Raw genomic sequence first — 57,147 nt, 5'->3', positions numbered from 1 at the left:
GCGTCGTCGGCGCGGTGCTCGTCCTGGCGGGTGTCGCCGTGTTGATCCACGCTTTCGTCCGCTTCGTCGCCGAGGGAGCTGGGACCCCGGCACCCGTCGCGCCTCCCGAGCACCTGGTGATCGGCGGACTCTACCGGTACGTACGCAACCCGATGTATGTGGGCGTCCTCTCGGCCATCATCGGCCAGGCGCTACTCCTCAGCCAATTCGGTCTTTTCTGGTACGCCGCCGCCGTGTTCCTTGCGTTCTTTCTCTTCGTCCGCATGCACGAGGAACCAGCCCTGCGCCGCACGTTCGGCACCGCGTATGACGAATATCGGATGGCCGTGCCCGGCTGGCTGCCCCGCCTGCGCCCATGGAGCGGCTGACGCGCCGCCACCCACCCGCCCGCGCGGCAGGAGGGTGGTGGCGGCGCGTCAGCCGCAAATCAGGTCAGGCGAGCAGGCGCTCGCCGATCCAGCCGGTCGGCGAGCAGCCGGGCGGGATGGCGAAGACCGCCGACCCGATCGTGGTGACCCACTCGTTCAGCAGGTCGCCCTCCGCCAGCCGACGCTGGATGGGGATGAACTGGCGCTCGATGTCCGCCTGATAGGACGCGAACAGCAGCCCGGAATCGGAGCGCCCGTCCGGGCTGAGCCCTTCGTCATAGTTGTACGGCCGACGCAGGATCCGCAGCCCAGGATCCTCCACACGCGCCCGCCGGATATGCGCGAACTCCGAGATCACCGGAAACCCGACCCGGGTGACCTGGTCGAAGTCCGGTTCGTCGCGTTCGTACCGGCCGGTGAGTGGAGCGCCGTTGTCCAGGCGGCGGCCGATGGTGAACTCCCGCCCGACCCGGTCGGTGGCGTCCCACTCCTCGAGTTTCATCCGGATCCGCCGGAGCACCAGCGTGGTCCCGCCGCGCAGCCATTGCGGCCCGTCGGAGATCCACACCGCCCGGTCCAGGTCGGTGGGGTTGACGGTCCCGTCGAGCTGGCCCATCAGGTTGCGCTGGGTCTCGCCGGAGGATGCCGTACGCCGGAAGCCGCGCTGGGTCCAGCGCACCCGGGCGAACGCCCGCGCGTCCTTGACGATCATTCGCAGCGCGTGGGCCAGGGTGAGGGTGTCGTCGGAGCCGATATGGACCAGGAGGTCGGCTCCGCTCCACTGCTTCCGCAGATGATCGGTCTTGAACGGCGGCAGGGGCCGTACCGGCGACTCCAGATCGGCGGCCGCGAACAGGCCGGGGCCGAATCCGAAGGTGACGGTCAGCCGGGCCGGCACGGTGGCCAGTTCGGGTTCGGTGTCGGCCAGCGCGGGCCGGCCGGCGGTCAGCCGGCGGGCGTCGTCGGTGAGCAGGCGCAGCAACCGGCCGATCGCCTCCCGGCCGGTCCCGGCCCGCAGGTCGAACCCGGCGAAGACGGCGTGCGCCTGCGGAGGCGTCGCGATTCCCGCCTGGTGCACGCCGTCGAACGGCTCGGCGGCCGGGGCGGGAGGCGCTTGTCCGGTGGGTCGCGCCGCGAGGGCGCCGACCATGGTGGCGGCGCCTCCCGCGAGCAGGCCTCGCCGGGTGAGCGGCGGGGTCATCAGCTCTCGCCCATGTCCATGCCGGGCTGATAGTCCTCCTTGCCACCGGCGAAGTCCTTGCCGACTGCCGTGAACGTGACCGTCCCGCCGTCCTTGAGCGTGAGCGTGAACTCGATCTGGGCGCCCGGCTTCACTTCTTCGGTGACGCCCATGAGCATGATGTGATCGCCGCCGGGCTGGAGCTGGTGGCTGCCGCGGGCGGGGATGGTGAACCCGCCCTCCTTGGGCCTCATGATCATCTTGCCGTCGTCGTCGACGACCTCGTGCAGTTCGATCTTCGGGGACAGGGGTGAGGCGCCGGAGACGACGACCACGTCGGCGTCGGTGTCGTTGACGAGGGTGCCGAACGCGGCGGTCATGCCCTCCTTGGTGGTCTTCACCCAGGGGTCGACGATCGTCAGGGTGGGCGCGGGCGCCGGGGTGATCACGGCGGCCGGGCTGGCGGGAGCGGGGACGGCGGCGGTCGGTTCCGAGCCGCAGCCGCTGAGCGTGATCGCGATCAGGCACAGGGCTGCCATACGGCGAACAGACATGGTCATGCCTTTCATGACGAGCTGGGAGGTTGTCACAGGAGATCGACCTCGGGGGTCGATGAAACGAGTGGCGCCACCTGGATCAGGCGGCGCTGACAACCTCCGGCGGGCCACGCCTGCTCAGCGCGTGCCGGAGCGGCGCCGACCGCGTGATCGCCGGCTCGGCGCGCCAGGGCCTGACCCGATACGTCCAGGCGGGGTCGGGGTGGACGGCGAGGATCAGGCAGAGCCGTACGACCAGGCGGCGGAGCAGTCCCCACAGGGCGGCTTCGCCGCGGGCCAGCCACATCGCGATCAGGCCGACCGCCCAGCCGTGCAGCACGAGCATCCCGAGTCCGGGCACCAGCCCGGAGTGAACATGCCCGAACGGTTCGGCCGCCGACATCGTGTGCGCCAGCGAGAACAGCAGATGCAGCCCGGCCTGCAGCCCGGCGAGCAGCCCCAGGATCACGCCGAACGACCGTTCCCGCCCGGACAGCGGGAGCGCGGCGGCGAACGCCAGCCCGAACCCGCCGATCAGGCCCGGCACCGGTACCGAACCTCCGCCGAAGACATGCGCCAGTGCGCTAAGACCCGCGCAGACGACGGCGAAAACCGCGGCGCGGGCAAGGCGGAGGGGCATGGTCGCGGACATGATGCGGCAATCATTCCACGCGTACCGGGCGCCCTTGAACCCGCCACAGGACGTCAAACGAGCGCCGCCGTCGGCTCGTCAGCCAGCAGCGGGAACCGCGGCCCACCGCCTGTCGCTGCGGCACCCAGGCCACCTCCGAGCGGCGCCGCGCCCACTCGGCGGAGCTGCGCGCGTGCCGACCGGCGACCTCGATCACCCCGCCCGCCGCGCGGTGAAGTCCCAGGACGGCGCGCAGCAGGGTGCTCTTGCCCGAGCCGTTGGTGCCGGTGACGGCCAGGTGCTCGCCGGGGGCGAGGTCGAGGTCAACGCGGTCCACCGCGAGCTGCTTTCCGTACCTGCAGATCACCTGGGACAGGCGTAAGGCGCTTGGGGGCATGGGCGTACTCCGGGTCGCGAAAAGGCGTACGACGACAGCCGGACGGAGGGACCCGCCCGGAAAGAACCGGTGCTGCCTGAAGGTCAGCCGGTGAGGAGATGAACCAGCGACTGGTCACATGCCGCGACAGGGCGGAACGGAGAATTCTCGGCCCAAACGCCACCCAGCAGGGAGCGCCTGATCACCAAAGGGTCGACCGGGTTCAGCTGGCGAGAACCGCCACGGGAGGGCCACGACGGCTGACCGCGTTCGCGATCTCACGGTCGGCGAAGACTTCGGGCTCGGCCGCCGGAACCTGCCGTCGTACGGGCGGGAGCTGCGGGTGGAACACCGCGAAGACCCAGCGCAGCACGGAAAGGGACGCCCGCGCCCCCAGGCGCAACATCAGCCAGACCGCGCGCTCACCCCGATACAGCCACCAGCCGGTCAGCGCCGCCACCGCGACATGAACCAGGAACATGCCGAACGGGTGATCGCGCGCTCCACACGCTCGGAGCCCATCCCACCGACTGACTTCGGTGATATCGCTGCGGGGGAAGTCCTGTGTAGTGTGCCGGGCGCCCAGACCGTAGGTGAGGAAGAATCACGGAGTGGAAGGGAGTATTCACACGGGAGTGAGGGCCCGGGATGGCTGAGGTGGCGAATCCGATGCATGCGGCGTTGCTGGAGTTGCGGCGCCGGGTTCTCGCTGAAATGGACGTGGCCGAGCGGGCGCTGGCGAGGGCCGATCAGGACATGGGCGGCGGACTGGCGTGGCTGGGTCCGGAGGCGCGGCTGTGGCGCGATGACCTCGGCCGGAGGCGGACCCAGGCGCGGCGGGCGTCGGATCGGCTGGCGACGGCGATCGATGAGGCGCTGGCCGGGCAGCCCGTCAGGGTGGCGGAGTCGCGGGCGGATGGGTATCGGCGGCAGATGACCGGACGGTTGTGATGCCTCCCTTCAGCCCCGAGTTCCGGGGGGTCGATCCGGATCGGCTGCTGGCGATGATCCAGTCGATGGACGCGGACGCGAGTGCGTTGCGCGCGTTCGTGCAGCGTTTCCGGGGCGAGTTCGCGCGGCTGGGGGTGGACACCTCGGCGCTGACCGAGTTGGAGCAGATCAGCGCGTGGGCGCAGGACCAGTTGCCGGTGATGCGCCGCCGCTACGACCTGGCGATGGCTGCCAACCGGTTGGGCGGGGCCGGGTTCGTCCAGATTCCCGAGGTGCGGATGTCGCTGGCCGAGGCGTACGCCAAAGGCCGGAACCTGGCGAGCATGTTCGGCACCGGCATTCTCGGCAACAGTGATTTCAGCGCGGCGCTCAAGGGTGAGTTGGTGCATCAGCACGTCGGTGAGCTCACGGAATTGGCCGGTGACGCGGATGCGTCGGCCGCGTTCGTGGCGGCGCTTCCCGCGCAGCTGCGGCAGGCGTTGCCGCACCTGCTGGTGGAGACCGGCAGTTCGACGGCACGGGAGGATCTGGCGGCGTTCTCGGCGGTTTTCGGCGCGGCGTTGCGGGCCACCCAGCCGCCCGCCCGGATGGCCGAGTACGAGCGGGAGTTGACGGCTCCGGCGAGTCCGGCGGTGGCCTGGCAGCGGCTGGCGTTACTGCGGGGGTCGGACGCGCCGCCGGAGGTGCTGGCAGGGGCAGCGCGGCTGGTGCTGGACGAGTTCGCGGCGCGTCCTGCGCGGAACTGGCGCGGTGTGGAGGTGCCGGAGGCCCGCGCGTACGGCTTGCCGCGTGACTCGGTCGCGCTGGCGTTGCGGGTGATCGCCGACGATCCGGTGGCGGTCCGTTCGGTGTTCGCAGAAATGGGCCGCCCCGAGGTGGAGCTGACACGCCCCGAGCGGATGAATCTGCTGTTCAAGTACGCCCAGCAGGGTGACGATGACATCGCGGACGCGCTTGGCCGGGCATTGGCGACAGGATCGGGCATCCACGAGCAGCCGGGCGCACACAGCGCCGACGCGGCAAGCTTCGCCTTCGACACGATCGTCACGGTCGCATCCTTCGGCCAGGACATCCCGCACACCGCCCAGGACTCGATGGCCGAACTCGCCGCCTCCTACCAGCACGAACTACTCGCCAGCGCGATCATCGACGACGGCGCCTCCCGCACCTCCAGCATGACCGCGCCGCCCCACTTTTCGACGATTCCAGGGCTGACGCCGGGCTTCTATTTGAGTCCGCGAGATACCTATGGCTTTCTGAAGACCTTCGTCGCCGATGAGCGGAGCACGGACAGGTTCGACCAGGCCATGGGCGAGCTACGCCGTAACCTCCTGGTTGAAGCCGCCCGGCTCGATGGCGAAGCCATACAGGGCGATCCGCCCAAGGATCCCGGCTACTTCAAAGTAATGGCAAGCGCGATCGGCGACCTGATGGGCGTGGAGTACGCCGCAGCGCTGAAGGTTCGCGGGGACATGGACGCGTTCGACGAGAGGATGCGCGGCATCATCGCCGATCCCGCTTCCGTCATGCTGAACGTGCTACCCGGTCCCGATCCCGAGAAAACGGCGCGGTGGTTCGGCTGGCAGGCGGGCATGTTCGCCACGGGCAAGAACCTGGACTCCTGGGAGGAAGGAGACCAGGCGAACACCCGAGTAGGCAAGCTTGACAGCGAGCGCGACCAATGGATGCTGGCGCAGCGCTACGAGATCGCCACCAGGTTGTGGGAGGGAGGCTACCCCGCCGATCCACCGTGGCCGACCACCCTGATGAAGGACGGCAAGCCACTTCCGCTGGACTACCTTCTCAGGGACAGCAAAGAATTCGAGATGTTCGAGGCGTGGTCGGACTCCACGGACAAGGCAGGTGACGGCTCAACCTTTGACAAGAAGATCGAAGAGGGAACCGACGGAGCCACCAGTAGCCTCTCTGCGGTGACGGCGAAAGACTACGAAAATTAGCGATAACCCTGCGCTCTGCATCGGGCTCGACCGGCAGACTACCCGCAGCTGGTCTCGCCTTTGATGTGCGCGGAGATCCTCGTGTCCGATGGCAGCGTCAGGGTGAAGAAGAACCGTAGCCCGGCCGACTCTTTGAGCCAGACGATGGTGCGCACGTCAGTGAGGTCTGATTGGTCAAGGCTGCTGATATCTGGCAAGTAACCTCGTTCGGCGAATCTGGCTCCGATCTGCCTCGCCGCTCCGTCGAGCTTGTTGTCCGGGTCGGGGTTAAGAGTCGGCAATTCACCAGTGGCGGTGAAAACGCGCTTGAACCCACTATCGTCACTGCAGTAGACGTCGCGGCTGCCCACGTTGGTGATGCTCTCGTCCACCCAGTTGTCCCAAGCCATGACGGCATTGCCGTCCCGGACGAGTATGGAGCCGGCTTCCTCCAGAGACGGGCCGGACGAGCACGCAGCTACGATGGCTGCCAGCAGGCCGATCACGCAACTCCGCACGACACGCAAGCTGTACCTCCACGCCGCTTTGGACCCTCTGCCCGGATCTGGGTCACGCCCAGCTAGGCCGATGTTCTGCGCGTTATTCGTCAACCTGCCTTAAAGCCCCCAAGCCCATGCTCCCAACAGGACCCGCGGCAAGCGCGGAATACGGGCTAGGCATTATCGCCACGAACGCGAATCGCCAGTCAAGCCGTTCCGTCACCCCGGTATCGGGGTGGCTGACCGGCCGGTTCGGACTAGGGAGTTGATGAGTTCGACGGGCCGGAGGGGCGGTCGTGGGTGTTGCCGAGGCGGGTGCTTATTTCGGAGGCGGCGGTGAGGAGGGTGGGGGCTGAGTCGTGGACGCGTTGTTCGGTTAGGCGGTAGGCGGGGCCGGAGACGCTGATGGCGGCTACCACCTCGCCGTGGAAGGAGCGGATGGGGGCGGCGATGGCGTTGAGGCCCTCTTCCAGTTCTTCGAGGGTGATGGCGTAGCCGCGGGTGCGGGCGGTGGTGAGTTCTTTTTCGAGGTCGGGGAGTGAGGTGATGGTGCGGGACGTGAAGCGTTCCAGGGTGATTTGCTCGAGGAGGGTGGGGGCGGCGTGGGCGAGGAGGATCTTGCCGCTGGAGGTGGCGTGGAGGGGGGTGAGCTGGCCGACCCAGTTGTGGGCGGTGACGGCGGAGGGGCCGCGGACCTGGTCGAGGTTGACGGCGTAGAGCGAGCGGAGGACGGCGATGTTGACGGTTTCGCCGAGTTCTTCGGCCAGACGCTGGCAGGTGGGGCGGGCGCGCTGGGTGATGTCGAGCTGGGTGTCGACGCCGGCGGCGAGGCGGATGAGGCCGAAGCCGAGGCGGTACTTGCCGCGATCCTCGGCCTGTTCTACCAGGCCGCGGGCTTCAAGGGCGCCGAGCAGGCGGAAAGCGGTGGACTTGTGGACCTCGATTTCGGCGGCGATCTCGCTGACGCCCGCTTCGCCCTTGCGGGCCAGGATCTCCATCACGGAGATGGCGCGGTCCACGGACTGGACGCCCCCGCTCTCGTTGCCCATGGCGCAACTGTAGCCGCCCGGCAAGAACGATTAAATCTCTGTTGCTAGTAGTGAAACGTGGTGCGTATGACGCTACGATTCGGCCAAAAGCGGAGGGGTCATGACATATGACTTCATCATCGTTGGCGGCGGCTCGGCTGGGTGCGCGCTGGCGAATCGGCTGTCGGCCGATCCGGGGACGCGCGTGCTCGTGCTGGAGGCCGGGCGGCCGGACTACCCGTGGGACGTGTTTATCCACATGCCCGCCGCGCTGACGTTCCCGATCGGGAGCCGGTTCTACGACTGGAAGTACGAGTCCGAGCCGGAGCCGTACATGCGGGACCGGCGGATCTACCACGCGCGCGGGAAGGTGCTCGGCGGGTCGAGCAGCATCAATGGGATGATCTTCCAGCGCGGGAACCCGCTCGACTACGAACGGTGGGGCGCCGATCCGGGGATGTCGAGCTGGGATTACGCGCATTGTTTGCCATATTTCCGGAAGATGGAGAACTGTCTGGGGGATCCGGGGACCGAGTTCCGGGGGCATGAAGGGCCGCTGGTGCTGGAGCGCGGGGCCGCGTCGAGTCCGTTGTTCCCGGCGTTCTTCGAGGCGGTGCAGGAGGCCGGGTATCCGCTGACCGATGACGTGAACGGGTTCCGGCAGGAGGGGTTCGCGTCGTTTGACCGGAACATCCGGAAGGGTCGCCGGTGGTCGGCGCGGCGGGCGTATCTCGATCCGGCGCGGAAGCGGAAGAACCTGACGGTCAGGACGCGGGCGTTCGTCACGAAGGTGCTGTTCGAGGGGACCCGCGCGGTCGGCGTGGAATGCGATGGTCAGCGGATCCACGGCAAGGAGATCATCCTGTCCGGCGGCGCGATCAACTCGCCGCAGTTGCTGCAGCTCTCCGGGGTGGGAAACGCGGAGGAACTGCGCGCCGTGGGCGTGACGCCGGTCCATCATCTGCCCGGTGTGGGCGAGAACCTGCAGGACCACCTGGAGGTGTACATCCAGCACGGGTGCGGACAGCCCGTGTCGATGCAGCCGTACCTGAAATATCGGCATCGTCCGTGGATCGGCGCGCAATGGCTGTTCCTCCGGAGCGGGCCCGGCGCGACCAATCATTTTGAGGCGGGCGGGTTCGTCCGCAGTAACGAGGACGTGCCCTATCCCAACCTGATGTTCCACTTCCTTCCGCTCGCCGTGCGGTATGACGGTTCCGCTCCGGCGGGTGGGCACGGGTATCAGGTGCATGTCGGGCCGATGTACTCCGACGCGCGCGGGTCGGTGAAAATCACCTCCAGCGATCCTGGGAAACATCCCGCGTTGCGGTTCAACTACCTGTCGACCGCGCAGGATCGCCGCGAATGGGTGGAAGCCGTGCGGGTCGCCCGGTCGATTCTCGAGCAACCGGCGCTCAAGGCGTACAGCACCGGAGAGATCTCCCCAGGGCCGGGCGTTCAGAGCGAGGAGGAGATTCTCGACTGGGTGGCCAGGGACGGGGAGACCGCGCTGCACCCGTCGTGCACGAATCGCATGGGTCTGGATGACATGTCGGTGCTTGACCCGGACACGATGCGGGTGCACGGTCTGGATGGGATTCGTGTGGTGGATGCGAGCGCGATGCCGTACGTCACGAACGGCAACATCTACGCCCCGGTCATGATGCTGGCCGAGAAGGCGGCCGATCTCATTCTCGGCAACACCCCGTTACCCCCGCAGCACACCCCCTTCTACCGCAAACCCTAGGTGCCCATGAAAGATCAGCCCGTCCTCGACGTACGCGGCCTGTGGAAGGTTTTCGGGCCCAAGCCGGAGCGCGCCGTCGGCAGCACGCTGTCGCGGCAGGAGTTGAAAGAGCGGACGGGGTGCGTGGCCGCCGTCCGGGATGTCTCTTTCACGGTACGGCCCGGCGAGGTCTTCGTCGTGATGGGATTGTCGGGGTCGGGCAAGTCGACGCTGGTCAGATGCCTGACGCGGCTGGTCGAGCCGACCGCCGGCGAGATCCTCTTCGATGGGGCGGACATCAGGCAGGCCGACGAGAGGCGGCTGCGGGAGCTGCGGCGGCATCGGCTGGCGATGGTGTTCCAGCATTTCGGGCTGCTGCCGCATCGGTGCGTGCTGGACAACGTCGCGTACGGGCTGGAGATCCGCGGCAGCGCGCGGCCAGAACGCTACAAGCGGGCCCGCGAGGTGCTGGAACTGGTGGGGTTGACCGGGTTCGAGAACTCCTATCCGGACCAGCTCTCGGGGGGCATGCAGCAGCGGGTGGGGCTGGCGCGGGCGCTCGCCGTGGATCCCGATCTGCTGCTGTTCGACGAGCCGTTCTCGGCGCTGGATCCGCTGATCCGGCGCGAGATGCAGAACGAGATCATCCGGCTGCACCACGAGGTGGGCAAGACGATGGTGTTCATCACGCACGATCTCAGCGAGGCGCTCAAACTGGGCGATCGTATTCTGATCATGCGGGATGGCGCGCTGGTGCAGATGGGCACCCCGGACGAGGTGGTGGGCGCGCCCGCCGACGACTACGTGCGGGATTTCGTGAGCGATGTGCCCCGGTCGCATGTGCTGACCCTGCGGTGGATCATGCGGGAGGCGCTGCCGGACGAGCCGCTGGACGGGCCCGAACTGGCGCCCGATCTGGTGATTCGCGAGGCGGTCCACACGGTTCTGTCCGCCGATCGCCCGGTGCGGGTGGTCCGCGAGGGTGAGCTGCTCGGCGTCGTCACCAGCGCCGAGATCCTCGAAATGATCGCAAGATGATCACGCTCAGCGTGCCCGCGCGGTTGCCCGCCCGCCGTTACCTGGCCGGGGCGATCGTGGCGGCGTGGGTGCTCGGGCACGCGTTGCTGGCCGGCCGGGACACGCTGGCGCTGGGCGGGGCCGAGCTGACGCCGCTGCACGAGGGCGTCAACGAGGCGTGGGACACGGTCGACGACAACCGCAACAGCAATCCGTTCTTCTTGTACTTCGTCAACTACATCCGGCTCATCCTGGATGAGTCCGTTAAATTCGTGCAGGCGCTGATCAGCCAGCCGTCGTTCGGGCGTCCGGTGCCGGTGCTCGGCTGGCTGGGCGTGGTGGCGCTCGCGGCCGCCGTGACGTACATATTCGGAAATATCCGGGTGGCGTTGCTGACCGTGGCCGGGTTCGTGTCGTTCGGGCTGCTGGGGCTCTGGGCGGAGAGCATGGACACGCTCGCGCTGACGCTGACCGCGGTGGCGTACTCGCTGGCGGTGGGGATTCCGCTGGGCGTGTGGGCGGGGCTGAGCGGGCGTTTTAACCGGTTCGTCACGCCGGTGCTGGATTTCATGCAGACGATGCCGACGTTCGTGTATCTGGCGCCGTTGACGCTGTTCTTCCTGATCGGCCCGGCCAGCGCGACCATCGCCACGATGATCTACGCGATTCCCCCGGCGATCCGGATCACCGCGCACGCCATCCGCGAGGTGTCCCCGGTGACGCTGGAGGCCAGCTCGTCGCTGGGCGCCACGTCGGCGCAGTCGCTCCGGCATGTACGGCTCCCGCTGGCCAGGCGCACCATCGTCGTCGGCGTCAACCAGACGATCATGGCGGCGCTGTCGATGGCCACGATCGCGGCCTTGATCGACGCGCCGGGGCTGGGCAAGACCGTGCTGAAAGCGCTCCAGACGCTGGATATCGGCGCGGCCTTCAACGCCGGTCTGGCGATTGTGATCATGGCGGTGGTGCTCGATCGGGCGACCACGGCGGCGAGCCATCGGGTGGAGACGCAGCGCCGTACCGGACGCCTGAGATCGGTATTTTTCCGGCGGGTGGAGGTGGCGGTCGCGCTGGGGATCGCGGCCGTGCTGGGCTACCTGTCCTATACCTATGTGTGGGCGGCGGAATTCCCGGCCGGAGCGAACATCGGGTCCTATGTCCGGCGGGCGGCGGACGCGGCCAGTGTCTGGGTTCAGGACAGCCTGTCCGGATTCACCGACGCGCTCAAGAACGTGATCACCTACGGCCTGCTCAACCCGTTCGAGTCGTTGCTGGCCGGTTCGCCCTGGTGGCTGGTGTTCGCGGTCGGGGTGGGCATGGCCGCGCTCGTGGGCGGGACCCGGGCGGCGATCATCGCGGCGGCCGGTCTGGCGGCGCTGATCGGGCTCGGGCTCTGGCAGGACAGCATGGTCACCCTGGCCGCCACGCTGGTCGCGACGATTCTGGTGATGGCGCTCGGCGTGGCCACCGGCGTGTGGATCGGCAGGAGCGACCGCGCCGACGCGGTGCTGCGGCCGGTTTTGGACGCCGGGCAGACCATGCCCGCCTTCGTGTATCTCGTCCCGATCCTCGGCCTATTCGGGCCGACTCGGTTCACCGCGATCATCGCGGCCGTCGTCTTCGCGGCCCCCGTCGCGATCAAGCTGGTCGCCGAAGGCATCAGGGGCGTGCCCCCGGCCACGGTCGAGGCGGCCCGCTCGGCCGGATCGAGCTCCTGGCAGCTCATCACCAAGGTGCAACTCCCGATGGCCCGCGGCGCGGTCGCGCTGGCCGCCAACCAGGGGCTGATCTACGTGCTGTCGATGGTGGTGGTCGGCGGACTGGTCGGCGCGGGGGCGCTCGGCTACGACGTGGTCGCCGGGTTCTCCCAGCACCAACTGCGCGGCAAGGGCCTGGCGGCGGGGCTGGCCATCGTCGTGCTGGGGATCGTCTTGGACCGTGCGCGCGTGCGGCCCAGGCCAGAACGAACCGACTCGGGGTGATCAAGGAGGACTGATGGCAATTCGACGAATAGGCGTGGTGGCCGGGGCCGTGCTGGTGCTGGCCGGATGCGGCGGGGCCAAGGTCGGCGAGGCGCCCAGCGCCGCGCCCGGCACCGGGGCCGCCGGGTCGGCCGCGGCCTGCGGGACCCTCAACCTGGCGATCAATCCCTGGGTCGGGTACGAGGCGAACGCGGCCGTCATCGCGCATGTGGCCGAGAAGAACCTGGGCTGCACGGTCGTCAAGAAGGATCTGAAGGAGGAGGTCGCCTGGCAGGGCTTCGGGACCGGCGAAGTCGACGCGGTCGTGGAGAACTGGGGCCACGACGACCTGAAGCAGAAATACATCCAGGAGCAGAAGACCGCGCTCGAAGCCGGACTGACCGGGAATAAGGGTGTGATCGGCTGGTATGTCGCCCCATGGATGGCCGCGAAATATCCAGACATCACCGACTGGCAGAACCTGAACAAGTACGCCGAGCTCTTCAAGACCTCCGAGTCGGGCGACAAGGGGCAGCTGCTGGACGGCGACCCCTCGTTCGTGACGAACGACGAGGCCCTGGTGAAGAACCTCAAGCTCGACTACAAGGTGGTCTACGCCGGGAGCGAGGCGGCGCTGATCACCGCGTTCCGGCAGTCGGAGAAGGAGCAGAAGCCCATCATCGGCTACTTCTACGAACCGCAGTGGTTCCTGTCCGAGCTGAAACTGGTGAAGATCAACCTTCCGGCCTATACGGCGGGGTGTGACGCGGATGCCGCGAAGGTGGCGTGTGACTATCCGCTGTACGAGTTGGACAAGGTCGTGAGCAAGAAGTTCGCGGATTCCGGGAGTCCGGCGTACACGCTGATCAAGAACTTCAGCTGGACGAACGACGACCAGAATCTGGTGGCGAAGTACATCTCTGAGGACAAGATGACCCCGGCGGAGGCCGCCGCGAAGTGGGCCGCCGACAACGAGGCCAAGATCAAGACCTGGCTGCCGGCGAGCTGAGTTTCCAGGCGTCCCGTGCTGCTTGACACCCCGTGAGCAGCACGGGACGCTTGTTGCGGCAAACGCGGTTAGTTGCGCATATTGCAACAGCGGAGGTGGCTATGGCGGGCCCGAGCGTTGTCGTCATCGGCGCGGGAGTGGTGGGCGCGGCGCTCGCCGACGAGCTGTCCGCGCGCGGGTGGACCGATGTGACCGTGGTCGATCAAGGGGATGTGCCGGCTACGGGTGGGTCGTCGTCGCATGCCCCGGGGCTGGTCTTTCAGACCAACGGGTCGAAGGCGATGGCGGAGATGGCCCGCTACACGGTCGAGAAGTTCGTGGGGTTGGGGGCTTTCCTGCAGGTCGGGGGGCTGGAGGTGGCCACCACGCCGGAGCGGCTGCGGGAGTTGCATCGGCGGTACGGGTGGGCGACCTCGTGGGGGCTCGAGGCTGAGCTGCTGAGTCCGGAGGAGTGTGTGGCCCGGCATCCGTTGCTGGATGCGGGGCGGGTTCTTGGGGGGTTGTTCCTCGCGAGTGACGGGCTGGCGCTGGCCGTGCCCGCTGTGGCGGCGCAGCTGGCGCGTGCGCAGGAGCGGGGGGTGCGGGTGCTGGCGCGGCATGAGGTGCTCGACGTCGTCGCCGTGGACGGCCGGGTGACCGGAGTCGTCACCGATAAAGGGGAAATATCGGCGGATGTCGTGGTGTGTTGTGCGGGAATCTGGGGGCCCCGGGTGGCGCGGATGGTGGGGATGGAGCTGCCGTTGACGCCGCTGGCGCATCAGCTGGCGTGGACCGGGCGGTTGCCGGAGCTGGCCGGGGATGTGGTGGCGAGCCTGCCGATCCTGCGGCATCAGGATGCCGATCTTTATTACCGGGATCGGAACGGGACTCTTGGGGTCGGATATTACGGGCATCGGCCGATGCCTGTTTCCGCCGATGACATCCTTTCTGTGGACGCGGCCGAGGTGATGCCGTCGCTGATGGCCTTCACGCCGGACGACTTCGCGGACGCCTGGACCGAGACGCAGGCGCTGCTGCCCGCCACCCGTAACGCGAAGGTGGAGGAAGGCGTCAACGGGCTCTTCTCCTTCACGACCGACAACATGCCACTGATGGGCGAATCCCGGGACGTACGCGGATTCTGGGTGGCCGAAGCGGTGTGGGTGACGCACTCGGCGGGAGTCGGGCGGGCGATGGCGGAGTGGCTCGTCGACGGACGTTCCACCATCGATCTGCACGAATGCGACGTCAACCGCTTCGAACGACACCAACTCGCCCCGGAGTACGTCCTGGCCCGCGGTTGCCAGAACTACGTCGAGGTCTACGACATCATCCATCCGCTCCAGCCGATGGAGGACCCGCGTCCGCTTCGCACCAGTCCTTTCCAGGTACGGCAACGCGAGCTCGGCGCGTTCTTCCTGGAGGCGTCCGGGTGGGAACGCCCGCATTGGTACGGCGTCAACGAGGGATTGCCCGCTCCTTCGTATGTGCCGAACGACTGGGCTGCCCGGTACTGGTCGCCGATCGTGGGGGCGGAGGCCAAGGCGACCCGGGAGGGTGTGGCCCTTTACGACATGACCGCGCTGAAACGGCTGGAAGTGAGCGGGCCTGGCGCGACGGCGTTCCTGCAGCGGCTGACGACCGGGGATGTGGATAAATCCATCGGGTCGGTGACGTATTGCCTGCTGCTCGATGTGGATGGCGGGATTCGCAGTGATGTCACTGTGGCGCGGCTGGGTGTGGATCACTACCAGGTCGGTGCGAACGGGGAGCTGGATCTGGACTGGTTCGAGCGGCATCGTCCGGGTGATGTGTTCGTGCGGGATATCACGGCGGGCACGTGCTGTCTGGGGGTGTGGGGGCCGCGGGCGCGGGAGCTGGTGCAGCCGCTGACGGGTGTCGATCTGACGGCGCTTCGGTATTTCCGGGGGGCTCGGGGATATGTCGGGCATGTTCCGGTGACGATGCTGCGGTTGTCGTATGTCGGGGAGCTGGGGTGGGAGATCTACACCACGGCTGACATGGGGCTCAAGCTCTGGGACACGCTTATGCGGGAAGGCGCGATCGCGGCGGGGCGGGGGGCGTTCGCGAGCTTGCGGCTGGAGAAGGGGTATCGGTCGTTCGGGGTGGATATGACCTTCGAGCACGATCCGTACGAGGCGGGGCTGGGGTTCGCGGTCAAGCTGGGGAAAGGCGACTTCATCGGGCGGGACGCGGTGCTGGAGCGTAAGGAGTCGGTGCGGCGGAAGCTCACGTGTCTGGTGCTGGACGACGTGGTCATGGGGAAGGAGCCCGTCTATCACGATGGGCATGCGGTGGGGTATGTCACCAGCGCGGCTTATGGCTACACGATCGGGCGGGGTATCGCGTATGCGTGGCTTCCCGCTGAGCTTTCCGTGCCGGGGACGGGTGTGCGGATCGGTTACTTCGATCGGCTGGTGGACGCGGTTGTCGCGGCGGAGCCTTTGTTCGATCCGGCTATGGAACGCCTGCGCGGTTAGAGGGAGAACGATGCATCCGGATCGTTTGTGGCGGTCGGCGGAGCCGCGGAAGGCCTACGACGTGGTCATCGTGGGTGCGGGTGGGCATGGGCTGGCTACGGCCTACTATCTGGCGAAAAATCATGGCATCGGGGATGTGGCGGTGCTGGAGCGAGGGTGGCTGGCCGGGGGGAATATGGCCAGGAACACCACGATAATTCGGTCCAATTATCTGTGGGATGAGAGCGCGGGGATCTACGAGCACGCGCTCAAGCTGTGGGAGGGGCTGGAGGAGGATCTCGGGTATCCGTTGCTGTTCAGCCAGCGTGGTGTGCTCAATCTGGCACATAGCCTGCAGGATGTCCGCGATGGAGTCCGCCGGGTCGAGGCCAATCGTGTCAACGGGGTGGACGCCGAATGGCTGGACCCAGAGCAGGTCAAAGAGATCTGCCCGATCGTCGATGTGAGCCCTGACGTCCGCTATCCCGTGCTCGGCGCGACCTACCAGCCGCGGGCCGGTATAGCCAAACACGACAACGTCGCCTGGGCGCTGGCGAAAGCCGCCTCCGACCTGGGCGTCGATCTGATCGAACACTGCGAAGTAACCGGCATAGAAGTAACCGACGGTCGCGCCACCGCTGTAACGACCACCCGCGGCCGGATAACCGCCAATAAAATCGCGCTATCCGCTGCGGGCCACACTTCGGTTGTCGCCAAAACCGCTGGAATAGATCTCCCCCTGCAAACCCATCCGCTCCAAGCGCTCGTTTCCGAGCTCCTCGAACCCGTTCATCCCACCGTTGTCATGTCCAACGCGGTGCACGTTTATGTGAGCCAAGCCCACAAAGGCGAGCTGGTCATGGGCGCGGGAATTGACGCCGCCAACTCCTACCGCCGCCGCGGCGCCTTCCACATCATCGAACGCCAGATGGCCGCCGCCCTCGAACTCTTTCCCATCTTCGCCCGCGCCCACGTCCTGCGAACCTGGGGCGGCATCGTGGACGTCTCCCCCGACGCCTCCCCCATCATCGGCCTCACCCCCGTCGAAAATCTCTACCTCAACTGCGGCTGGGGCACCGGCGGCTTCAAAGCCACCCCCGGCATCGGCTGGTGCTACGCCCACACCATCGCCCACAACACCCCCCACCCCCTGGCGGCCCCCTTCACCCTCAACCGCTTCACCACCGGCGCCCTGGTAGACGAACACGGCGCCGCCGCCGTCGCCCACTGACTTTCCCCACATGCCCATTCCACCATCTACCGACTTTCTCCATAAGCCCATCCCGTCCCCACCGAATTTCGCCATACACCCATCCCGTCCCCACCGAATTTCCCTATAGGGCCCCGTCCCATCGTCCCCGAATTTCCCTGTATGTCATGCTGTGGAGGGCCCCCGTGCTCCTTATCTCTTGCCCCTGGTGTGGGCAGCGCGATGAAGTTGAATTTCACTATGGCGGGCAGGCTCATGTGGCTTATCCGGAGGATCCAGCCGCGTTGTCGGATGAGGAATGGGGACGGTATTTGTTCTTCCGGGAGAATCCGGAAGGATCGTTCGCGGAGCGGTGGAGCCATTCGGCAGGCTGCCGCCGGTGGTTCAACGTGGTGCGGGACACCCGGACCAATCGGATTCAGGCTGTTTATCTGCCTGGAGAGCCCCGGCCGGTGATCGGGTGAACAGGCATCCCGAACTGGGGACCATCGACCGGACGCGGGTGCTCCGGTTCGTTTTCGATGGCCAGGAGTACAGCGGACATCCCGGAGACACGCTCGCGTCCGCGCTGCTGGCCAATGGTGTTCGGCGAGTCGGGACGAGCCCGGTCCTAGGGCGGCCTCGGGGAATTTTCTCCGCTGGCGTCGAAGAGCCAAATGCGGTGGTGCAGATTGAGGCACCATTTCCCGAGCCGATGGTCTTGGCGACAACGGTAGACCTCTATGACGGATTGGTGGCGCGCAGCCTAGCCGGGCGGGGACGACTCGCCGATCAGCCAGATCCGGCACGGTATGACGCTGTTTACGCGCATTGCGATGTGCTGGTGATCGGGGCTGGTCGTGCGGGAGTGGCAGCCGCGCTGGAGGCCGAACGTTCCGGAGCCCGGGTGATCATCGCCGACTCAAAGCCGGTTACAGCCGAGGGCCTGAGAGCACCTACCAGAATGAGCGGTTCGCCAGGTTACTCGCCGTTATCCGGCGCCGTTTACGCAGGTGACAGTTCTCGCCGCACCGGCGCCAAGAACGTCAGCGGCATTCCGTTGAGCGCTCCAGCAGAACCACGGAAGCTCGGTGCGCCGACAGAACCAACGAACCTCAGTGGGCTGGCAGAACCGCGGAAGCTCGGTGCGCTGGCAGAACCAACGGAGGTCAGTGGGCCGACAGAACCGCCGGAGGTCGGTGGGCTGGTTGGGGCGGGGATTCGGGTGCTTGGGCGGACGACCGTGGTGGGGTATTACGACGACAACTATCTGGTGGCAGTTGAGCGTAGGACTGGGCATCTTGGGTTTGGTGCGTCGCCGGGGGTGGCTCGGGAGAGAGTGTGGCGGATTCGGGCTAAGCGGGTGGTTCTCGCTACTGGGGCGCTGGAGCGGCCGATCGCTTTCGCGGGGAATGATTTGCCGGGGGTGATGCTGGCGGGGGCGGCTAGGGAGTATCTGGTCCGGTTTGGGGTGTTGCCTGGGCGGCGGGCGGTGGTGTTCACGACCAATGACAGTGCTTATGCCGCCGCGTTGGAGTTGGCGGGGGCGGGGGTTGCGGTCGCGGCGATCGTGGATTCTCGGCGGGTTCCTGGTGAGGAGTGGGTGAGTCGGGCGCAGGCGGCCGGTATTGAGGTGCTTGCCGGATATTTCGTGACTGAGGCGCGGGGATGCGATGAGCTCGCTTCCGTGGTTGTCAGTCCTCGGGAGGCTTCGGGCGTCGATTTCAGCAGTCAGGAGCTTTCGGCCGATCTCTTGCTGGTGTCTGGGGGTTGGAACCCTGTTGTTCACCTGTTCAGCCAGTCGGGCGGGACGCTGCGATACGACGAGTCCCTGGGCGCGCTGGTCCCGGATGGGTCTCCGCAGGCTGTCGAGGTGGTGGGCGCCGCGCGAGGAGACATCGATCACGGCGGCGAGGTCCTGTGGTTCGTCCCGGCTGATGATTACTCGCGGCATTTCGTGGACCTTCAGCGGGATGTAACCGTTGCCGACATATGGCGGGCCACGGGTGCGGGGCTCACGTCGGTCGAGCATGTGAAGCGGTACACGACCGCGGGGACCGCACACGACCAGGGGAAGACCTCCGGAGCACTGACGGCGGCGCTGGTCGCGCACGCGATCGGGGTCACTCCGGGCGAGGTGGGTAGCACGACATTCCGGGCGCCGTACCTGCCGGTGTCGTTCGCGACGCTCGCCGGGCGCGATCGTGGCGATCTCCACGATCCGGTACGGATCACCGCGCTCCACCAATGGCACGCCGACCACGGAGCCCTGTTCGAGAACGTCGGGCAATGGAAGCGCCCCTGGTACTACCCCCAGAACGGCGAGGACATGGAAACGGCGGTACTCCGCGAATGCCGCGCCGCCCGCGAAAACGTCGCCGCGATGGACGCCTCCACGCTCGGGAAGATCGACGTGATCGGCCCCGACGCCGCCGAGTTCCTCGATCGCCTGTACACGAATCTGATCAGCTCGCTCGCCGTCGGTTCGATCAGATACGGCATGATGTGCCGCCCCGACGGCATGGTCTTCGACGACGGCACCGCGATCCGCCTGGCCGACGACCACTTCCTGATCACCACCACGACCGGCAACGCGGCCGCCGTACTCGACTGGATGGAGGAGTGGCTGCAGACCGAATGGCCCGACCTGCGGGTCACCTGCACCTCCGTCACCGAACAATGGGCCACCGTGGCCCTCGTCGGCCCCGGCTCACGAGCGGTCCTCCGCGACCTGGCCCCCGCCCTCGCCGTCGACAAGACGAGCTTCCCGTTCATGACCTGGCGCGATACCGAGGTGGCCGGCATCCCCGCCCGCGTCTGCCGCATCAGCTTCTCCGGCGAACTCGCCTACGAGATCAACGTCTCCGCCTGGTACGGCCTCGCCCTCTGGGAAGCCCTCATGTCCCGAAATATCACCCCCTACGGCACCGAAACCATGCACGTCCTCCGCGCCGAAAAGGGCTACCCCATCATCGGCCAGGACACCGACGGCACCACCACCCCCCAGGACCTCGGCATGACCTGGATCATCTCCAAAAAGAAGCCCGACTTCCTCGGCAAACGCTCCTTCACCCGCCAGGACACCTCCCGCCCCGACCGCCGCCACCTCGTCGCCCTCCTCCCCCTAAACCCCACCACCCACCTCCCCGAAGGCGCAGCCCTCCTCGCCGACAACAAAATGGTCGGCCACATCACCTCCAGCTACACCAGCGCCACCCTCAACCGCACCTTCGCCCTAGCCCTCGTAACCGGCTCCCACCCCACTCTCACCACCCTCAACGGCACCAAAGCCAACGTAACCACCCCCGTCCTGTACGACCCCGAAGGCACCCGCCGCGACGGCAACCCCGACGAAGAAGCCCGCCACGACACCGACACCGTCGATGAAACGGGCGCGGGCGACTCCCCGCCAAGAACGTCCGACAGAACGAGCGGTTCACCGGGTTACTCGCCGTTATCCGACGCCGTTTACGCAGGTGACGGTTCTCGCCGCACCGGCGCCAAGAGTGACAGCGGCAGCCTGTCCGGATTTCAAGGCCCAGAGACGCATCCTCCAGCGCCCGAGCCGAGCCCTGCAACGCAGACCGAACCCGGAGCCGCTCCCGCTCATCTCCCAGCATTTGAGCGCAGCGCCGCCACACAGACCGAACCCGGAGGCGCCCGCGCTCATCTCCCAGCATTTGAGCGCAGCGCCGCCACGCAGACGGAACCCGGAGCCGCTCCCGAGCGCAGCGCCGCCATGCAGGCCGAACCCGCAACCACTCCCCCTCATCCCCCAGCGCCTGAGCGCAGGAGCCCTTTGGATGGGTTCTTCGCCGAGTTCGATGGGGTGAGCGTGCGGGAGGTGCCCTTCCTTGAGCAGGTCAATGTCAGGAGTGGTGAACCGCTCACGCCGGCCAATGCCGCCGTGACGGATGGTGAGACGGTCACGGTCTGGCTTGGGCCGGATGAGTGGCTGGTGGTTGGGCCCTCGGAGGTGCGGGGGGTGGATGTGTCGGCGCAGCGGACCGCGATCAGGGTGAGTGGGGGGCGGGCGCGGGAGTTGCTGGCGCATGGGTGTGGGCTTGATCTGCATCCGGAGGTTTTCCCGGTTGGGCGGTGCGCGCAGACGCTGCTGGCGCGTGCGCAGATCATCCTGATCGCTGAAAGTGATGGCTTTCTGGTCCTTGTCAGGGCGTCGTTCGCGCGCTATCTGGCCGCATGGCTATTGGACGCCGCCTCCGAATTCTGACCCCACGTCCGCGCCTTGTGCTCGGTACGCAGCAAGTTCGGCACCGAATGGAGACCTTCTTGGCCGATATTGACCAATATCAAGTGGTATCGAGCAATAAAAGCACACCAAGTCATGATCGGGACCCAAGCCGAAGGACCGCCCTATGAAGTCAGCGGTTTCCAGATGGTACGCCCCTGTTCACGCGCGCGTCACTGACCGCAGAGACACCATCCCTAGTTTGTTCGGAGAAGTACTACATCGTTTCACCTGGAGATCTGCTGTGACCTCTGCACGACTGCCACTCGCCGGCCTTTCGGCCGTTCTTATTTTCGGCGCCGTCGCCTGTGGCGCGGCGCCCGGCACCACGGGGGCGTCCGGTTCCGCCGCGCCGAGCGGGGGCGGGGTGGACGCCAGGACCGCCACCTCGGCCGCCGACTTCGGCGGTCTGGACAAGCTGGTCGAGGCCGCCAACGCGGAGGGCAAGCTCCACGTCATCGCGCTGCCGCCCAGCTGGGCCAACTACGGCGAGATCCTCGCCGCGTTCAAGGCCAAGTACCCCAAGATCACGATCGAGGAGGAGACCCCGGACGCCTCCTCGGCCGACGAGATCAACGCGGTGAAGACCCGCAAGGGCCAGGACCGCGCCCCGGACGTGCTCGACGTCGGCCAAGCGTTCGCGGTGAGCGGGGCCGCCGAAGGGCTGTTCGCGCCGTACAAGGTGCAGACCTGGGACAAGATCCCGGACGGGCAGAAGGAGCCGAGCGGGCTCTGGTTCAACGACTACGGCGGCTACGTGTCGATCGGCTGTGACGCCAAGAAGGTCGACCCCTGCCCGACCACCTTCGCCGACCTGCTCAAGCCCGAGTACAAGGGCAAGGTCGCGATGAACGGCAACCCGACCAAGGCGGGTTCTGCGTTCGCCGGCGTGTACGCGGCGGCGCTGGCCAACGGCGGCTCGTTCGACGACATCAAGCCGGGCATCGAGTTCTTCAAGAAGCTGAAGGACGCCGGGAACTTCAACCCGGTCGAGACCACCCCGGCCACGATCGAGAAGGGCGAGACCCAGATCAGCATCGACTGGGACTACAACAACGCCGCCTACGCGCCGCTGATGACCCCCAAGGGCCTGGACTGGAAGACCGTCATCCCCACCGACGGCAAGTACTTCCAGCTGTACGCGCAGGCGATCAACAAGGACGCCCCGCACCCGGCGGCGGCCCGCCTCTGGCAGGAGTTCCTCTACAGCCCCGAGGGCCAGAACCTGTTCCTGAAGGGCTTCGCCCGCCCGGTGCTGCTGCCCGCGATGATCGCTGACGGAACCGTGGACCAGGCCGCGTCCGCCGCGCTGCCGGCGGTCGAGGGCACGCCCACGTTCCCGACCGACGCGCAGGCCACCAAGGCCCAGGCCGACCTGGCGGCCGGCTGGGGCGCCGCGGTCGCCGGATGACCGAGGTCAGGGCACGCCGCACCTGGGGGAAGGGGTGGGCGCCAGCCGCGCCCCTTCTCCTGGTGGTGGCCGTCGCGTTCGGGATCCCGGCGGTGATGCTCGCCGTCGGCGCGTTCACCGAGAAGGGCGCGCCCGGCGAGCCGTCCTCGTTCGGTTTCGCGAACGTGACCCGCAGCCTGCGCGAGCCGTACCTGGGCACGCTGCTGAGCAGTGTGGAGCTGTCCGCGGTGGTGGCCGTGGTGGGGGCGTTGACCGGGACGTTCGTGGCGCACGCCGTACTGACCTCGAAGAGTTCGGCGCTGCGTGAGGCGGTGCTGAGCGTGTCCGGGGTGCTGGCCAACTTCGGCGGGGTGCCGCTGGCGTTCATCTGGATCGCCACGCTCGGCAACTCCGGCGTGGTCACCACCGGCCTCGGGCTCGGCTCGGGGCTGCTCTACAACTTCTGGGGCCTGGCCCTGGTCTACCTCTACTTCTCAATCCCGCTGATGGTGCTGGTGATCGCCCCGGCGCTGGAGGGGCTGCGCCCGCAGTGGCGGGAGGCGGCGCTCAACAACGGCGCGACGACCTGGCAGTTCTGGCGGCTCGTCGGCATTCCGGTGCTGGCTCCCGCGCTGCTCGGCGGGGTGGTCCTGCTGTTCGGCGGCGCGTTCGCCGCCTACGCGACGGCCGCCGCCATGGTGGGCGCGTCGGTGCCGCTGGTGACGCTGCAGATCGCGGACGCGCTGACCGGCAACGTGCTGGTCGGCTTCGAGAACGTGGCGCTGGCGCTGAGCCTGGACATGATCGTCATCGCCCTGCTGGTGATGGCCGTCTACCTGCCGCTGCAACGAAGGAGCTCACGATGGCTGCGGTGACACCCGTCGCAACGGCCCCGGTGGCGGCGGTCGCGGGCGGCGGCTGGGGCCGGCGGGTGGTCCTGCTGATCGCCGCCGTGTACTTCCTGGTGCCGATGCTGATCGCGGCGACGTTCACCGTCTACAACGAGGCGCAGGGCTTCTCGCTCGGCGCCTACGGCCGGATCCTGTCGGCGCCCGGTTTCGTCTCGAGCTTCCTGCTGTCGCTGGCGCTGGCGGCGGCCACCATCGTCATCGTGCTGCTGCTCATCCTGCCGGCCATGCTGGCGGTGCGGCTCGGCGCGCCGGGGCTGCGGCCGGTGCTGGAGACGATCACCACGCTGCCGCTGGTCGTGCCGCCCATCACCTACGTGGTCGGCATCAGCACCTCGCTGCGGGAGGGCGCGGACGCGCTGGCGGCCACGCCGTTCTGGCAGACGCTCATCTCGCTGCAGGATGAGAACTTCCCGTTCGTGCTGGTCCTGGCGTACGTGGTGCTGGCCCTGCCGTTCGCCTACCGGTCGCTGGACGCGGGCCTGCGGGCGATCGACGTGGTCACCCTGGTCGAGGCGGCCAGGAACCTGGGCGCGTCCTGGCCGCAGGTGATGCTGCGGGTGATCATGCCCAACCTGCGTTCCGCGCTCGCCGGGGCCGCGTTCCTCACGCTGGCGCTGGTGCTCGGCGAATACACCATCGCCGCCCTGCTCGGCTACCAGACGTTCCCGGTCTGGATCGTGACGATCTCCGGCAGCGACGGGCAGCTGTCGGTGGCGCTGTCCATTCTCAGCCTGTTGCTCGCCTGGCTGCTGCTGCTCACGCTGTCCCGGGCCGGAAGGAAGAAATCATGACCGTGGAGTTCCGCGGGCTGCGGCGCACGTACGGCCCGACGGTGGCGCTGGACGGCCTGGACCTGACCGTCGAGCAGGGCGAACTGATCGCGCTGCTGGGCCCGTCCGGCTGTGGCAAGACGACCGCGCTGCGCTGTGTCGCCGGGTTCGAGAGGCCGGACTCCGGCATGGTGCTGATCAACGGCAAGGACGTCACCCGGGTTCCGGCCAACCGCCGGGACGCCGGGATGGTGTTCCAGTCGTACTCGCTGTTCCCGAACCTGAACGCGCGCGACAACGTGGCGTTCGGGATGCGGGTGCGGGGCCGGCCGGTGGCCGAGCGGCACGCCCGGGCCGACGAGCTGCTCGACCTGGTCGGCCTGGCCGGGCGGGGCGACCGTTACCCGCACCAGCTGTCCGGCGGGCAGCAGCAGCGGGTGGCGCTGGCCCGCGCGCTGGCGCTCGCGCCGCAGGTGCTGCTGCTGGACGAGCCGCTGTCGGCGCTGGACGCCAAGGTGCGGGTGTCGCTGCGGGAGGAGATCCGCCGGCTCCAGCTGGAGCTGGGCATCACCACCGTGTTCGTCACCCACGACCAGGAGGAGGCCCTGTCGATCGCCGACCGGGTCGCGGTGCTGAAGGACGGGCGTCTTGAGCAGGTGGGCGCGCCCGCCGAGATCTACGACCGCCCGGCCACGCCGTTCGTGGCCGAGTTCGTGGGCACCATGAACCATCTGGCCGGCCGGGTGACCGGCGACCGGGTGGAGGTGCTCGGCAAGCTGCTGCCGGTGGACGGCACCGCCCCCGGCGAGCTGGTGGACGTGCTGGTCCGGCCGGAGGCCGTCCTGGTCACGCCCGCCGAATCCGGCTCGGCGCTCATCCTGGCCTCCTCGTTCCGCGGCTCGACCGCCCGCCTGCGGGTGCAGCTCGCCGACGACAGCCAGGTCCTCGCCGACGTCCCCGGCCACGACGCGGTACGGCTCGCGCCCGGCCTGCGGGTGGAGGTCTCCGTGGTCGAACGCCCGGTGCTGGTCACCGCCCGTACGGCCACGGCCGATGACGAGTCGGTGGTCACGGCGTAAGAGCCGACGCCAGTCGTCACGAAGCAAAGGTGCCGGTCGCCCGATAACGGTGACCGGCACCCCCCTTTTCAGTCCTCGTCGGCGAGGGCGTCGGTGGCTTCGCGGCCGGCGACGGTGGTGCGGCGCAGGAATCCGGCGAGGAGTTCCAGCTCCTTGTCGTCGTAGCCGGTGCAGATCTCGTCCATCGCGGCGTTCATGCCCTGGTACAGGTGGTACAGCTCGGCGCCGCGGTCGCGCAGGGCCCGGACGGCCACCGCGCGCCGGTCGGACGCGTCGGGGGTGCGCTCGCGGATCACCCAGCCGCCGCGCTGGAGCCGGTCGATGATGCCGGTCACCGTGGCCGGGTGCAGCCCGGCCCTTCTGGCCAGGGCGCTCGGGCTGAGCGGGCCGTGCCGGGAGATCAGGTCCAGGCAGTCCAGATCCACGTCCTTGAGCCCGGCGTGCATGCCCACGTGGTGGTTGAGCAGCGACAGCTGGTTGCTGAGCTCGCGCAGCGACTCCTTGATCTCCACAGTCAGCCGCCGCCGGTGGCGAGCCGCGAACTCAGATGATACGGAATCCATATGATATGATCCTCGTGTCGTATGACATACAGAGAAAAGGGTATCGCCACTCGGAGGTACGAGCCATGCAACTCACGATCTTCGCGGCCACCGGCGGGATCGGCCGCCAGCTGGTCGAACAAGCCCTGGCGGAAGGGCATGACGTCACGGCGGTCGCGCGCAATCCGCGGGGTCTGAGCGGTGTGGCGCGGGTGGTCACGGCGGATCTGTCGGCGCCCGATCCCGCCGCGCTGCGGGACGCGGTGGCCGGGGCCGACGCGGTGCTGTCCGGTCTCGGCCCGCGGGCCAGGGCCGAGGCGGGCGTGGCCGGGGCCGGCACGCGGGCGATCGCGGCGGCCATGCACGACACCGGAGTGCGGCGGATCGTGGTGGTCAGCGCCGCGCCCATGGGGACGTTCCCGACCCCGGCGAACCCCCGGCCGCCGCGCTTCGATCCCGGGGACGGGTTCTTCATGCGGCACCTGTTCGCGCCGTTCGCGAAGGCGGCCTTCCGCCCGGTGTACGAGGACCTGGCCGTACTGGAGGACGTGCTGCGGGACAGCGGCCTGGACTGGACGATCGTGCGCCCGCCGCGGCTGACAAACAAGCCGCTCACCGGGGTGTACCGCACGGCGCACGGGCAGAACATCCGGGGTGGCTGGCTGGTGCCGCGCGCCGATGTGGCCCATTACATGCTGCGCACGCTGCGGGATCCCGGCACGGTCAAGCAGATCATGGGAATCGCGACGTAGCCCGCTCTTAACCGGCTAACGCTTGCTGACCAGTTTCGTCGGCTTTTGTCGGATATCTCGTCTTTAATGCACTGATTCGGCTCGGTGAACAGGTCCACTAAGGAGATTTTTCCGGTTCATTGTGGACCTTGGATCTCACCGCGGGGCGACGCCAAGGTATTAGCGTTACCCGCCGCGCGCCCTCCGGCGCCTCGTTGATCTTCCCTCCGATCGACGGCCGGGGAATTGATCGATCACCTGGTGCGTGTTCAGGCTGCCCCCGTTGATCGGCTGGCATTGCCGCACGTATGCCGATATTTCGTGCTATGAAAGGGAAATCCGTGAACCCGCAGTATCCACAAAACCCCCAATACCCTCAGCAGCCTCAGTACCCGGCCGAGCAGGCCACCACACGGTACGACCCGCAGCAGCCGCAGCAGCCCCAGTACCCCGGACAGCAGGGACAGCAGCCGCAGTACCAAGGCCAGCAGCCCCAGTATCCGGGCCAGCAGGGCCACTACCACGTCCAGCAGCCCGGCTACCCCCCGCAGCAGGGCTACCCGCAGAACGCCGGACACCCGGGGGCGCCCCAGGGCCCGCTGAAGACCCCGGTCACCCTCACGATCACCCTGATCAGCGCCCTCGTCATCGCGGTGGCCAACGTGGTGAACGGCGTCATCTACCTGATCTCCGGCGAGGACCTGCTCATCGACCAGGTGAAGTCGCTCGGCTTCAGCGAGGAGCTGGTGGAGGCGGCGATGCGGGAGGTCGACACCTCCATCGTGACCGGCCGCGCCGTGACCTTCATCATCAACGGCCTGGTCGTCGGCCTGCTGCTGATGGCGCTGCGGTCCGCCAAGACCTGGGCCCGCGTGGTGCTGACGATCTTCAGCCTGGGCGCGCTCTTCACCGCGTTGATGGCCCTGGCCGACAACCTCAGCTCGCTCAACATGATCCTCGCCCTGGCCGTCGGGCTGGCCGGGCTGACCGCCCTCATCACCGTCTGGCTGCCGCCGACCAACCGCTACGCCACCTGGCGCAAGCTCTCCGGCGCCTGATCCGCCCACGACACCCGACGCCGCGGCATGTCCGCCATGCCGCGGTGAAAGGTTCATCGAAGATCGCGCGACAACCGTTCTCCACCCCTGCGACCTGCGGATCGACCCCCCGGCGAGCAGCACCCCACCGCACGTCTTCTCGACGGTCACGAGTTCCCCTAGCCTGCGCGGGAGCGCTCCCACATTCCTCCCACGCGCTCCTGGAAGGACCGTCGTGACCCGATCGCCTGGCCGGCGCCTGCACGCGTTCGTCGCGGGCTGTGCGGCCGCCGTACTCACCCTCACCGGCCTGACGGCCTCCTCGGCGCACGCCGAGATCATCGAGCACATCGACAACGGCACGTTCGACAGCGCCACCACCCCGTGGTGGTCCACCGGGAACACCCCGATCTCGGCCGTGGACGGCGAGCTGTGCGCACAGGTGCCCGCGGGCACCGCGAACCCCTGGGACGCCAGTCTCGGCCACAACGACATCACGCTGGCCGAGGGCGACCCGTACACGCTGACCTTCACGGCCTCCGCCAGCGCGGCCGTGACGGTCCGGGCGAACGTGCAGCTGAACGAGGCGCCGTTCACCACCGCGATCTCCCGCGAGGTGGCCCTCACCACCACGCCGCAGACCTTCACCTACGAGTTCGATGGCAACCTGGACTCGGCCAACGGGACCTTCACCTTCCAGCTGGGCGGCGGCGCCGCGGCGTTCACGTTCTGCCTGGACGACGTCTCGCTGACCAGCGACACCGACGCCGAGCCTCCGGCGGGCGGGCCCGAGCAGCTGGAGAACGGCGACTTCGCCGACGGCCTCGGCGGCTGGTTCACCTACGGCACCAACGCCACCAGCACGGCGGACGGGCGGCTGTGCACCACGGTTCCGGCCGGTCTGGCCAACCCGTGGGACGCCGGCATCGGGCAGAACGACGTGCCCCTGGTGAACGGCGCCACCTACACCTTCTCGTTCGAAGCGTCGGCCTCGCCCGGCTCGTCGGTCAACGCCAACGTGCAACTGGGCGACGCGCCGTTCACTTCGTTCTTCGGGCGTACGGTGCCGCTGACCGCGGCCACGCAGACCTTCGAATACACCTTCACCGCGACCGCGGACAGCGAGCGGGCCCAGGTGGTGTTCCATGTGGGCGCCAACACGGCCGAGTACCGCCTGTGCGTGGACGACGTGTCGCTGCGCGGGGGCGAGGAGGAGCCGCCGTACGTGCCGGACACCGGCCCGCGGGTCAGGGTGAACCAGGTCGGCTACCTGCCGCACGGGCCGAAGAACGCGACCGTCGTGACCGAGGCGACCGCGGCGCTGCCGTGGCAGCTCAAGAACGGCGGCGGCACCGTGCTGGCCAGCGGGAACAGCACGCCGCGCGGCGTCGACCAGGCGTCGGGGCAGAACGTGCACACGATCGACTTCAGCTCCTACACCGGGACGGGGACCGGCCTGACGCTCGTCGCCGACGACCAGACCAGCTACCCGTTCGACATCTCCGCCGACGTCTACGACCAGCTGCGCTCGGACTCGCTGCAGTTCTTCGCCCTGCAGCGCAGCGGCATCGCCATCGACGGCGCCCTGTTCGGCGCGCAGTACGCGCGCCCGGCCGGGCACCTGGGCGTCGCCCCCAACCAGGGCGACACCGACGTGCCGTGCCAGCCGGGCGTCTGCGACTACCGCCTGGACGTGCGCGGCGGCTGGTACGACGCGGGCGACCACGGCAAGTACGTCGTCAACGGCGGCATCGCGGCCTACCAGCTGCTGAACACCTTCGAGCGGACCAAGACCGCGATCACCGGCTTCGGCGGCGCGGAGCTGGGCGACAGCACGCTGCGGGTGCCCGAGCGCGGCAACGGCGTGCCGGACGTGCTGGACGAAGCCCGCTGGGAGCTGGAGTTCCTGATGCGGATGCAGGTGCCGGTCGGGAAGCCGCTGGCGGGCATGGCCCACCACAAGATGCACGACCAGAACTGGACCGGCCTGCCACTGCAGCCCGAGGACGACCCGCAGCTCCGCGAGCTGCACCCGCCGTCCACCGCCGCCACGCTCAACCTGGCCGCCACCGCCGCCCAGTGCGCCCGGCTGTTCGCCCGGTACGACGCCGCGTTCGCGGCGAAATGCCTGACCTCGGCGAAGCGCGCTTGGACGGCCGCCAAGGCCAACCCGGCCAGGTTCGCCGACCCGAACGACGGCAACGGCGGCGGCTCCTACAGCGACGGCGACGTGAGCGACGAGTTCTACTGGGCGGCGGCCGAGCTCTACCTGACCACCGGGGAGGCGCCCTACCTGACCGAGTTGCGCGCCTCGCCGCATCACACCGGCAACGTGTTCACCTCGACCGGCTTCGGCTGGCCGGCCACCGCGGCGCTGGGCCGGATGGATCTGGCCACCATCCCGAACGAGCTGCCCGCCGCCGAGCGCCAGCAGCTCCGCCAGTCGGTGGTGACGGCCGCGGACGCGTATCTGGCCACGCTGGCCACCCAGGCGTACGGGCTGCCGCTGCCCGGCGGCGCGAACAACTACTTCTGGGGCTCCAACAGCAACATCATCAACAACGTGATCGTGCTGGCCACCGCGTACGACCTGACCAGGGACCGCAAGTACCAGACCGGGGCGCTGCAGGGGATGGACTACATCTTCGGCAGGAACGCGCTCAACCACTCCTACGTCACCGGCTGGGGGGAGAAGAACCCGCAGAACCAGCACAGCCGGATCTTCGGCCACCAGCTCGACGCGAGCCTGCCCAATCCCCCGGCGGGGTCGATCGCCGGTGGCGCGAACGCGGGGCTTGACGATCCGTACGCCTCTGGCCTGCTGGCCGGGTGCAAGCCGCAGTTCTGCTACGTCGACAACATCGAGTCGTACGCGACCAACGAGGTGGCGGTCAACTGGAACTCGGCGCTGAGCTGGATCGCGTCCGCGCTGGCCGACCAGGGTGACGGGCAGGCCCCGGCGGCCGGGGCGTGCAAGGTGGACTATGTCCGGCACGGGCAGTGGGCCGGTGGCTTCACCTCCCAGGCCACGATCACCAACACCGGGACGACGCCGATCGACGGCTGGACGCTGCGCTGGGCCTGGATCGGCGACCAGAAGGTGACCGATCACTGGCTGACCTCCATCACCCAGACGGGGGCGTCGGTGGCCGCGACCAACCTCAGCCACAACAAGAAGATCATGCCGGGGAGCACGGTCACGTTCGGCTTCCTCGGAGACAGCGCGGGCGGGGCGAACCCCACGCCAGGCCTGTTCACGCTGAACGGGAAGGCCTGCGCCTAGCGGGTTAAACCACGGCCGCGTCGTCTCCGGACGGCGCGGCCGTTCTCGTTCTCCGAAATATTTCGGTCACAATCGGAGATCTATCGGCACCGTTCTTGCCTGTATTCGTACGCCTGACTAGTCTCACAAAGAGCAAATGGCACGAGAAAACCGCCCCGGAGGCAGTGGACTTTACGAAAGTTTTCGGTGAGGCTCGCCTCCTCCGGTGCTCGGCAGCGTCTACCTGCCCCTGGTCGGCGGAGGCAGGCAGGCGCTGCTACGAAGGAGCGGCCCGGTGCACAGCAAGATCCCGGCGGAACTGGCCGGGTTTCCGGCCCGTGTGGTCCCGTTTCAGGCGAAAGCCGAGGAGGCAGAGGGGCCGCTGACCTGGGCGCAGCAGCACATGTTCGCGCTGATGGAGCAGCTCAGTCCCGACACCAGCAGCGTCAATCTCCGCTTCACCTGGGCGCTGCGGCGTGGCGTGAGCGAGCAGGACGTGCTCGCGGCGCTGCGCGAGCTGGTGGAGAGCTTCGACGCGCTGAGAACGGTCTACGTGCCGCCGCCGTACGGGCCCGGGCAGCGGGTGCTCCGCGAGGGTGAGCTGGTCGTGCCGGTCATCGAGGCCGAGGCGGCGGCGACCGTGGCGGACGGCGCGGCGGCGGCCATGTGGTCGGTGGCGTTCGACGTGAGCGAGGAGTGGCCGATCCGGTTCGCGCTGGTGACGTCGGCGGGGGTGCCCAGACAGCTGGTGGTGGTGGCCTCGCATCTGGTGCTGGATCAGACGGGCGGGCACTGGGTGCGCCATCATCTGCGCGACCTGCTGGCGCGGCCGCCCGCGCCCGTACGGGTGCCAGAGCGCGCGCACCGGCCGCTGGACGAGGCCGAATGGGAGAAGTCGGACGCGGGGCGGCGGCACGGCGAGCGGGCGGTGGCCTGGCACGCGGAGACGTTGCGGGTGATGCCGCAGACGATGCTGCCGCGCCCGGCCGCCGCCGTCGAGTCGCCGCGCTACCGGTATCTCCAGTTCGACTCCCCCGCGCTGGCGATGGCGGTGTCGGCGTTGGCGGCGCGCCACCAGGTCAGCCCGGCGACCGTGCTGTACGCGGGGGTCAGCGCGATCGCCGGGCACGTCAGCGGCCTGGGCCGCTCCTTCCTGCAGCTGACCGTGGGCAACAGGATCGCCCCGAGAACACGTTTCGCGGTCGGCATGCACACCCAGGACGTCCCGGTATGCATCGATTTATCGGATATTTCGATATCTGATCTGATCGCGCGATCGGGAGTCGCGCTCACCCGAGCGGCGCGGTTCGGGCCGCACCCGCCCGGCGAGCTGGCCAAGCTGCGGCACGAGATCGAGCACGAGCGCGGCATTTCCTTCGACCTGTCCTGCTGGCTCAACTACCGGCAGCTGGGACCCGCGCGGCCCGCCACTCCCGGGAAGATCGGGCAGGACGCGCTGGATCGCACGATCTGGCGATGGCTCGACGGCGTGGACAGCAGCACCAGCACCTACTTCGTCTTCGCCGACGACGCCGGGAACATGCTGCGGCTGACCCTCCTCCTGGACGCGGCGATCCTGCCCCCGGATGAGGCCCTGAACTGGCTGCGCGGCGTGGAACGCCTGCTCTGCGCCGCCACCACGACCGAGATCGGCACCACCGAGATCGGCGAGCACACCGTCCTCGCCCCGGCCCGCAGGGACGGCGACTGGCACCTGACGGAAGCGGGCTGGGCCCATCTGCCGAGCGTCGCCGAACTGGTCAGGAACGCGACAGGAGCCAGGGAAGCCGAGGTGGCCGTGCACGACGACGAACTGGTCGCAACCCTGATCGATCCGGATTCGACCGACCTGCAAAAGGTGCACGCCGCCTGCATGGACGCGCTACCCGGCGTCCGGGTCGCCATGGCTCCCCATCGGTACGTCATTCGCGCCGATGCCCACGGTCCTGCCGAGAACGTCCTGACCGAGGGCACCGGACGATTCGAAGATGATCCTTTGAGCCGAAACTTCAGCCGCCGTCTGATCGGAAATAGCGACCGTCAGGTAGGCGCACGTCAGTATCCCGACACCCGGTCCGGCCCGAGGTAAGGGTTGAGCTGTGGCGATACGTGAAGTAGTGGGGCCACTCACCCAGTGTCGGGTGAACAGCCGGGGCGCGAAGCCTGATCAGACTGCGGCGTGGTCGATAGGCACGAGGGCGACCTTCATGCCAGGGTTGAGCCGTTCCAGGTCGGGGATCTTGTTACGGGTCTGACGTTCGGGGCTGAGGGTGTCGTAGTAGTCCGCGCCCATGTCGCGGAAGCGTATGGCGGGGTCGGCGATGAGCAGGTAGGCGATCTCCAGGATGCTGCGAGCGACCGCGACCATGGCTTTGCTTTTGCCGCCCCGTCGGCGGATCCGCCGGTAGCGTTCCCCGAGGAAGCTGTCCTTGGTTTTGGCGCAGAACATGGCGGCGGCGCCGAGCGCGGCGCGTAGCCACCGGTTGCCCTTGCCGGCTTTTCCGGGCCGGGTGATGGTCCCGGACTGGTTGGTAATCGGGGTCAGCTTGGCCCAGGCGGCGGCGTGCGCGGGAGTGGGAAACTGGGCGATCACGTCGGTGCCGAGTTCGGCGATGATGACGTGCGCGCAGACCAGCCCGACGCCGGTGATCTCATCCAGCCGCTGCGCCAGGCCGAGCACGGGCAGCGTCAGGTGGATGCAGCCGGGCGCGTGCCAGCCGCCGACCAGGCCGCAGGTCGTGCAGACCGGGGCCGCGCCGGGCAACGCCGCGACCATAACGGTGATCCGCTCGTCCAGATCGACGACCTTGGCCTGCAGAGTGTCGATCAACTCCAGCAAGATGGCGATCTCGGTCGCGTGCACGTCACCGAATGCGCCGGTCAGGGCAGTGACCAATTCGGCCTTGCATGCCTTGACATTGGGGGCGGCCAGCTCGGCCAGGGCGGACAGCGATGACGCCCGTCTGCGATCTTGAGATGGCATGGCTTCAAACCGCGTCCGTTCCGACCCAACCCCCCGCACGGCACATCGCCCACACCGCTCGGCACCGAGCACCCTGACCTGAGACGACCAGGTCAGCTTTGCTCACACCGGAGGGATACGTTCAAAGACGGGCGGGCACTGCTACGGATCGGCCTCCGCTGCGGACAGCGGGGCTACCCTGCCCCGCTGCCCGGCAGAGGCCGAGCTTGATCAGTCGACGCACATCGCGTGGTGAGTGGACTGGAAGACCCACGTGCCGCCGCCCGGGGAGACATAGGTCGATAGGGTGGAATAGGTCCCAGGGGTGCAGTCGTGGCCGACCGCGAGGACGGCCGCCCGGGCCCGCTGTTCGGCCGCCGCAAACCCGGCCGCGTAGGTGTTGCCCGCCCCCACGGCGGTGGCGCTGCGGGGAGTGTCATAGCCGTCGGCGTGTGCGGCCACGGGCGTGGTCGCCAGGCCGACCGCCACTACCGCTGAGACGAGGCCGAACCGGCGGAGCCAAGTAACTTTTTGCATGCTTCTCCTACATGGACGGATCATTTGATCGACTGAGGATAATTTTCAAACGGACCGAGGCAAAGACGGCATTGACCGCTCGGTCACCAGAATCCGGCCCATCATGCTGTTTCTCGTGGTGGAGCATGTAATTTACAGCCGGACGAAGCTTCCGCCGAGGCAGCCCGCTATGCGGTCGAAACAGCGGACGCGGTGGTGGCGGATCTATCAACTCCCTCTCCTCGGCGAGTTCGACCCCCACTGCCGGATGCCTATCAGGATGTAGAAGGCGACCTTGGGATTCTTCGTCGACGTCCCAAGCCGATACCCCCGCCGCCCGACATGACGAGCAAGCCCCTGCAAGACAGCGAAGACACGCGGAAGCAATTCCGGAGAGACGCGGATACGCGACAGATCTTGTGCCTGCCGAAATCATCATCCATGCAGTTCAAGCAGCATGCAGGTACTCGTGGAGGACTCCTGTACCGCTTCAAAACTCGAACACGGGGTCTGAGCTGGCGTTTCATCGGGTCAGTTACGCGGCTCGGTGATACTCGTTGATCGCTCCGCTGAGCAACGAGCTGGCCCTCTGCCCAAGATCCATGAGCAGATTACGGGCCTGCTGGGCCGTCCAGGCGCCTGTTGGATGCGCGGTCACACCCAGGACGTGCACGCGCCGTGTCTCCACCCTCCATCACGAACAACACGTACAGACGCTTCAAGAAGACCGTGTCGATGCGGAAGAAATCGCAGGCCAACAACCCTTTCGCCGGTAGACGCAGGAACGTCCGCCAGGAGGTGTCGAAGCTTCGGGGAGCCGGACCGGATCGGCGCGAGCGCAGGATCCGTCTCACCGTCGCTTCACTAACCTGCAAGCCGAGCCGAACCAACTCACCATGGACCCGCCGATACCCCCACCTCGGATTCTCGCGGGCCAGACGGACGACGAGATCCCGGACCTCTTTGCTTGTTCCAGGACGGCCAGGGCGGTGGGGATAGGTCCACGAGCGTTTGATCAAACGACGATGCCAGGCCAACAAAGTGCCTGGGGTGACCAGGCGATGAGCTCGCAGCACCGTCGATAGGAAGCGGGCCAAGGCCGCCAGGACCGCTCGATCGGCCCAGTCCGGCTTCGGCCGGACGACCTGACGCTTCAACACCGCCACCTCATGCCGGAGCACCATGATCTCGACATCTTTGGACGCCTGACCACGTCCCAGCAACACCAGCCAGCCAAACACCCGCATCAAGATCAGATACAGCAGACGAACCGACACAAGCCCCGATCTTGCCCTACCGCCTTCGCTGGGCAAAACCGCAGATCAAGCACCTCGCAACGAGTTATGCAGCAGTACAGGTCGTTCCCGCGCGAGAACACCGGCCCGGTTGGTTCACTGGTTGTCATACGACATCTCCCGCATCCATTGATCAATCAAGGCGTCCGCTCGCGCGGCGACCGAGGAGTACCAGATATCGCCGATCTTCGCCTTGTCTCCGGCGAAGAGCGCGACCACCACCGTGTCGGCCTTGGGAGGGAACCAGCAGATCAGTCGCACCGCCACATCCGGGTGATAGACATGACTAACCCGCCACAACGAATAACGCCGCGACTGCCGCACCCACTTGAGCATGGCCATCTCGCTTTCCCGCTCGGGGCTTCGGGAAGCCGACGCAGCAAGTCCAGCGCCGCCACCACACGGCCCAGCACCAGCCGGGCATGCTGGTCGCCCCCGCAGGCATCTGTCTCGACCCGAGACAGCCACGCCCAGAACTCCTCGGAGCAGAACAAGGTCTCCGGAGCGGATCGCGATCCACTGGATGTAGGACCACCGCGCCACCGGGCTATGACACGCGCGGCCCGGCCGACTCGTGAGATCAGGCGCTCCAGGTGGTGAGCACCTGGTCGATGCGGTCGCGGATGCGGTCCCGTGCCTCCCTCCGGGGCACGCCCGCCATGAGGAGGTGGTCGTAGTCCGTGTCCAGGTGCCGTACGGACGCGACGACGGCCAGCGTGACGGCCTGCTCGTCCAGCACGCGGGCCGCCGCGGTGCGGCCCACCCGGCCGCTGCCGCGCAGCCCGGCGTGGACGGCGATCGCCTGAGCCCGCTCGTCCGGGCAGCGGGGGAACAGTCGGCGGATCTCCGCGGCCAACGCCGCCTGGAACTCGACGTCGCCCGCCTCCCGCCGCACCCTGTCGCGCTCGCGCCGGCGGAGCCGTACCTCCTCGTCGGCCAGGCACTGCTCCTCGGCACGGGCCAGGGCCTCGTCCTCGACGAGGATGCCCCGCCGCTCGTAGCGCTTCCTGCGGCGGTTGAACTCGACGACCACCGCGGAGAGCACGCTCTCCTTCTTGGCTCGGCGGCTCAGTGCCGCGTCTCCGGCCGGCAGGAAGACCAGGTGGTCCAGGTCCGCGCAGGACAGGCAGTGTGGGCGGTCGTCTTCCATGATGTGGTGCGGCCCGGTAGCTCCGCAGCCTCCGCAGGACCACGGAGCCGAGCCCGCGATGACGACCAGATCCGGCGCCTTGTTCCGGCGCTCGGTGAGCTGCCGGCGGCGTGCCTCGCTCAGCTCGGGGGAATACCACTCGATCTTGAACTGCCGTTCCATCTCTTCGTCGCCGTCCGCGGTGAACCGGAGCGGCCGCCGGTCCCGGCTCCCCGACACCTGAGCGGTCTCGGTCGCGGTCAGCCCGCGCGCCGTCGCCCACTCGCGCAGGAGGGCCACCGCGTCCGCCATCTTCGCCGCGTCGACCGCGGTCACCCGCTCCAGGCTGTCGGCGCGGCCCTGCCGCCAGGTGTCGATGTCCCGTTGGTACGACCACCGCAGGCCGCAGATCACGTCGACCACCGTCACGTGCTTACGCTGGACCAGCGCGTTCTCCGCCACTTGGGCCACCCGCCGGGCCAGACTGCTCCCCTTTCCCACCGTACAAGGGTGCCCCATTTTGATGGGCCCTGCGGGCTCAGGTTGTGAGGAGGGTCCAGGCGAGGCTTCCAGACTGGGTGAAGTCGACCGGGTAATACGCAAGCCGGGCCTGCCGACGGTTCTGACCTCGGCCATACTGATGCGGTGCGTGAGCTGCTCATCGTCGCCAACCCCGACCCCGACTCGCGCCTGCCGTACTTGATCCGGCTGCCGCTCGGGGACGGCCTCGTGTTGCGCACGGGCGGAACCTGGCCGCGCGAGAAGGCGATCTACTGCTACCCCGCAGGCCACGGGGAGTGGCCCGACGATCCGGAGGTGGTCGAGCGGGTTTCGGTGAGATCGTGTGTACGGCGGGGTGCGGCCATCGACCTGGTTCTCGACCGGGCCAGGGAGAACCGGTCGCAGATCGTCTTCACCAAGGCTCGCGGCCGGGACGCGATCTTCTGGCAGACCGCCCGGGTCCGCAAGCAGGCCCGCCCGAACGTGGTCACCCCGACCGCGCGGGCCGCCGGGATCGCCGCGCTGCCCATTGTCATCGACAGCGGTGAGCGGTATGCCTATCGCTTCGCTCGCCAGCAGGCCGAGCTGACCAAGAAGCGCCTGGCCTGCGGCGACTATGGCATCGAGATCGGCGGTATGTTGCACGCGGCCGTCGAGCGCAAGAGCCTGGCCGATCTGGTCTCCAGCCTGCTGGGCACCAGATTGAAGTACCAGTTGACCGAACTCGCGGCGCTCGCGCATGCCGCGGTCATCGTCGAGGATCGCTACAGCCAGCTGTTCAAGCTGGAGCACGTCCGGCCCGCCGTAGTCGCCGACGGGATCGCCGAGTTGCAGGTGGCCTTCCCGAACGTGCCGATCGTGTTCGGCGAGACCCGGCAACTGGCCGAGGAGTGGACCTACCGGTTCCTGGCCGCCACGTACGCCGCCGCCGACCACTCTCCGCCCCAGCCCTCACCGGTTGACGTACGACCGGAGCCGTCGACCGCCGAGGTCCGCGCCTGGGCGCGTGAGCGCGGCCTGGACGTGCCCGACAAGGGACGTCTTCGCCCCGAAATCTGGGAGGCGTATGGGGCAGCACATTTGTAGCGGGACAAGTCGGCCATGACGAGGCGGTCTGCTCGCTATCGTGGTCGCCCGTGGCCCCCGACATCCCCGATGACCGCCTGGATGAGCTGATCGCCGAGGCGACCCTCGACGCCTACGACGAGGACGAGCAGCGGGCAGCGTTCGCCGCCGTGCTCCAGGACAACCTCCAGGTGCCGTTCGAGACGACCGTGCTGGGCGTCCGCGTGAGGGTGACCGGCGTCACCGACTCCCCAGGAACCGGTATCGCGGCCATCTGCCGCGGTGGGAAACACCGGCAGCTGATCGGCATCCTGGACCTGCCGCTGCCTGAGCCGCCCCCGGCCGGAGCCGAGTGGATCGCCGCCTACCGGCGCTGGGGCGGGTGAGCGCGTGAGCGAGTACCAGTACTACGAGTTCCTCGCGCTGGACCGATCGTTGACCGACCGGCAGCAGGCCGAGGTGCGGGCGTTGTCGACCAGGGCGCAGATCACCGCCACCAGCTTCACCAACGACTACCACTGGGGCGATTTCAAGGGCGATCCGAACGAGCTGATGGAACGCTACTACGACGCCCATCTCTACTACGCCAACTGGGGCACCCGCCGTCTCGTGCTCCGCCTCCCGGCTTCGCTGCTCGACCTGGCCACCACCGAGCAGTACGCCGTGGGCGAGCAGGTGTGCGCGTGGACCTCCGGCGAACACGTGATCGTGGACCTGACCTTCCAGGAGGAAGAGGAGACCTGGGATCTCGACCTCGACCACATGCTGTCCTCACTGGTCAGGGTAAGGGCCGAACTGGCCGGCGGTGACCTGCGCCCGCTGTATCTGGCCTGGTTGTCGGCCTACGGGGGCTGGGAACGTGACGAGGACGCTTTCGACTACGACGAGGAAGACGTGCTTGAGCCGCCGGTCCCGGCCGGACTCGGTGCGTTGACCGCCGCTCAGCGGGCTCTGGCCGATTTTCTGCGCCTGGATAATGACCTGCTGGCGGTCGCGGCGCAGGCCAGCCCGGCGGCGCACGCCGCAGGAGATGATCGAGCCGCGCTGACCGCGTGGGTGAAAGGGCTGACGGAGGCCCGCAAGGACGCCCTGCTGATGCGGGTGGCCACCGGGGATGCCGCACGGGTGGAACTGGAGCTGCGACGGGAGTTCGCCGGCCCGGCCGCGACCGCCGACGGCCCGCGGCGTACGGTCGGGCAGTTGCTGGACGCGACCGACCAGGTACGGCAGGCCCGCCAGCGGGACGAAGCCGCGCTGCGGGAGGCCGAACTCGAGCGGCGGGAACAGCAACGCAAGCAGGCCCGCGAACGCCACCTCGCTGAACTCGCCGGGGAGGGCGAGCGGGCGTGGGCGCGGGTGGAGGCGTTCATCGACACCAAGAAGCCCCGCGAATACGACCAAGCGGTCGAGATGCTGCGTGACCTGCGCGAACTGGCCTACCGCGATGACCGGATGAGCCAGTTCACCGGGCAGTTCACTCGCCTGCGGGAACGCCACCAGGGTAAGCCCAGTCTGGTCAAACGGTTCAACGACGCCGGGCTCGTGGGGGAATGATCCCGCCCGGCGAACTGCTCGGACTGGGTCGGCTTCGGTCGCGATCTGGATGCAAGGGGTTTCCGGTGGGCCTTCCGGTTGAGGTTCCGCCTTTGTCGGGAAACCTCTTGCTGAGGCGTTCGTGCTGGACGTTGCCGCTGTGGGGGCTACCAAGCGCGTCCGCCTAAGAGCGCAGGAAGTCGGCCCAGGTCGTGGACACCCGCTCGGGCGCAAGTCGGTACCTTCCCCGAGCGCTGAGACGAGCGACGTCCTCAATGATCCCGGCCAGATCCGGCCCTCATTAAATGACCGGGCCTGTGTAGGATGCCTCACTGTCGGTAATGAGGCCCGCTAAGCGGAACCAACCCACGCCGCAATCCAAACTCAAGGGGGCATGCCAGGATGACCCGGTACGCCATCGATCAATCCCGCAACGCACTCATCGCCACCTGGAGCGCCGGCATCGGGGACACGGCCATCACGGTCGCGCAGCTATCTACCGACATCCCAGCGGACCATGCTCTGCGCCTGGCGAAGGCGTTGTCTGAACTTTCGCTTGCCTGCTGGCGCTGTTACACCCACCCCGCCAGCGCAGCCGACACTCTCGACGTCAACTCCGAGGGCTGGCGCCGGCAAGGCGAGCGCGATGCCTTCGCAACGGTCCTTCCGGCTTTGAGCAGCCCGAATCTGTCCACCCAAAACTCGATCATCCAGTCCTACATCCACGTGGAAGAGTGCGCCCACCGAGTTGGCCGGGCACTGCACACCATCAACGACGACAAGCTCACCGCCGAGGTCGTCACGGACGTGACCGCAGAACTTGCCGCTGCCGAGCGAGCCGAACTGGGGGACCTGTCAGGCCGGGCGCGTCAGGCCGTGATACTGAGCCGAGAAGATGCCTCCCCCGTCCAGGTGGCCCAGGCCAACGTCCTTCTCCGCAAGAATCCCTTCGGCTCCGACCGTCTGTTCACCGAGTTGGATCCCGCTGCGGCGGCCATCGCCGCCGCGCATTGGCTGCAGGCGGCCGCCGACATCACAAGCGAACACACTGGGCTCGCCCCGACACAAATTGTGGCCAAGGCCGACGACATCGAGGCCCTGCCACAGGGGACTCTTTCACAGATCTTGAAGCTAATGGAACTAGGCGCCCCACCGCGCCAAGCCGCGATGACGCTCATCCGCGAAGCTCTCCGCGTCGCCGAAGGCGAGACCAGCAGCCTCGCAACTTTGAAGCAGCGCATCACGGCCACCGAGGAACTGATCGAAACCTGGAAGGATCGCGACCCCCGTCTGAGCCCTGACTCCCTCGGCCTGCGAATCACCACGCTCGATCCGACACGCCCGGCGGCAAACCTTCTCGAAGACCTGCTCACAGGAATACGCGCGTGCTGCTTGATCTACCGCGAATACAGCCTCGACGATCTCGTTGACGATGACGATCCAGACAACGACAAGCAGGAGTTGGAAGATGAGATCGAAGCATTCCTTGACTGGCTCAGGGCTGAAGCCGACGATGCCACCCACCGGCTGATTTGATCAACGCGCGAGCGCCGTCGGACCCTTCGGACGTCTAGGATATGCCGGTTAGCCGATCAGATTCTCATGGATATCGTAAGTCACGCCTTACCGACAGGTGTACAATCCCGTTTCAGTAAAGCCGGGCGTGGGTGGCTGATGGTTGCTCAGCGGTTGCTCATGGGCATGCGATACGGGACAACGTCGTGCACCATCATCGGGCATTTCGACAGCAGCAAATTCAGACGGAATGATAGAAATGGATAGACCGCGATATAGCGCGGCACAAAAAATTGTACTTTTAATCCGTAGGTTCAGGGTTCGAATCCCTGGCGCCCCACCACCTTTGACCCCATTTGACCTGCGATTCGTCCCACTATAGGTACTCTGCGCCTGCCGAAAATGCCATCCATGCAGTTCGAACGGTATGTGAGTATTCGTGGAGGACTCCGCCGAGCCGGGCTCGCCGGCGTATGTTCAAGTCGGCGATGCGCTCTGGATCAGTGATCGGATCCGGGACTGTGCGCAGCAGGGCGGCCTCGGCCAGTGTTTGATGGGCTCGGCGCCGGTTGTAAAACTGTTCGTACTCGCGGAGGGCTTGCCGCAGGTGGCGTTCGTTCCAGAGCAGGCAGCGGTCGAGAAGCTCGCGACGGCAGGACTGAACCCACCGTTCCATGATCGCGTTCATTCGTGGCATCCGGATTCGGGTGAGCACGGTCCTGGATGCCGACCTCGGCGAGGATCTCGTCCATGAGCGCCGGGAACTTCCCATCCCGCTCGCGGATCAGACAGCGGACCCGGCAGCCGGCGTCCTCCAGATCCATCATCAGGTTCTTGACGACTTGTACGACCCAGCACGCGGTCGGGTGCGCGGTGGTGCCGAGTACGCGGACGCGTCTGCTTACGTGCTCGATGACGGCCAGGATGTACTGCTTGAGGCGACGGCGTACACTGTGGACAAGATCACAAAAGATGACCCCAGACGCCCCCGGACCAGCCGCTCAACGCCCTGGGCACCCGATCCACACCAAAGGGATTCGACGCCGGAGATGATTCGTGTTCTCGAAGCCTCACACGAACATGGACGCGTAAACTCCAGGTGAGAGGAAGGAGTGACGATGAGCGCAACGTACGGCATGTCGCCTCCTGTTCGTTCGGATGACGCGCACCCGTTGCGGACGATCCGAGAGATCCGCGCGTCCTTGCCCGGCGACCAGCTCGTCCACTTCGACGCCGAACTCGCCGAGACCGACATTTCCGAGCTGGAATCGATGCTCACCCGCTGGGCCACGCTCGCCAACGACGGCTTCGAGGAGTTCCTCCTCTCGGCTCCGTTCGAGGACCTGGATTTCGGGGGCCGCTCCTACGATGAGCGACCGGAGAGCGAGTGATCTACCTCCTCGACACCAACGTGGTAGCCGAGCTCACGACCAGGCCGAAACCTGATCCGAACGTCATCGCCTGTTCGGAGCGATCCCCACGCCGAATCTTTACCTGAGCGTCCTCACCGTCGCCGAGATCGAAGCAGGTGTCGCAGCCGTCGCTGATCCTCAGCGCAAGGCGCGGTACGGCCAGGCGCTGGCCCAGATCCGGATCGACTATCAGGGCCGGATCGCCCTGATCGGCGAGCGGGAGGCAGGGGCGTACCTGGCCATCCATAAGACGCTCAAGAGCGCCGGGACAAGCATCGACCCGCCCGACGCCCTGATCGGCGCGACCGCCGTGGCCAACAACTGGACGCTGGCCACCCGCAACACCAAACATCTGGCCCGAACAGGTGCCCGCATGGAGAATCCGTGGGAGGAACGTTCGGCGTAGAAATTCAGGGTCAAGGGCGCGCTTAATCCGTAGGTTCAGGGTTCGAATCCCTGGCACCCCACCACCTTTGACCCCATTTGACCGGCGATTCCTCCCGGTTTGGGGCCTCCGCGCCGAGGTGAAATCACAAGTGGTTGCTCGGTGGTTGCTCATGGGCGCGGTATGGGCATCACCATGATCGCTAAGGGCCTCCCGTACCAAGTTAGATTCACCCGACGACCACGAGAACACACTGGAAAGCGGCCTCGAGGGGCCTCGATCTTTCCGAACGGTCACTGCACCGGTCAAGCCTCGGCCAATCGAAGTCCAAACAAAGATCACCGGACTGACGAGTGTCAATGCTCCCGCGCATGTCAGGCTGCGAACGTTCGTCAAATGGGAGGGGGCGGGCTGCACGGCAAAGACAGATACCAGCCGTACAGACACCCCTCTCCTCCTGGACGAGTAATCCTACCGCGCTGTTTGTGCTCCATTCCGCCGAGGTAGACTCCACAAAAAGGGATTACTGCAAGATTCGTCCCCATGTTGAGATATCTAGCTACCTCGCCGATGACACAATGGAATTACACGGCGACGAACCGCCGGTGGTCGGCTGCGACACCTCCCCTCGACTGAGCGTGCACAAGGCGAGGGCCTGCCTAATGCAAACGCCTGCGTGGGAGCCGCAGTCCGGCTCCCACGCAGGCTCCTCTAAACTTGTCGGACGAGAACGAGAGTTTCCGTGGACTTCGCCACTGACCTTCCCTGGCCATTCTGTCTTACCTGGTGCGATGACATAGACGTGACGACCTTAGTATCCCCGCTTCGGGCGGTCCCAACGGATGACGATGAGGAAGGGCATGCCGCGATCGTCGCGCCTCCCGTAACGGCTGGACGGAGATCCTCGAACTAACGGCATCCGGATTCTCCTTGACCGCCCAGATAATCGCGCTGAGTCAGAATTCTCGACGAGTGCTCACCGTGTTCTGGGATATCGATGGGAATAATTCGGTCACCTATGCGGTAGGCGGCCGGATCCTCGTCCGCTTCAGGCCCGTGATGTTCGAGCCTATAACGGCGATGTTCAATGTGAACGACCCCTCGCATCGCCAGGCCAGCAGCGCGATGGAGATCGGCGTCTGCTTGGCGGGCTTGATGACGACGGTGCAGCCGGTCGCCAGGGCCGGCGCCAGCTTCTTGATCGCCATGAGCAAGGGCAGGTTCCAGGGCACGATCGCGCCGACGACACCGACAGGTTCTTTGAGCGTGTACGCGTGGAAGCGGCCACCGGAAGCGGCCGGGTAGGAGATGGGGATGGTGTCACCCGTGATCTTCGTTGGCCAGCCGGCGTAGTAGCGCAGGACGTCGACCGAGAACGGGACGTCGAAGAATCTCATCTCGTTGATCGGCTTGCCGCTGTCGATCGAGTCGAGCATCGACAGCCGTTCGGCGTTCTGCTCAACGAGGTCGGCCAGCTTCCAGATCAGCTTCCCTCGTGCCTGCGGTGTCATCGAGCGCCACGGCCCGCCCGGCGCGAACGCGGCGCGTGCCGCCGCCACCGCGCGATCGACGTCCGCCGCGTCACCGGCCGGCACCTCGACGATCACCCGCCCGTCGGCCGGGTCGTACACCGGGAATGTCTTGCCACTGATCGCGCCGACCCATTCGCCGCCGATGAGCATCTTCCGCGCCAGCTCGATGTCGTCGTGAACGGTGGGGGCGAACTGCCCGTCGGTCATGTCTGTGCCTTCCTCATGGAGCGCCGGATGGGGGGACCGCGGGCCTATCGGCCCGTCAGGCGCATGCTGATGCTCTTGATGTGGGAGTAGTGGTTGAGGGCTTCGATGCCCTTCTCACGCCCGTAGCCGCTGTGCTTGTGGCCGCCGAAAGGCATCTGCACCGACTGGGTCGACCACGAGTTGATGTACACCTGTCCGGCTTCGATCGACTCCGCCACCCGGATGGCCCGGGACATGTCCGAGGTGAACACGCCGCCCACGAGACCGAAGTCCGAATCGTTGGCCAGGGCGACCGCCTCGTCCTCCGTCTCGAACGGGATGATGACGACGACCGGGCCGAAGATCTCCTCGCGGGCGATGCGCATGTCGTTGGTCACGCCGGAGTAGACGGTGGGCTCGACGTAGAACCCTGCGGCGAGCTCGGAGTCGAGGGGCACCCCGCCGCCGACCTCCGCGACGGCGCCCTCCTCGGCCGCGATCCGGAAGTACCTCTGCACGGTCTCCCACTGTCCGCGGGTGATCATTGGGCCCACCTCGTGGCCTGGGCGCAGCTTCCTGGTAGCGGCCACCACGGCCGCGGTGAACCGCTCCTGGATCTCGCGCTGGACGAGCAGGCGTGTGCCCGAGGAGCAGACTTGACCGGCGTTGGTGGTGAACGCCCGTACCGCCTCGGACGCGGCGAACTCCAGGTCGGCGTCGGCGAAGACGATGTTCGCCGACTTGCCGCCGAGTTCCAGGGTCAGCGGGAGAATGCGATCGGCGGCGATACGGCCGATCTCCTGCCCGACCGGCACCGAACCCGTGAACGCGACCTTGCGCACCAGCGGGTGCCGCACGATCGCGGTGCCCACCTCGCTGCCCTGGCCGAGCACCACGTTGAACACTCCCGGCGGCAGCCCCTCTTCACTGCCGATCCGCGCCAGGGCGACGGTGGTGCGTGAGGTCGACTCCGCGGGTTTGGCCACGATGGTGTTGCCGGCGGCCAGCGCGGGTGCGCAGGCGCGGGCCGCCTGGTTGAGCGGCAGGTTCCAGGGGGTGATCACGCCCACCACGCCTAGCGGTTCCCGCAGCGTGTACACGTGCAGGTTCGGCTGGATGTCGAGGACCTCACCGACCGGCAGGTTGACCAGGGCGGCGTAGAACTCGAAATACTCGGCGGCGCCGCGGATCTCGGCCGTCGACAGGGCGAGGGGCTTGCCGGTGTCGGCGCTCTCCATCGCGGCGAGTTCGTCGAGGTCGGCCAGCAGCCGGCGGCTGATGGCCGCGAGGACGCGGCCGCGGTCGAGCGAGTTCGTGTGCCGCCAGCCTTTGGCGGCACCGTGCGCGGCTCGTACGGCGAGGTCCACGTCGGCGGCGGTGCCCAGGCTCACCTCGGCTCCCGGGCCGCCGGTCGACGGGTTGGTGCCGGCACGCGTGGCGCCACCGGCGGACGGCACCGCCTTGCCGTCGATCCAGTGCAGCAGCGGTGCGCTCATCGTGTGGACCCCGCCTCGCTCAGCAGCGTGTACATCTCGGTGTGGTCGGTCTGCGGTGGCGCGGTGCCCGCGATGCGCCGCCACTGGCGTGCCACCCCGTCGGCGATCTCGGCGGGCCGGCTCAGCGCCCGCGCCAGATCGACCGCGATGTCCACGTCCTTGGACATCAGCCGCAGCGAGAAACCGGAGTCGAAGCTGCCGCTCGTCATGAACTGGGACACCTTGTTCTCGCTGGTGTTGCTCCGGCCCGACGAGCTGTTGAGTACGTGCGTCATCGTTTCCGGCGAGATGCCGAAGGACTCGCCCAGGGCCAGCGCCTCGACGGTGATCGAGATGGTGGCCGCCGAGACCAGGTTGTTCAGCGCCTTCGCCGCGTGACCCGATCCGATCTCGCCGACGGGGACGATGGTGCGGGCCATGGCCCGCAGCAACGGGGTCGCCCGCGCCAATTCGTCCTGGGGCCCGCCAACGAGGGCGGAGAGCGTCCCCGCCTTGGCGCCTCGGACACCGCCGGACACCGGCGCGTCCAGCATGGAGAGACCTCTGGCGTGCAGGCGTGCGGCGAGTGCTCGGGTACGCAGCGGTTCGGAGGAGCTCATGTCGATGACGAGACACCCGGGCGGGAGGGCGTCGGCCACCCCGTCTCGCTCGAGCACTTCCTCCACGGTCGCCGAGTTCGGCAGCATGAGGATCAGGGCTTGAACCACCGCGAACGCCTCGGGCCCGGCCGCCGCCTCCGCCACCGGATTTCCGGCGACGAAGGCGTCCACCGCGGCGGATGCCGCGTCCATAACCGTCAGCCGGTAGCCGCCGTCAGCGAGGTGCCCCGCCATCGGCGCTCCCATGTTCCCGAGGCCGATGAAGCCAACGCGGTCAATGCTCACCGCTCGTCGTCCATCGCCTCGAAGACCTCCGCGGCCAGGCGGAAAGCCTCCAGCGCCGCCGGTCCGCCGCAGTAGAAGGCGCTCTGCATCAGCACCTCCTTGATCTTCTCGCGTGACACGCCGTTGTTGAGGGCGCCGCGCACGTGCGCCTTGAACTCGTGGGAGCGGTTGAGCGCGGTGATCATGGCCAGGTTGATGAGGCTGCGTTCCTGCCGGCTGAGTCCCGGCCGGTTCCACAGGTCGCCCCAGCAGTACTGGGTGACGTATTCCTGGATGTCGCGGGTGAAGTCGGTCGCCGCCGCGAGGGAGGCGTCGACGTGGGCGTCGCCGAGCACCTGGCGTCGTACGGCGAGCCCGGCGTCGTAGAGGTCCTTGTTCATGGTTGCTCCTGGTGGAGAGTTGACGATCAGATTCGGGCGAAGTCGGCCCAGTCGCGGATGACAAAGGCGTCGGTACCGCTGTGATCCACCCGGCAGGCCGAGCCGCCGCCGAAGTGCCCGGGGAAGACGAGCAGGTCTCGGTCCGCCGCCTCGGCGAGCAGCCGACGGCGGGTGGCTCGCGCCATGGCCGGGTCCTCGCAGAAGCAGCTGTTGACGTCGGGAGAGATGATCTGCACCGGTGAGTGGAGAATGTCGCCCACGAAGAGCGCGCCCGCCCCTTTCGAGTCCAGCCGCAGGACGGCGGAGCCCGGCGTGTGACCCGGAGCCTCCTGCAGGACGAGTTCCGAGTTGATGCGGTGCTCGCCGTTCCACAGGTCGATCAGTCCGGCCCGGCGCACCGGCAGGACGCTGTCCTCGAAGACGTTCTGGTTGCCGTCGCCGGGCGGCCGGGGCATACGAATGGGATCCCAGTAGAGGAAATCCGGCTCAGGTATCAGGTATCGGGCGTTGGGGAACGTGGGCACCCAGTCGCGCCCGGCCAGCCGGGTGTTCCAGCCGACATGATCGACGTGCAGATGCGTGTTGATCACGATGTCGACGTCCTCCGGCGTCACTCCGGCCGCTCGGAGATTCTCCAGATACGCGGTGTTGTGATGCGCGTACACAGGCGCGTACGGACGTTCCTTGCCGTTGCCGGCACCGGTGTCGACGAGGATCACCGTCCCCTGGCTGCGGATGAGCCAGGTGTGCAGCACCGAACGCAGGGTGCCGCTCGCCGCGTCGTAGAAGCCGGGGTCGAGCCAGCTCGCGTTGCCGTCCCAGTAGCCGGGGTCGCTGTCGGGGAAGAGGAACGACGGCGTGGCCGGGCTGGGACCCGCGTACTCCTGGACGCGGGTGATCTCGACATCGCCGAGGACGACGGGCGGGCAGGTCACCATGACCGGTTCGCCTCGGGCACCGGGTAGAGCGCCTCCAGCTCCGGCGAGACGGCGGCCGAGACGAAATTCGCCGTCTCCAGCAGCTCCGGAGTGAAGCCGTTCCCCCTGGCCAGCGTGCGGGTCTCGGCCATGTAGCCGCTGCGCGACTGCGCGCCGTCGGTCATCGGGCGTTCGCGCCGCTCCCACTCGGCGAGGGCCTGGCCGATGTCGTCGTACTGATCGAGGGCGTGGGCCAGGTCGACGGCGTTGACGATCCCCACGCTGGCTCCCTGGCCCAGGGCGGGGCACATGGAGTGCGCCGAGTCGCCCACGAGCACCGCGCGCCCGCTCGACCACGGGGTGACGCGGGTGGTCTGGTAGCTGTCGTGCCGCCCGCCCTCGGCCTTGCCGGCGAGCTCGACGATCGGCGCCAGCTGCGGAAAGCGCTCCGACCACACCTCGACGTCGATCGGGATCCGCGAGGCGCGCTCGTTGCTCGTCTCCGCCATCATCCCGAGGTAGATCGTCTCCGGCCCGGTGGAGATGAACAGGATGCGCATCGCGTCCGGCCCCAGTGTCCAGAAGTCGACCACGCGGTCCCACTGCTCGCCGCGGAACTCCTCCGGGCGCGGTATCAGCACCCGGCACACGCCGTCGGAGTACTTCTTGCGCTCCTGAGCCAGGCCGCCGAGAGAGTTGCGGACCGCTGACCCGGCGCCGTCGGCGCCGATCACGAGATCCGCTTCCAGCCTGCCGCCGTCCTCCATGATCAGCACGCCGGCCGGGTCGGCGCCGACGGCCCGCGATCCGGTGACGATTTCGACGCCCGCGGCCCGGGCGGCGTCGGCCAGCAGGGCGTGCAGCTTCGGCCGGGTGATCGCCCAGTACGGGTAGCCGGGCAGCTCGGCCGAGACCGAGACGCCGTCCAGGTTCGTCTCGTAGTAATGCGGCCGCACGCCGTTGTCGCGGATGGCCTCGGCGACGCCGATGACCTCGAGGGCGAGCATCGCGTTGCGCCACAGCAGGATGCCGGCTCCGAAGTCGCGAACCTCGTCGTTCTGCTCGTGCAGGCGAACGCTCCAGCCTCGCCGCGCCAGCGCGATGCTCACGGTCAGGCCGGCGAAACCGGCCCCGGCGACCTCGGCGTGACGGGTCGGCTTCCGTGGTGTTGTCATGTCAGTGCCTCCCGGGGCTGAGACGTTCAGTCGACTGCTTCTGCCCAGACGGTCAGGCTGCCGCGAGCCAGAGTATGAAAGTGCAGGTTGAAGCCGAGCACGACAGGAGTCAGGTCGGCGTCGATGTCCAGATGGGGTACGTCGACCGCGTGGACGATGAAGACGTAGCGGTGACGGCCGGACCCGGGCGGCGGGTTGGGCCCAATGTACTGGCGCATTCGTAGATCGTTCGGAAGCGTCAGCGATCCGGCGGGCAGCGACCCGCCGAGGGCCCCCGCTCCGGTCGGCAACGACGTCACCTCGGCGGGGATGTTGGCCACCGCCCAGTGCATGAAACCGACTCCGGTCGGCGCGTCAGGGTCGTAGCAGTTGACCGCGAAGCTCTTCGTCTCCGCCGGGAACCCGCTCCAGGTCAGGTGGGGTGAGGTGTTGGCGCCGCCGATCTGCGGATCGCGGAAGATCAGCGGCATCTCCGCTCCGTGGCGAAGGTCATCGCTGCGCACGTCGAGCGCCGGTGCGGGAGTGACTGCGGCGTAGGGATCGTCGTTGATCATGCGGTGTCCTGTCGGGGTGTGCTGTGGACGTAAACCTTGCGAATGGTGCGGCGGATGTCCCAGGTGCCCGCCCAGCCGTGGGGAAGCGCGAGTACGCTGCCCGCGGTCAGCTCGTGCGACGTGCCGTCCTGGTCGGTGATCGTGGCCTCGCCGGAGATGACGTACATGAACGATCCGCGCTTGTCCTTGACCCGCGGATACACGCCGGGCTCGCACTCCCAGACGGAGCAGCAGCCGTCCGGTCCGTCGAAGATCACGGCCTCCTTCGCCGTGCGCGCGCCGGTGGTCACCGGCTGCATCGGCACCTCGTCCGGCAGCGGCCCGTCGAGCACCTGAGCGGCGGGCATGAACGCGGACGGGACGACGTCCTCCGGCAGCGGAGGAGCCGGGCTGGTGTGGAGATAGACCTTGCGGATCGTCTCCCGGATGTGCCACGTGCCCACCCAGCCGAACGGCAGCACCAGCACGCTGCCCGCGGTCAGCTCGTGCGACGTGCCGTCCTGGTCGGTGATCGTGGCCTCGCCGGAGATGATGTACATGAACGATCCGCGCTTGTCCTTGACCCGGGGAAACACCCCCGCGTCGCAGGCCCAGACCGCGAAGAAGCCGTCAGGGCCGTCGAAAAGCGTCTTCTCGTACGCGAAGGGCACTCCGTCGATGATCGGCTCCATCGACGCCTCTTCGGGAAGCGGTCCTGCCAGCACCTGCTCGGCATCGAGAAAGACGGACGGATTCACGGTCATGGTTGTGTTCCTCTGCGGGCGGAAGGGACGAGCTCGGGTTCGGCGGGGTCGGGAATCCCGAGCAGTTCGAAGGAGGGGCGGTGCATGATCGCGTGCAGCTCCTCCTCGGTGATGGGCGTGTGGGCGATGTGCTGCATGCGAGAGACGATGCGCGTCAGCGCGGCGGCAGCGCTCTCGGCTGAGACCATCGGCGAGTCGCTGCCGAAGAGGACCTTCTTGAGCACGCCGTACTCCTTGGCCGCAGACAGCGCGGTGGCCAGGACCGTCGGCCGGTTCGCGATCGCGGAGGTGTCGGCGTACACATTGGGGTTGCGCCGCATGACGATCGCCGTCTCGTGCACCCACGGGTGACCCATGTGGGCGATGACCATGCGCAGTTCGGGGAACGCGATCGCGACGTCGTCCAACAGCAACGGGTTGGCGTCGACGAGCCGGCCGGCGTTGGCGAAGATCGCCCCCTGGTGGATCATCACGGGCAGGCCGAGCCGCTCGGCGGCCGAGAAGACCCGCATGGTCAGCGGGTTCAGCGGCGAAGTGCCCTGATAGATCGGGCCGAGTTTGATGCCGCACAATCCCAGGTCTGCGTGACACCGCTCGATCTCGTCCACCGCGTCGTGTCGCGTGGGGTCCACCGACATGAATCCCACGGTCTGGCCGCCGACTTCGCGCACGAAAGCGGCCACGGCGTCGTTCGGAACCATGATTCCCGACGCCTGCGCCTGCAGTCCGAACACGATGGTCCGCTCGGCGGGGGCAACCTGCCGCCAGTACGACTCGACGGTCACACGGTCAATGGAGTCCGCGGCCAGGCGGGTGGAGACGCGACCGAGGCCGTCGGTCCACGGTGATCGCTGATGGTCCGGGATCCAGAAGTGCGTGTGTACATCGGTGATCATGGCCGCTAGACCTCACTTCGCAGATATGGAACCGCCAGTGCCGTGGGGGCCTTGTGCCGCCGCTTCCCCTCGGTGCCGAGAGCGACCAGCGCCAGGAGGTAGGGCATCGCGAGCCACAGGGGCACCGGCAACGTGATGGACGGGGGAACGATGACGAGGGCGAGGAGGATGGCGACTGACGCGAGCCCCGCGACCTCGATGCCGGTGAGCCGCCCGGAGGCGAGACGCGCGGCGCCCGCGCCGCGCCGCATCCGGCCGAGCACCATCACGAGCACGACGAGGATCATCACGGCCACCCACACCTCACGGGGGATGACACCGATGGCCTGCAGCCTGAGCTGGGTGGCGTCGGCGACCGCGAAGATCGTCGCCGCGATCCCCAGCCCCGCCAGCCGCCAGCCGCCGAACAGCACCGCGGCGATGGCGAGGTAGCCCCGGCCGCCGGACATGCCCTCGCGGAACACCCCGACGTCGCCGATGGACAGATAGGCGCCGGCCGCCCCGGCGCAGAGGCCGGAGAAGAGCACGGCGGCCCATCGCATAGCGCGGATGCCGACTCCGGCCGCGTCGGCCGAAACCGGGCTTTCGCCCACCGCCTTGAGGTTGATGCCCCAGGTGGTACGGCCGAGAGCGAACGCGACCAGGATGATCAGGATCGCCGTGGCATAGATGAACGCGTCCTGGTCGAACATGGCCGGGCCGATCACCGGAATGTCACTCAACACGGGGATCTCGAGCCGGGGCAGCGGATCGAAGGTCCGCGCCGGGACAAGGAACCGTTCGTTGAGGAACGCGGTGAGGCCGTAGCCGAGCAGGGTCAGCGCGATGCCCGACACGATCTGGTCGACCTTCGCCTCGATCGAGAGCAGGGCCATGACGGCGGCGAACAGCAGGCCGGCGATCATGCCTCCGACGAACCCGAGGACGAGCGAACCGGTCTCCCACATCACGAGGTAACCCCCGAACGCGCCGGTCAGCATGACGCCTTCCAGCCCCACGTTCAGCACGCCGGCGCGTTCGGAGACGAGCTCCCCGGTGGCGGCGAGCAGGATCGGCGCGGCGATCGTGACCGCCGAGACGAGAAACGCGACATCGAAGATCCCCATGTCACACCTCCTCGGTGCCCACGAGCGCAAGGCTCTTCGCAGCGGCGGCCGGTTGGGGCGCCGGCGCCTGTTCCCTGCGTCGTCTGGCCAGAACGGCGGCCAGCAGCACGAGCACGATCACCGCGCCCTGCAACACTTCGGCCAATGACGACGGGACGTCCAGGGTGGCCTGCAACGCCGTTCCTCCGACGTTCAACGCCGAGAAGACGACGGCCGTGAGGATCGCGAAGACCGGCGAGTTCCCCGCCAGCAGCGCGACGGCGATTCCGTTGAAGCCGACCCCGGCCTCGAAGCCGTCGCTCATCCAGGGAGCGGTCCCGGCGAAGAGCAGGGCCGCTCCGGCCAGGCCGGCGAAGCCTCCGGAGATGAGGATGGCCACCACTCCGCCGCGTTTGGGGTCGATGCCCAACCAGCGAGCCGCCTCTCCGTTGCCGCCGGACGCCCGCAGCCCGAACCCGAAGACGGTCCGCGACAGCAGCAGCACCACGATGACGGCGCAGATCGGCAGCAGCACGACGTCAAAGGACAGGGTCTGACCTGGGATGGCGGGAACGCTGGGCCAGATCGTGGACGGCGGGAAGTTCGCCGTCTGGGGCTCCTGGCTCGCTGTGCCCTGCAGGGGGCCGCGGACGAGCCAGGCGGCCACCTGGATGGCGACGAGGTTGAGCAGCAGCGAGGAAATGATCTCCAGCACTCCCCGCGACGCCCACAGCCAGGCCGTCAGCCCGGCCCACAGCGCGCCGCCGGCGATTCCGGCGAGAGCGGTCACCAGAACGGCCAGGGCTCCGGGCAGGCCACCGCAGTTCAGGCCGATCGCCGTCGCCGTCGCGCCGCCGGCGATCACCTGCCCCGGGTAGCCGACGTGCAGGCGCCCGGCGCGGGTGGCCACGATCCAGCCCAGCGCGACCAGCAGCAACGGTACGGCCTGGGTGAGGGTCGTCCCGGCGTTCGTCCCGTTGCCGAACGTGCCCTCCCAGAAGGCGGAGAGGGCGTCCACCGGCGCGACTCCGCTCGCGAGCAGGATCAACGAGGCGATCAGCGCCGCGATGACGATCACTCCCACCGTGACCAGCACGCGCGGCAGGTGCTGTCTCATGAGCATGGGGCCTCCTCCGCGGAGGTCATGAGGGCGCCGATACGTGTTCTTGTCGCGTCCTCGGCCTCCACCACGCCCTGGATCCGCCCGTGGGCCAGGACGGCGATCCGGTCGGACAGGGCGAGGATCTCGTCGAGATCCATGGAGATGAGCAGGATCGCTCCGCCCCGGGCCCGGTGCTCGCTGAGCTGCCGGTAGACGAAGTCGGTGGCACGGACGTCGAGGCCGCGCACCGGCTGCACGGCGATGAGCAGCGCCGGGTGGCCGGAGAACTCTCGCGCCAGCACGGCCTTCTGCTGGTTCCCACCGGACAGGCGGCCGATCGGGATCTTCTCCGTGTCGGCCCGGATGTCGAACTCGGCCATCAGCCGCCGCGCCTCGCCGCGTGCGGCGGAGGGGTTCAGGATGCCCCGGCGGCTCAGTGGCGGCCGCCGCAGGGCTCGCATCGTGATGTTCTCCCAGAGGGTCATGCCGGAGACGATCGCGACATGGTGCCGGTCTTCGGGAATGAGGGCGCCGCCGGACTGGTAGAACCGCCTCGGCGTACGATCCTCGAACGGTTTGCCGTCGAGCTCGATCCGGCCGCGGAGCGCCGGCCGGATTCCCATCACCGCCTCGACCAATTCGTTCTGACCGCTGCCCGCCACGCCCGCGATGCCGAGGATCTCTCCGGCGCGGACCTGAAGGTCGATCCCGCTCAGGGCCGGCGGGCTCTTCGGGTCGAGTGGGTCACGCGCCACTCCCAGCCCGCGCACGGTGAGCACGGGCCGGCCCGGGTTGACGTGCGCCCTCGCCGGCCGCTCCATGACCGGGCCGCCCACCATCATCGTCACGAGCTCGTCCGGGGTGACCTCCGTGACGAGCCCGGTGCCGACGACGGCTCCGGCCCGAAGGACGGTGTAGCGGTCGGCGACGGCGAACACTTCCGTGAGTTTGTGGGAGATGAGCACGATGGCGTGCCCCTCCGCGGCCAGCCGTCGCATGAGCGCGGCCAGCTCGTCCCATTCGCCGGGGCTCAACGCGGCGCTCGGCTCGTCGAAGATCAGGATCCGGGCGCCCCGGCAGAGCAGCTTGACGATCTCCAGACGCTGACGCTCTCCGATGGACGCGTCGGCCACCATGCGGTCGGGGTTGATCCGCAGGCCCGTCGTGGCCGCGATCTCTTCCGAGCGCCGGCGTACGTCCGCCGTCGCGTTGCTCCACGGGATGCGCGCCGGGCGCATCGCCAGGTTCTGCAGCTCGGTGAGCGTGGGCACGAGGGTGAAGTGCTGGTGCACCATGCCGATTCCGGCGCGCAGGGCGTGCTCGGGCTTCCTGAACCGGATCGTTTCTCCGTCCATTCGCACCTCGCCCTCGTCGGGCTGGTACAGGCCGGTGACGATGCGCATCAGGGTCGTTTTCCCGGCGCCGTTCTCGCCGAGCAGCGCATGGATCTCGCCGCGGTTGATGTCGAGGTCGACGCGCTCGTTCGCGGTGAAGGCGCCGAAGCGTTTGGTGACACCGCTGAGGCGAAGAGCCGGGGTTTGAGCTCGGTTGGCCATCGCGAGCGGCCTAGCGTTGCGCGTAGGCGTAGGACGGTTTCGGCAGCAGGACGTTGGCCGCCGGGGTGATCTCGTTGCTGATCAGCTGCTTGGTCACCCTGTCGGCGAGCTCCTCCGCCGCGGGCGTCGCCTTGCCCGGGCAGAACTCGAACTTGACCGCGCCCTTGGCCAGGCCATAGCTGATCGCCCCGGCGGGAAGTTTTCCGGCCGCCGCGTCGGTCACCGCGTCCTGCAGGATCGCCGACCAGCTGACCACGCCGGAGCCGACGATGTTCTTGCCCGCCTTACAGTCCAGGCCGAAGACCTGGTAGACGTCCACGGCCGAGGTCGCGGCGTCGGACGCCTGGTAGACGCCCTGGGAGCCGCTGTCCAGGTCGGACAGAATCGAGTCGACGCCGGTCGCGATCATCGCTTCGGCGGCCTGCTTCGCCTTGCCGACATCGTTGTAGTCGCCCGTGTAGGTCTGCGTCACCTTGGCGCCCGACGTGTCGAGCCCGGCGCCTTGAACCATGCCGTAGTACCAGCTGGCGGAGGCCGGAACCTGCAGTCCCGCGATCATCCCGAGCTTCTTCGACCTCGACAGTGCCGACGCGACGGCGCCGACGACGATGGCGTCGTAGCCGACGGCGGCGTCGACCGAGGTCACGTTGTCGGCGAACGACTCGGTGTGCGCCGCGACCAGGATGAACCTGACTTTCGGGTATTTCGGCGCGACGACCTGCACAGCCTTGTTGAGCGACGCCCCGTCGGCCACGACGATCGCGTTGCTGGCGGCCAGCGTCTGCAAGCCCTTGATCTGCTCTTGGGAGTTGGAGACGTTGTCGACGATGGAGGAGAGCTTCAGGTTCTTCTGCGCGGCGATGGCCGCGTTCACTCCGGCCAGGCCGTACTGGGTGAATCCGCTGTCGTTGCGGGGAGCCTGGGAGATGAATCCGATCGACAGCGTCCCACTCTCCGGGTCGGCGCTGTTGTCGGCCGCTGTGGAATTACCGCAGGCGGCGAGTGTGAGGGTCAGGGCGGTGGCGGCTGAGGTGAGGGGGATCCTGGTGCGCATGGTGACCCTTTCCAACGCCCGGTACATCGGGCGAGACATGAGCTAGGTACGGGGGGCACGCTGGTAGAAACTGGTATGTCAGTTTGGGAGTTACCAGCACCATGTGGCCTGTATGGTGTCGTCAGATTTCCATCTACCATACTAGTTGTCAAGACCCCGGCCCTGCCGCGTTGTCCTAGAGCTATCGCGCGAGACACGATGTCACGAAGCGCCTGCAAGCCGAGCGCTTTACCGATCTAACATGTCAGATGCAGGTCGCGCTTGTAACATTCCAGATGTGCAAGAGCGGCGAGGTTGCGGGCGCGACCCGCTGGCCGGCTCAGCCCGAGACGGGACGGTTCTCGGGGTTCGGCCGCGCACGTGGTTGCCGACGGGACCGGCGAAAGTCAATGGAGGCGGCGCGGCTCGCGCCCCCCTCTGGCGGGAGGTGCGAGC

Annotated in this window: 53 protein-coding genes (1 of these 53 running past the window's edge); 26 read left to right on the top strand and 27 right to left on the bottom strand. The window is 67.7% G+C overall.

Going from position 1 to position 57,147, the window contains the following annotated elements:
* Positions 1–368: the 3' portion of a methyltransferase family protein gene (locus tag Amac_RS01165; RefSeq protein ID WP_155352361.1), read on the top strand. 145 nt of this gene lie to the left of the window's left edge; 368 of the gene's 513 nt are visible here — the last part of the coding sequence; the start codon falls outside the window, past its left edge; it ends in the stop codon at positions 366–368.
* A gap of 64 nt (positions 369–432) precedes the next feature.
* Here the strand turns inward: Amac_RS01165 and Amac_RS01160 are convergent, their stop codons facing one another.
* The 5 genes from Amac_RS01160 to Amac_RS01140 all read right to left on the bottom strand — a co-directional run bounded on the left by Amac_RS01160 (position 433) and on the right by Amac_RS01140 (position 3,572).
* Positions 433–1,569 carry a Dyp-type peroxidase gene (locus tag Amac_RS01160; protein ID WP_155352360.1) on the bottom strand — a complete coding sequence of 379 codons (1,137 nt, stop codon included), beginning with the start codon at positions 1,567–1,569 and terminating at the stop codon, positions 433–435.
* Entirely contained in the window at positions 1,569–2,108 is a 540-nt protein-coding gene (locus Amac_RS01155; RefSeq protein ID WP_246267999.1) for a copper chaperone PCu(A)C, read from the bottom strand. Before Amac_RS01155 ends, Amac_RS01160 begins: the two co-directional genes overlap by 1 nt.
* 76 nt (positions 2,109–2,184) lie before the next feature.
* A complete protein-coding gene (locus Amac_RS01150; RefSeq protein ID WP_155352359.1) occupies positions 2,185–2,736 on the bottom strand; it encodes an MFS transporter in 552 nt (183 codons plus the stop codon).
* Positions 2,737–2,746: 10 nt separating this feature from the next.
* Complete coding sequence (locus Amac_RS01145; protein ID WP_218040816.1) at positions 2,747–3,112, bottom strand: ATP-binding cassette domain-containing protein; 366 nt, start codon at positions 3,110–3,112, stop codon at positions 2,747–2,749.
* A gap of 202 nt (positions 3,113–3,314) precedes the next feature.
* Positions 3,315–3,572, bottom strand: a complete 258-nt coding sequence (locus tag Amac_RS01140; protein ID WP_155352358.1) for a hypothetical protein — start codon at positions 3,570–3,572, stop codon at positions 3,315–3,317.
* A 167-nt stretch (positions 3,573–3,739) separates the two neighbouring features.
* On the opposite strand from Amac_RS01140, the gene Amac_RS01135 reads away from it, so the two are divergent.
* Both Amac_RS01135 and Amac_RS01130 read left to right on the top strand, forming a co-directional pair.
* Positions 3,740–4,042: a hypothetical protein gene (locus Amac_RS01135; protein WP_155352357.1), complete on the top strand. Its 303-nt coding sequence runs from the start codon at positions 3,740–3,742 to the stop codon at positions 4,040–4,042.
* Positions 4,042–6,000, top strand: a complete 1,959-nt coding sequence (locus Amac_RS01130) for a hypothetical protein (RefSeq protein WP_155352356.1) — start codon at positions 4,042–4,044, stop codon at positions 5,998–6,000. Before Amac_RS01135 ends, Amac_RS01130 begins: the two co-directional genes overlap by 1 nt.
* A 38-nt stretch (positions 6,001–6,038) precedes the next feature.
* On the opposite strand, the gene Amac_RS01125 is transcribed toward Amac_RS01130, so the two are convergent.
* Both Amac_RS01125 and Amac_RS01120 read right to left on the bottom strand, forming a co-directional pair.
* Complete coding sequence (locus tag Amac_RS01125) at positions 6,039–6,485, bottom strand: hypothetical protein (RefSeq protein WP_155352355.1); 447 nt, start codon at positions 6,483–6,485, stop codon at positions 6,039–6,041.
* A gap of 251 nt (positions 6,486–6,736) precedes the next feature.
* Entirely contained in the window at positions 6,737–7,528 is a 792-nt protein-coding gene (locus Amac_RS01120; protein ID WP_155352354.1) for an IclR family transcriptional regulator, read from the bottom strand.
* A gap of 100 nt (positions 7,529–7,628) precedes the next feature.
* Here Amac_RS01120 and betA point away from each other — a divergent pair, with 100 nt between their 5' ends.
* The 12 genes from betA (at position 7,629) to Amac_RS01050 (ending at position 25,267) form a co-directional block, all read left to right on the top strand.
* Positions 7,629–9,254 (top strand): choline dehydrogenase, encoded by a 1,626-nt coding sequence (betA, locus tag Amac_RS01115; protein ID WP_155352353.1) that lies wholly within the window; start codon positions 7,629–7,631, stop codon positions 9,252–9,254.
* Positions 9,255–9,260: 6 nt separating this feature from the next.
* A complete protein-coding gene (locus tag Amac_RS01110; RefSeq protein WP_155352352.1) occupies positions 9,261–10,271 on the top strand; it encodes a quaternary amine ABC transporter ATP-binding protein in 1,011 nt (336 codons plus the stop codon).
* Positions 10,268–12,232, top strand: a complete 1,965-nt coding sequence (locus tag Amac_RS01105) for an ABC transporter permease (RefSeq protein ID WP_155352351.1) — start codon at positions 10,268–10,270, stop codon at positions 12,230–12,232. The genes Amac_RS01110 and Amac_RS01105 overlap by 4 nt, the downstream gene beginning before the upstream one ends.
* 13 nt (positions 12,233–12,245) lie before the next feature.
* Positions 12,246–13,220 (top strand): ABC transporter substrate-binding protein, encoded by a 975-nt coding sequence (locus Amac_RS01100; protein WP_155348616.1) that lies wholly within the window; start codon positions 12,246–12,248, stop codon positions 13,218–13,220.
* A 101-nt stretch (positions 13,221–13,321) separates the two neighbouring features.
* Positions 13,322–15,700 carry a GcvT family protein gene (locus tag Amac_RS01095; RefSeq protein ID WP_155352350.1) on the top strand — a complete coding sequence of 793 codons (2,379 nt, stop codon included), beginning with the start codon at positions 13,322–13,324 and terminating at the stop codon, positions 15,698–15,700.
* A gap of 10 nt (positions 15,701–15,710) precedes the next feature.
* The gene (locus Amac_RS01090) at positions 15,711–16,910 is read left to right on the top strand and encodes a sarcosine oxidase subunit beta family protein (RefSeq protein WP_155352349.1); all 1,200 of its coding nucleotides are present in this window, start codon (positions 15,711–15,713) and stop codon (positions 16,908–16,910) included.
* Positions 16,911–17,056: 146 nt separating this feature from the next.
* Entirely contained in the window at positions 17,057–17,353 is a 297-nt protein-coding gene (locus Amac_RS01085) for a sarcosine oxidase subunit delta (RefSeq protein ID WP_373869791.1), read from the top strand.
* Positions 17,350–21,099 (top strand): 2Fe-2S iron-sulfur cluster-binding protein, encoded by a 3,750-nt coding sequence (locus Amac_RS57115; protein ID WP_373869790.1) that lies wholly within the window; start codon positions 17,350–17,352, stop codon positions 21,097–21,099. The genes Amac_RS01085 and Amac_RS57115 overlap by 4 nt, the downstream gene beginning before the upstream one ends.
* A gap of 262 nt (positions 21,100–21,361) precedes the next feature.
* Positions 21,362–22,528 carry an ABC transporter substrate-binding protein gene (locus Amac_RS01065; RefSeq protein WP_218040815.1) on the top strand — a complete coding sequence of 389 codons (1,167 nt, stop codon included), beginning with the start codon at positions 21,362–21,364 and terminating at the stop codon, positions 22,526–22,528.
* Positions 22,525–23,382, top strand: a complete 858-nt coding sequence (locus Amac_RS01060) for an ABC transporter permease (protein ID WP_155352346.1) — start codon at positions 22,525–22,527, stop codon at positions 23,380–23,382. The genes Amac_RS01065 and Amac_RS01060 overlap by 4 nt, the downstream gene beginning before the upstream one ends.
* Positions 23,370–24,209 carry an ABC transporter permease gene (locus Amac_RS01055; RefSeq protein WP_155352345.1) on the top strand — a complete coding sequence of 280 codons (840 nt, stop codon included), beginning with the start codon at positions 23,370–23,372 and terminating at the stop codon, positions 24,207–24,209. Before Amac_RS01060 ends, Amac_RS01055 begins: the two co-directional genes overlap by 13 nt.
* Entirely contained in the window at positions 24,206–25,267 is a 1,062-nt protein-coding gene (locus tag Amac_RS01050) for an ABC transporter ATP-binding protein (RefSeq protein WP_155352344.1), read from the top strand. The genes Amac_RS01055 and Amac_RS01050 overlap by 4 nt, the downstream gene beginning before the upstream one ends.
* A 68-nt stretch (positions 25,268–25,335) precedes the next feature.
* Here Amac_RS01050 and Amac_RS01045 read toward each other — a convergent pair whose 3' ends face one another.
* Positions 25,336–25,830, bottom strand: coding sequence for a MarR family transcriptional regulator (locus Amac_RS01045; RefSeq protein ID WP_155352343.1), 495 nt, complete (start codon positions 25,828–25,830; stop codon positions 25,336–25,338).
* Positions 25,831–25,895: 65 nt separating this feature from the next.
* Between Amac_RS01045 and Amac_RS01040 the strand changes: the two genes are divergently transcribed.
* From Amac_RS01040 to Amac_RS01025, 4 genes are all read left to right on the top strand, one after another.
* The gene (locus tag Amac_RS01040; protein WP_155352342.1) at positions 25,896–26,561 is read left to right on the top strand and encodes an NAD(P)-dependent oxidoreductase; all 666 of its coding nucleotides are present in this window, start codon (positions 25,896–25,898) and stop codon (positions 26,559–26,561) included.
* Between the two features lie 305 nt (positions 26,562–26,866).
* Positions 26,867–27,598 (top strand): hypothetical protein, encoded by a 732-nt coding sequence (locus Amac_RS53445; RefSeq protein WP_170322228.1) that lies wholly within the window; start codon positions 26,867–26,869, stop codon positions 27,596–27,598.
* A gap of 214 nt (positions 27,599–27,812) precedes the next feature.
* Positions 27,813–30,860 carry a glycoside hydrolase family 9 protein gene (locus tag Amac_RS01030; RefSeq protein ID WP_218040814.1) on the top strand — a complete coding sequence of 1,016 codons (3,048 nt, stop codon included), beginning with the start codon at positions 27,813–27,815 and terminating at the stop codon, positions 30,858–30,860.
* Positions 30,861–31,065: 205 nt separating this feature from the next.
* Positions 31,066–32,928 (top strand): condensation domain-containing protein, encoded by a 1,863-nt coding sequence (locus Amac_RS01025; protein WP_155352341.1) that lies wholly within the window; start codon positions 31,066–31,068, stop codon positions 32,926–32,928.
* Between the two features lie 78 nt (positions 32,929–33,006).
* Here Amac_RS01025 and Amac_RS01020 read toward each other — a convergent pair whose 3' ends face one another.
* The 5 genes from Amac_RS01020 to Amac_RS00995 form a co-directional block, all read right to left on the bottom strand.
* Positions 33,007–33,822 carry a transposase gene (locus Amac_RS01020; RefSeq protein WP_155352340.1) on the bottom strand — a complete coding sequence of 272 codons (816 nt, stop codon included), beginning with the start codon at positions 33,820–33,822 and terminating at the stop codon, positions 33,007–33,009.
* Positions 33,823–34,032: 210 nt separating this feature from the next.
* On the bottom strand, positions 34,033–34,338 hold the full coding sequence (locus tag Amac_RS01015; RefSeq protein WP_155352339.1) for a hypothetical protein: 306 nt from the start codon (positions 34,336–34,338) through the stop codon (positions 34,033–34,035).
* Positions 34,339–34,928: 590 nt separating this feature from the next.
* Positions 34,929–35,594, bottom strand: a complete 666-nt coding sequence (locus tag Amac_RS54670; RefSeq protein ID WP_218040813.1) for a helix-turn-helix domain-containing protein — start codon at positions 35,592–35,594, stop codon at positions 34,929–34,931.
* 114 nt (positions 35,595–35,708) lie between these two features.
* Positions 35,709–35,954 carry a hypothetical protein gene (locus Amac_RS54665; protein ID WP_218040812.1) on the bottom strand — a complete coding sequence of 82 codons (246 nt, stop codon included), beginning with the start codon at positions 35,952–35,954 and terminating at the stop codon, positions 35,709–35,711.
* A 238-nt stretch (positions 35,955–36,192) separates the two neighbouring features.
* Positions 36,193–37,242: a DUF2293 domain-containing protein gene (locus tag Amac_RS00995; RefSeq protein WP_307729683.1), complete on the bottom strand. Its 1,050-nt coding sequence runs from the start codon at positions 37,240–37,242 to the stop codon at positions 36,193–36,195.
* A gap of 144 nt (positions 37,243–37,386) precedes the next feature.
* Here Amac_RS00995 and Amac_RS00990 point away from each other — a divergent pair, with 144 nt between their 5' ends.
* The 4 genes from Amac_RS00990 (at position 37,387) to Amac_RS00975 (ending at position 41,376) form a co-directional block, all read left to right on the top strand.
* On the top strand, positions 37,387–38,328 hold the full coding sequence (locus tag Amac_RS00990) for an ERCC4 domain-containing protein (protein ID WP_155352337.1): 942 nt from the start codon (positions 37,387–37,389) through the stop codon (positions 38,326–38,328).
* A 50-nt stretch (positions 38,329–38,378) separates the two neighbouring features.
* Complete coding sequence (locus Amac_RS00985) at positions 38,379–38,693, top strand: hypothetical protein (protein ID WP_155352336.1); 315 nt, start codon at positions 38,379–38,381, stop codon at positions 38,691–38,693.
* Positions 38,694–38,697: 4 nt separating this feature from the next.
* On the top strand, positions 38,698–39,861 hold the full coding sequence (locus tag Amac_RS00980) for a hypothetical protein (protein ID WP_155352335.1): 1,164 nt from the start codon (positions 38,698–38,700) through the stop codon (positions 39,859–39,861).
* A gap of 381 nt (positions 39,862–40,242) precedes the next feature.
* Positions 40,243–41,376 (top strand): hypothetical protein, encoded by a 1,134-nt coding sequence (locus Amac_RS00975; RefSeq protein ID WP_218040811.1) that lies wholly within the window; start codon positions 40,243–40,245, stop codon positions 41,374–41,376.
* A 355-nt stretch (positions 41,377–41,731) separates the two neighbouring features.
* On the opposite strand, the gene Amac_RS57805 is transcribed toward Amac_RS00975, so the two are convergent.
* Positions 41,732–42,031 carry a hypothetical protein gene (locus Amac_RS57805; RefSeq protein WP_373869793.1) on the bottom strand — a complete coding sequence of 100 codons (300 nt, stop codon included), beginning with the start codon at positions 42,029–42,031 and terminating at the stop codon, positions 41,732–41,734.
* On the opposite strand from Amac_RS57805, the gene Amac_RS54655 reads away from it, so the two are divergent.
* From Amac_RS54655 to Amac_RS57800, 3 genes are all read left to right on the top strand, one after another.
* Positions 42,030–42,458, top strand: coding sequence for a hypothetical protein (locus Amac_RS54655; protein ID WP_218040809.1), 429 nt, complete (start codon positions 42,030–42,032; stop codon positions 42,456–42,458). The genes Amac_RS57805 and Amac_RS54655 overlap by 2 nt on opposite strands.
* Positions 42,459–42,473: 15 nt before the next feature.
* Positions 42,474–42,746, top strand: coding sequence for a hypothetical protein (locus tag Amac_RS00965; protein WP_218040808.1), 273 nt, complete (start codon positions 42,474–42,476; stop codon positions 42,744–42,746).
* 70 nt (positions 42,747–42,816) lie between these two features.
* Complete coding sequence (locus Amac_RS57800) at positions 42,817–43,173, top strand: PIN domain-containing protein (RefSeq protein WP_218040827.1); 357 nt, start codon at positions 42,817–42,819, stop codon at positions 43,171–43,173.
* 995 nt (positions 43,174–44,168) lie between these two features.
* Here Amac_RS57800 and Amac_RS00955 read toward each other — a convergent pair.
* The 13 genes from Amac_RS00955 to Amac_RS00895 are packed head-to-tail and all read right to left on the bottom strand — an operon-like array spanning position 44,169 to position 56,712.
* Complete coding sequence (locus tag Amac_RS00955) at positions 44,169–44,891, bottom strand: aldehyde dehydrogenase family protein (RefSeq protein ID WP_155352334.1); 723 nt, start codon at positions 44,889–44,891, stop codon at positions 44,169–44,171.
* A gap of 44 nt (positions 44,892–44,935) precedes the next feature.
* The gene (locus Amac_RS00950; RefSeq protein WP_155352333.1) at positions 44,936–46,366 is read right to left on the bottom strand and encodes an aldehyde dehydrogenase family protein; all 1,431 of its coding nucleotides are present in this window, start codon (positions 46,364–46,366) and stop codon (positions 44,936–44,938) included.
* Positions 46,363–47,250, bottom strand: a complete 888-nt coding sequence (locus tag Amac_RS00945; RefSeq protein WP_155352332.1) for an NAD(P)-dependent oxidoreductase — start codon at positions 47,248–47,250, stop codon at positions 46,363–46,365. Before Amac_RS00945 ends, Amac_RS00950 begins: the two co-directional genes overlap by 4 nt.
* The gene (gene pcaC / locus Amac_RS00940) at positions 47,247–47,630 is read right to left on the bottom strand and encodes a 4-carboxymuconolactone decarboxylase (protein ID WP_155352331.1); all 384 of its coding nucleotides are present in this window, start codon (positions 47,628–47,630) and stop codon (positions 47,247–47,249) included. Before pcaC ends, Amac_RS00945 begins: the two co-directional genes overlap by 4 nt.
* Before the next feature lie 26 nt (positions 47,631–47,656).
* The gene (locus Amac_RS00935) at positions 47,657–48,568 is read right to left on the bottom strand and encodes an MBL fold metallo-hydrolase (protein ID WP_155352330.1); all 912 of its coding nucleotides are present in this window, start codon (positions 48,566–48,568) and stop codon (positions 47,657–47,659) included.
* On the bottom strand, positions 48,562–49,722 hold the full coding sequence (locus Amac_RS00930; protein WP_155352329.1) for an FAD-dependent oxidoreductase: 1,161 nt from the start codon (positions 49,720–49,722) through the stop codon (positions 48,562–48,564). Before Amac_RS00930 ends, Amac_RS00935 begins: the two co-directional genes overlap by 7 nt.
* Before the next feature lie 26 nt (positions 49,723–49,748).
* A complete protein-coding gene (locus Amac_RS00925) occupies positions 49,749–50,276 on the bottom strand; it encodes a YbhB/YbcL family Raf kinase inhibitor-like protein (protein ID WP_155352328.1) in 528 nt (175 codons plus the stop codon).
* The gene (locus tag Amac_RS00920) at positions 50,273–51,019 is read right to left on the bottom strand and encodes a cupin domain-containing protein (protein WP_155352327.1); all 747 of its coding nucleotides are present in this window, start codon (positions 51,017–51,019) and stop codon (positions 50,273–50,275) included. Before Amac_RS00920 ends, Amac_RS00925 begins: the two co-directional genes overlap by 4 nt.
* Positions 51,016–51,915 carry an amidohydrolase family protein gene (locus Amac_RS00915; protein ID WP_155352326.1) on the bottom strand — a complete coding sequence of 300 codons (900 nt, stop codon included), beginning with the start codon at positions 51,913–51,915 and terminating at the stop codon, positions 51,016–51,018. Before Amac_RS00915 ends, Amac_RS00920 begins: the two co-directional genes overlap by 4 nt.
* A gap of 5 nt (positions 51,916–51,920) precedes the next feature.
* Positions 51,921–53,021, bottom strand: a complete 1,101-nt coding sequence (locus Amac_RS00910) for an ABC transporter permease (protein WP_155352325.1) — start codon at positions 53,019–53,021, stop codon at positions 51,921–51,923.
* 1 nt (position 53,022) lies between these two features.
* Positions 53,023–54,123, bottom strand: coding sequence for an ABC transporter permease (locus Amac_RS00905; RefSeq protein WP_155352324.1), 1,101 nt, complete (start codon positions 54,121–54,123; stop codon positions 53,023–53,025).
* Complete coding sequence (locus Amac_RS00900; RefSeq protein ID WP_155352323.1) at positions 54,114–55,658, bottom strand: ABC transporter ATP-binding protein; 1,545 nt, start codon at positions 55,656–55,658, stop codon at positions 54,114–54,116. The genes Amac_RS00905 and Amac_RS00900 overlap by 10 nt, the downstream gene beginning before the upstream one ends.
* Positions 55,659–55,668: 10 nt before the next feature.
* A complete protein-coding gene (locus Amac_RS00895; protein WP_170322245.1) occupies positions 55,669–56,712 on the bottom strand; it encodes a BMP family lipoprotein in 1,044 nt (347 codons plus the stop codon).
* Between the last annotated feature and the right edge of the window lie 435 nt (positions 56,713–57,147).

The sequence above is a fragment of the Acrocarpospora macrocephala genome, from assembly GCF_009687865.1.
GTDB classification, from domain to species: domain Bacteria; phylum Actinomycetota; class Actinomycetes; order Streptosporangiales; family Streptosporangiaceae; genus Acrocarpospora; species Acrocarpospora macrocephala.
The sequence above is the reverse complement of the archived record's forward strand: the minus strand, read 5'-3'. Positions and strand labels throughout refer to the sequence as shown.

Coding starts and splice junctions, on each gene's coding strand:
- Amac_RS01160 (WP_155352360.1), bottom strand. CDS start 1,569: ATGACCCCGCCGCTCACCCGGCGAGGCCTGCTCGCGGGAGGCGCCGCC.
- Amac_RS01155 (WP_246267999.1), bottom strand. CDS start 2,108: ATGACCATGTCTGTTCGCCGTATGGCAGCCCTGTGCCTGATCGCGATC.
- Amac_RS01150 (WP_155352359.1), bottom strand. CDS start 2,736: ATGTCCGCGACCATGCCCCTCCGCCTTGCCCGCGCCGCGGTTTTCGCC.
- Amac_RS01145 (WP_218040816.1), bottom strand. CDS start 3,112: ATGCCCCCAAGCGCCTTACGCCTGTCCCAGGTGATCTGCAGGTACGGA.
- Amac_RS01140 (WP_155352358.1), bottom strand. CDS start 3,572: ATGTTCCTGGTTCATGTCGCGGTGGCGGCGCTGACCGGCTGGTGGCTG.
- Amac_RS01135 (WP_155352357.1), top strand. CDS start 3,740: ATGGCTGAGGTGGCGAATCCGATGCATGCGGCGTTGCTGGAGTTGCGG.
- Amac_RS01130 (WP_155352356.1), top strand. CDS start 4,042: ATGCCTCCCTTCAGCCCCGAGTTCCGGGGGGTCGATCCGGATCGGCTG.
- Amac_RS01120 (WP_155352354.1), bottom strand. CDS start 7,528: ATGGGCAACGAGAGCGGGGGCGTCCAGTCCGTGGACCGCGCCATCTCC.
- betA (WP_155352353.1), top strand. CDS start 7,629: ATGACATATGACTTCATCATCGTTGGCGGCGGCTCGGCTGGGTGCGCG.
- Amac_RS01110 (WP_155352352.1), top strand. CDS start 9,261: ATGAAAGATCAGCCCGTCCTCGACGTACGCGGCCTGTGGAAGGTTTTC.
- Amac_RS01105 (WP_155352351.1), top strand. CDS start 10,268: ATGATCACGCTCAGCGTGCCCGCGCGGTTGCCCGCCCGCCGTTACCTG.
- Amac_RS01100 (WP_155348616.1), top strand. CDS start 12,246: ATGGCAATTCGACGAATAGGCGTGGTGGCCGGGGCCGTGCTGGTGCTG.
- Amac_RS01095 (WP_155352350.1), top strand. CDS start 13,322: ATGGCGGGCCCGAGCGTTGTCGTCATCGGCGCGGGAGTGGTGGGCGCG.
- Amac_RS01090 (WP_155352349.1), top strand. CDS start 15,711: ATGCATCCGGATCGTTTGTGGCGGTCGGCGGAGCCGCGGAAGGCCTAC.
- Amac_RS01085 (WP_373869791.1), top strand. CDS start 17,057: ATGCTGTGGAGGGCCCCCGTGCTCCTTATCTCTTGCCCCTGGTGTGGG.
- Amac_RS01060 (WP_155352346.1), top strand. CDS start 22,525: ATGACCGAGGTCAGGGCACGCCGCACCTGGGGGAAGGGGTGGGCGCCA.
- Amac_RS01055 (WP_155352345.1), top strand. CDS start 23,370: ATGGCTGCGGTGACACCCGTCGCAACGGCCCCGGTGGCGGCGGTCGCG.
- Amac_RS01050 (WP_155352344.1), top strand. CDS start 24,206: ATGACCGTGGAGTTCCGCGGGCTGCGGCGCACGTACGGCCCGACGGTG.
- Amac_RS01045 (WP_155352343.1), bottom strand. CDS start 25,830: ATGGATTCCGTATCATCTGAGTTCGCGGCTCGCCACCGGCGGCGGCTG.
- Amac_RS01040 (WP_155352342.1), top strand. CDS start 25,896: ATGCAACTCACGATCTTCGCGGCCACCGGCGGGATCGGCCGCCAGCTG.
- Amac_RS53445 (WP_170322228.1), top strand. CDS start 26,867: ATGAAAGGGAAATCCGTGAACCCGCAGTATCCACAAAACCCCCAATAC.
- Amac_RS01020 (WP_155352340.1), bottom strand. CDS start 33,822: ATGCCATCTCAAGATCGCAGACGGGCGTCATCGCTGTCCGCCCTGGCC.
- Amac_RS01015 (WP_155352339.1), bottom strand. CDS start 34,338: ATGCAAAAAGTTACTTGGCTCCGCCGGTTCGGCCTCGTCTCAGCGGTA.
- Amac_RS54665 (WP_218040812.1), bottom strand. CDS start 35,954: ATGGCCATGCTCAAGTGGGTGCGGCAGTCGCGGCGTTATTCGTTGTGG.
- Amac_RS00975 (WP_218040811.1), top strand. CDS start 40,243: ATGACCCGGTACGCCATCGATCAATCCCGCAACGCACTCATCGCCACC.
- Amac_RS54655 (WP_218040809.1), top strand. CDS start 42,030: ATGATCGCGTTCATTCGTGGCATCCGGATTCGGGTGAGCACGGTCCTG.
- Amac_RS57805 (WP_373869793.1), bottom strand. CDS start 42,031: ATGGAACGGTGGGTTCAGTCCTGCCGTCGCGAGCTTCTCGACCGCTGC.
- Amac_RS00965 (WP_218040808.1), top strand. CDS start 42,474: ATGAGCGCAACGTACGGCATGTCGCCTCCTGTTCGTTCGGATGACGCG.
- Amac_RS00955 (WP_155352334.1), bottom strand. CDS start 44,891: ATGACCGACGGGCAGTTCGCCCCCACCGTTCACGACGACATCGAGCTG.
- Amac_RS00950 (WP_155352333.1), bottom strand. CDS start 46,366: ATGAGCGCACCGCTGCTGCACTGGATCGACGGCAAGGCGGTGCCGTCC.
- pcaC (WP_155352331.1), bottom strand. CDS start 47,630: ATGAACAAGGACCTCTACGACGCCGGGCTCGCCGTACGACGCCAGGTG.
- Amac_RS00935 (WP_155352330.1), bottom strand. CDS start 48,568: ATGGTGACCTGCCCGCCCGTCGTCCTCGGCGATGTCGAGATCACCCGC.
- Amac_RS00930 (WP_155352329.1), bottom strand. CDS start 49,722: ATGACAACACCACGGAAGCCGACCCGTCACGCCGAGGTCGCCGGGGCC.
- Amac_RS00925 (WP_155352328.1), bottom strand. CDS start 50,276: ATGATCAACGACGATCCCTACGCCGCAGTCACTCCCGCACCGGCGCTC.
- Amac_RS00920 (WP_155352327.1), bottom strand. CDS start 51,019: ATGACCGTGAATCCGTCCGTCTTTCTCGATGCCGAGCAGGTGCTGGCA.
- Amac_RS00915 (WP_155352326.1), bottom strand. CDS start 51,915: ATGATCACCGATGTACACACGCACTTCTGGATCCCGGACCATCAGCGA.
- Amac_RS00910 (WP_155352325.1), bottom strand. CDS start 53,021: ATGGGGATCTTCGATGTCGCGTTTCTCGTCTCGGCGGTCACGATCGCC.
- Amac_RS00905 (WP_155352324.1), bottom strand. CDS start 54,123: ATGCTCATGAGACAGCACCTGCCGCGCGTGCTGGTCACGGTGGGAGTG.
- Amac_RS00900 (WP_155352323.1), bottom strand. CDS start 55,658: ATGGCCAACCGAGCTCAAACCCCGGCTCTTCGCCTCAGCGGTGTCACC.
- Amac_RS00895 (WP_170322245.1), bottom strand. CDS start 56,712: ATGCGCACCAGGATCCCCCTCACCTCAGCCGCCACCGCCCTGACCCTC.